A 56656-nucleotide genomic window follows, 5' to 3' on the forward strand; every position below is an offset into this window, starting at 1 on the left:
GCGTTCGACATCGTGGTCACCAACGCGGGCGGCCCGCCGCCGGGCGATTTCCGCGACTGGGACCGCGATGCCTGGATCAAGGCGGTGGATGCCAACATGCTCACGCCGATCGAGCTGATCAAGGCCACGGTGGACGGCATGGCGGCACGGGGCTTCGGGCGCATCGTCAACATCACGTCGAGCGCGGTGAAGGCGCCCATCGACATCCTGGGCCTGTCCAACGGCGCGCGCAGCGGCCTCACGGGCTTCGTGGCGGGCGCCTCGCGCAGTTCCATTGCGGCGAAGGGCGTGACGATCAACAACCTGCTGCCGGGCAAGTTCGACACCGATCGCCTGTCGGCCAACATCCAGGCGACCGTCCAGAAGACCGGCAAGAGCGAAGACGATGTCCGCCGCGCGCACCAGGCGGCCATTCCGGCGGGCCGCTACGGCACGCCGCAGGAATTCGGGGCGATCTGCGCGTTCCTGTGCAGCGTGCAGGCGGGCTACCTGACGGGGCAGAACGTCCTGGCCGACGGCGGGGCGTTTCCGGGCACGTTCTGACGCGAAGAGGGCCGCCTTGGGGGCGGCGGCCTCTTCAAGTCCGCGACTGGGCCCCGGCCGCCGCGCCGGATGCCCTTCGCCGCCGCTCGCCCAGGCGCAGGCCGAGCACCAGGCTGGCGAGGAACACCGCGAGCGCCAGGTACGCCTGCAGGTAGTAGCTCCAGCCCTGCTCGGCATACAGGTAGGGGCCGACGTCGGTGGAGTGGATCTCCAGCAGCAGCCCGGCGAACCACAGCGCGGGCACCACCGCCAGCGCCGCGCCCAGCCACCGCCGCCAGGCCATGCCCGCCATGCACACGGCCGAGGCGCCCAGGGCCACGGCCCAGATGTGCCAGAGAGCCGGCGTCTTGTCGCTGACTTCGGCCATGGCCAGCCCCGGTGCCAGGGCCAGAGCCAAGGCCAGGAGCGCGGTGGTGCTTCGGGCCTTCATTGGGGCGGGTAGCGGACGGTGAGCGGTATGTAGCATTCGGGAAGGCCTCCCAGTTCGCTCTTGAGCTTTTCGACGAACTTGTCGATGTGCACGGTCAGGTCGATGCAGCCGGCGCTGCCTGGCGTCGAGCCGCCGTGGATGAAGAAGCCGCCGCGCCCGTAGGTTTCTGTGCCGGGATAGGGGTGGATGGTCAGCCGGAAATTGCCCCAGGCCGCGCGCGGCGAGCGGTACAGGTTCTTGAGCCAGTTGTTGGCCCACATCTCGGACGGCTGGATCCAGTAGTCCCCTTCGGGGATGGGCCCGGCGTTTCGGGTCTTCTGCCATTCGGTGGAGTAGTCGAATTGGCCGTTCTTGGGTTTGCCGGAAACAGCGGGCAGCGCGAGGACGGATTGCGTGCCCGTGCCGCGCAGGACTTTTCCGTCGAATTGCAGTGCGATTTTCGATTGCAGGCATCCGGGGGCGTGGGGTCGGCTGCGCTCCAGGGCGTAGGGATCGGACATGGCAGGGTGAAAGGGTTGGCGCCGCGCAAAGGGGCATGCGCAACGGGCAGGGCGCCCGGGCGGTTCAGCGCGGCCGGCCGATTCTAGGAGGGGGCTCTGCCGTGGCCCGTGCGTTTTTGTAATGCCGGGTGTCGGGACGTATCGCACGCCGCACGCCGCACGCTGAACGCGCGCCCTCTGGCGCGCTACACCGACCAGGTGCGCGGCCGCTGCGCCGCCATGCCCCAGCACTGTGCGCGCCACGCCGCCCAAACGGCCTGCAGCAGGCCCATGGCGGGCTCCACCACGGGCGCGAGCACCCGCACCACCACCACGTTCGGATGGGGGCTGGTGGCGCCGGCCGTGGCGGCCAACGGGTGCCCGTCGATGGCGGCGCGGGCGGCGTCCAGCGCGCCTTCGCGCCGCTCGCGCGTCAGGGCTTCGCCGGCGATGAAGAAGACCGACGCCATGCAGCGGTGCCCCGCCAGGCCCAGCGGGCCGTCGAGCAGCAGCCGGTCCGCCGCGTCGATGCGGCCGCGCTCCAGCCACACGCCCGGCACCTCGATGTGCTGGGTGAAACGGCCCGATTCGAAGGGTTGACCTGCGTGGGGCAGCCCGAGCGCGGTGACGTCCCAGCCCAGGCATTCGGCGCCCGGGGACACCTCCAGCGTGAGCCGGTTCTCGGCCTGGCAGGCGTTGTAGCAAAGGGCTTCGAGCGGCAGCCATTCGAGCCGCGCGCCGGGCGCCAGCACGGCGTGCGCGCGCTGCAAGGCAGGGGCACCGGTGGATCGGTAAAAGCGCGTGGCGCCGGGGGTGGTGACCAGGCCGTGCGCGCCGGCCGCGACGGTGGTGCGGATGTCCAGCGTGTCGCCCCCCACCAACCCGCCGGGCGGGTGCACCAGCACGTTGTGGCACACCGCGTCGCCTTCGGGGTACAGGCTTTGCAGGATGCGCAGCGGGCCGCCGTGTTCGAAGCGCGCCACCGTGCGCTCGGCCTCGCGGCGGTAGTCCAGTTGCAGGTGGGCGTGCCAGGTCATGCGGTTGCTATCAAATCGTGAGCTAGACCGGCATGATATCCGCCGGCATCGGGCCGATTCGATGCCGACCGGGCACAGGGGATGGGCTTCAGGCTTTCCACGCGCCCCGGTGCGAGGCCGAGGACTCCTCGATCAGCGCCGGGCCGATGCATTCGATGGCATGGGACGAGGCCGCGAACACGTCGCGGCACGACAGCTCGGCGTCGCGCTGGTCCAGCCGCTCGCCGCGAAAGGCGCGCAGCCGCACGGCGTCGATGCCGTACACCACGCGCCCGATGTTGGCCCAGAAGATCGCGCCCGCGCACATCACGCAGGGCTCGCCGGACGAATACAGCGTGGCCTGCGCGAAGGCCTCGCGCGGATGGTGCGGGCTGGCCAGCCGCACGGCCGAGGTCTCGGCATGCGCCGTGCAGTCGCCGGTCTCGCCGTTGGCGTTCCAGGCCTCGGCCAGGATGCGGTCGTCCGCACCCACGATGACGGCGCCGAACGGGCGGTTGCCGCGCGCGCGGGCCTGGTCGGCGAGGGCGATGGCGCGGCGCAGGTACAGGCCGTCGCGCGGGGCGAGGGGGACTTCCTCGGGCAGTTCGCAAGTGGGGGAGGCAGGCATGTTCATCGGGCGGTCTCCGCTGTCAGGCCGGCACCTTGCGGTCGGCCGCAGGGGGCAGGAACGCCGGGTTGAACACGCGCTCGGCTGCCGGCTTGCGGGCCAGGCCGAAGGTGGTGGCGATCTCGTCGATCTGCCGCGCCAGCACGTCCGCCTGCACCCCGCCCAGACCGATGGCCTGCGTCTCGGGCGTGGCGAGGTACTGCCGGGTAATGGCCCAGCGGGCGCGTTCCATGTCCATGTTCAGGATGGGCTCGCGCGCCTTGATGGCGGCCATCGCCGCGTCGGGGTTGGAGAGCGTCTCGCGCAGCGCCCGGTTCGTGGCGCGCAGGAAGGCCCGCGCCACGTCGGGCCGCTCCTGCAGCAGCCGGCCGGCCAGGATGGCGTTGCCGTAGAGGTTGAGCCCGGTCTTGCCGTACTCGAGCACGGCCAGGTCCTGTGGCGGCATGCGGGCGAACAGGGATACCGCCGAGTCGTGGAAGTAGGTGGCCGCGTCCACGTCGCCGCGCACCATCACGTTGTCGCGCGCGCTGAAGTCGGTGGTCACCCACTGGAACAGGTCGGGGCTGGTGTTGAGCTGGCGCGCCACCATGGGCCAGCTGCGGCGCGTGGATTCCACGGCGGCGGCGGCCACGCGCTTGCCCTTGAGCGACTGGAAGTCGGTGGTCACGCCGCGGTCCTTGCGGCCGATGATGACGAAGGGCGCGCGGTTGTAGTACTGGTAGATGGCCTGTACCGGCGCATCGGCGTTCTGCGCGTGGAACTCCGCCAGCGCGCTGATGTCGCCCAGCCCCAGGTCGTAGGCCCCGCTGGCCACGCGCGTGATCGAGGCCACGGAGCCCGAGCCCACGTCGATGGCCACGTCCAGCCCCTCGTCCTTGTAGTAGCCGTTGGCGGCGGCCAGGAAGAACGGCGCGGTCTGGCTGGTCACGCGGAAGTCGAGCGTGAACTTGAGCGGTGTGGTGGCCTTGCCCTGGGCGTGCACGGCGGGCGCGGCCAGGGTGGCGGACAGGAGGGTGGTGGCGGAGGTGGCGAGGAATCGGCGGCGTTGCATGGCGGTGGCTCCAGGTTCGGGGTAACGACCGGCCACGGCGCATCTGCGCCGTGCATCGGTGCGAACTGAGCAATTTCCGGGCAACGGCGCTGTGGGGAACGGGCCGGGCTGAACGCTTCTACTCGGAGGCGGCGTTGCATGAAGCGTGCCTGCACAACGCAGTTCGAGCCCCATCGGGGTGGGTTGGGTGAGGCATGGCCGAGGCGTGTCGCCGCTGGTGCATTCCCGGCGGGGCAGGCACGCGGCTGGTGCATGGCCGTCCCCGTTGCGGTGAGGCGCGGCGGCGCGGCGCGTGCAGCCGCTGCGCCATGGCACCTGCCCACCCGCTGCACACGGATTGGCCTGCGATTTGCTTGCACGCCCCGCAAGAGTAGAAGCGTTCAGCCCGATGGCCCGCACCGCGCGGGCCATCGGCGGGTCATTGCTCTTGAAGCCGGTGGTGGCCGCCGGCGCGCCGTTGCCGTCCTGGCGAATGCGTGCCGACGGTCGCCGCCTTTGTCCCCTTCAAGAGCCCCGTGGCGCGTGCCTGCCTGGCCGTGTCCGCCATGGGCCTTGGTTCATCCAAAGAGGAAACCCGCCATGCAGCAGAGCACCGCCAACCTCCCCGCCATCTCCCCTGCCGACCCCGCAGACGCCACCGCCGATGTGCGCGGCGAACTGGAAAAGGAAGCCCGCATGGGCGGCATGGGCGCGGAAACCAGCGCCCGAGAAATCCGGCGCATCGACCTGTCCGACTTCGAGCACCGCAAGGCCGAGATCGCCGAGCAGTTGTGGAGCGCCTCGGTCGAGATCGGCTTCTTCCAGGTCACCGGCCACGGCATTGCCGTGGAGGACATCCGCAACGCCTTCGCGCGCGCCGAGGCGTTCTTCGACCTGCCGCGCGAGACCAAGGCGCAGTGGCCGCTGGCACGCAATGCCGGCTGGGAGCACAAGGCGCAGGTGCGCCCGTCCACGCGCACGCCCGACCAGAAGGAGTCCTACCAGGTCACCCGGCCGCGCATGGCGGGCCTGTGGCCCAGCGAGGCTGAGCTGCCGGGGTTCCAGGAAGCCACCTTGCGCTTCGAGGCGCAGTGCTGGCACATGGGCATGCAACTGCTGTCGTGCTTTGCGGACCGGCTGGGGTTCGATCCGGACTTCTTCACCCGCGCGCACGACCCGTCGAGCGCGGCTTACCAGAGCACCCTGCGCATGCTCCATTACTTCGCCGTGGACCCGGCGCTCAAGGACGAGCTGGGCCTGTGGCGCGCGGGCGCGCACACGGACTTCGACTGCCTCACGCTGCTGTTCCAGCGCCCGGGCCAAGGCGGGCTGCAGGTGCTGCCCGGCAAGGAGATGGAGAGCCGCCAGTGGACCAGCGTGGAGCCGGCCGAAGGCGTCATCACCTGCAACATCGGCGACATGCTGACGCGCTGGAGCGACGACCAGTTGCCCAGCAACTTCCACCGCGTGCGCAATCCGCTGCCGCACGAATACCAGGGCGCGCGCTACAGCCTGGCGTTCTTCTGCCAGGCGAACGAGGATGCCGTGGTGGAAGGCCCGGGCCGCAAGTACCCGCCGATCACCGCGGGCGACTACCTGCGCCAGCGCATCACGGCGAATTTCGCGAAGTACTGAGCGCGCCGGCGTGCGCTGAAGGACCGGGCGCGTGCGCTGCCCGCACGCCGCAGTGCCCAGGCGCTACACCGTGGAGGTCAGCGGCGCCGGCGTGGTTTCGGAAGCGCCGCGTGCCGGCAGGACGATGTGAAACACGCTGCCCTGGGCCGTGTTGCTCGCATGGATGCGCCCGCCGAAGGCCTCGACGATCTTGCGGCAGATGGCCAAGCCCAGGCCGGTGCCGCCGGAGCCGTCGCGCGTCTTGCTCGACTGCATGAAGGCCTCGAAGATGCGCTCGAGCTCTTCCTCGGGCACGCCCGGGCCGCTGTCTTCGATCTCGATGTGGATCTGCCCCAGGCCGTCCATGAAGCCGCGCAGTTCGATGGTCGAGCCCCCGGGCGAGAACTTGACCGCGTTTGCCAGCACGTTGCGCACGACCTGCTGGAACCGCAGCGGATCGGCCTTGGCGACCAGCGGCAGATCCGGCAGCTCCAGATGCAGGTACAGCCGGTGCCGGGCGAGCAGGGGGTCGAACTCCCGCGCGACCGAGCGGATGAGCCCGCGCAGGTCGGTGCGCTCCAAGTGGAAGGTACCCACCGTGCTTTCGATCTTGGCCACGTCCAGCAGGTCGTTGACCAGCGTGAGCATGCGCTGCCCTGAGGAGTGGATGTCGGTGAACATGCCGGCCAGCCGCGCATCGGCCGGGCTGCGCAGCGCGCCCAGCTCGGCGAACCCGATGATCGACTGCAGCGGCGTGCGCAGCTCGTGGCTCATGTTGGCCACGAACTCGGACTTGGTGCGCGAGGCCTCTTCGGCTGCAGTGCGCGCCTCCTGGATGGCGCGCTCGGCCATGCGGAAGTCGGTCACGTCCATCAGGATGCTCAGCACGCCGGTGGCATGGCCCATCTCGTCGGTCAGCGCTGCCTTGAAGACGCGGGCGTCGCGGTGGGTGCCGTCGCCGTGCAGCAGCCGGGTCTCCAGCGTCATCTTGCCGCCCTGCATCAGCAGGCGCTGGTTGGCCTCCACCACGACGTTGGCTTCGTCCGGCGGCAGGAAGGCATGCAGCCGCTCGCCGATCACCAGCGCGCGGCCCCGGCCCTTGTATTCCTCCCAGGCGCGGTTCACGAGCACCACGCAGTGGTCCTTGTCGGTCAGGGACATGGGCAGGGGCGTGGTTTCGAGCAGCAGGTTCTGGAAGGCCAGCTGGGCCTGCAGCTTGAGCTGCGCCTCCCAGCGCCCGGTCACGTCCACCGCGCTGCCGGCGAAGCCGGCGATGCGCCCTTCGCTGATGAGCGGGACCACCGCCAGTTCGAACAGCAGGTGGCGGCCATCGGCGCTGCGGATCAGCGCCTGACAGGTGCGCGCCTGCGCCGTGGATTCGGTGTCGAGCATGGCCACGACCTCGTTGCGGCTGACCGAGTCCACGATGTCCGGCAGCGTCTGCCCCACGGCATGCGAGGGGCTGCGCCCGCTGATCGTGTCCCACCGCGCGTTGGCATAGGTGATGACGCCGTGCGCATCGGTGCGGAAGATCAGCTCCTGCACGCTGCTGATGAGCACCGCCAGATCGTGCTGGCTCTGCGCGATCTTTCGCTGCGCGAGGTTCATCGAGCGCTGCGCGGCCTCTCGCGCGCGCAGGCCGCGCCAGGCGGTCGCGGTCAATCCGAGGGCGAGCAGCACGGCGGCCAGGCCGATGCCGAGCATGCTCTGGGCCTCCTGCAGCCACCGGTCCTGCGCCATCGCGTAGGGCTCCTCCACGATCGCCACCAGCGGCTTGTCGCGCGAGGCGCGAAAGGCCAGGATGCGGTCGCTGCCCAGCACGCCCTGGCCGATGTAGCTGGCGAAGTCGCGGTGGGGCAGGTAGCTGTGGAAGACGGGCAGGTTGTCGATCCGCCGGCCGACGAGGGCAGCGGCGGGCGCGGAGCTGGCCAGCACCTGGCCGTCGTCGCTGGCGATCACCGCGTCGTAGCTCAGGGATTCCAGGGTGAGGTACTGGAAGTTCGACAGCGCACCGGGATTGACCAGCCCCACGAGCATCAGGTCCCGGCCGCCGTTGGTGCGAAAACCGCGCAGCAGCGGAATGAACGACATGCCCGCCGGGGCCACGTCGGGGGGCGTGGTGCGGCGCAGGCTGCCCAGGCTGCGGCCCGGCACCAGCGGGCCGATGCGCTGGCGTTCTTCCTCCACCCAGGGCCCCAGGCCCGTGACGTCGATGAAGGTGCCGGCCTCGCCGGTGACGGTGCTGGCGACCACCAGGCCCTTGGTGTCCACCACCGCCACGCCGCGCATGAAGGGCAGCCCGGCCAGCACCTGCCGCATCGCGACCTCCATCGCCTGGGTGCTGGTGGGGGTATCGGTCAGTGCCTGCGAATGCGCGAGCACGCCCAGCGCCATGTCGCCGGCATCGAACGTGCGGGCGGCCTGGTCTTCGATGATGCGGGCCAGCAGCTGCGCCTGCACCTGGCTGGCGGTCATCGTCGCACGCATGTCGTTCACGGCGAGCAGGGCCATCGCGGCCGCCGCCAGCAGCGCGGCCGCCACGCCGGCGGCCAGCACGAGGCCGCTGGCAGGCAGCCCGCGAAAGCGCAGCGCCGGTTCCGCCGCGAGGGAGGGTGGGGAGGGAGCGCGGCGCTTCATCGTCATGTCAGGGCTCGATCACCTGGCCGAGGCCGTTCTTTTCCGCGGCGGCCTTGAGCCGGCCGTCGCGCTTGATGCGGACCACGAAATCCTCCATCTGCCGGAGCCAGGCACCATCGCCGGGCCGCACCGCGTAGGCGTAGGGCACGACCCGGATCGAATGCGCCGGCACGAGGAGCTTGGCCCAGTTGGCGTTGTCCAGCAACTGGCGGCTGTAGAAGTAGTTGGTCATGAACACATCCACGCGGCCGGAGATGAGCTCCTGCTCGCGCGTGGCGGGCGCATCGACCGGCACCACCCGCGCATGCTGCAACTGCGCCGCCATGATCGGCCCCGTCAGGGTGCCTTGCTGCACGCCGACCCGCACGCCGGGCTGGTCGATGTCGGACCATTGCGTGACCACGGCATTGTTCTTGGTGGTGATGGCGTACACGTCGCTGTGCAGGTAGGGCTGCGTGAAATCCAGCACCTGCTGGCGCTGCGGGGTCACGGCGATGGCGGACATGGCCACGTCGCACCGGCGGCTGGTGAGGTCGGCCACGAGGGATGGAAAGGACGAATCCACGTACTCCAGGCGCGCGCCCAGGTCTTTCGCGAGTTCGGTCGACAGGTCGATGTCGATGCCCTTCAGCTCGCGCGTGCGGGGATGGCGGTAGGTCACGCCGTAGTAGTCGGGCCAGATGCAGACCCGCAAGACCCCGGTCGAGCGCACCCGATCGGACACCGGCCCGGCCTGCACCGCCGGCCATGCGGCCAGGCAGGCCCCGGAAAGCAGCGAGAGGGAAAGGACGATCCGCTTCATGCCATCCATTTCTTCAGGGCTGCGCCCTGCAGGAAAGGGGGCGCGCGATGTCCTCGGGATGCAGGCCCGCCGGGAAGGCGGCCTGGGGTGTCAGCGCATCATAGGGGCCGGTGCCCGGTCGCCCGTGTCGGCCTGTGCCTTTACCTTGACCGATCTCAGGGTTCCGGGGAGGGCGCGTCAGGCCAGGCTCGCCCCATGGCAGCGCGGCGCCGGCTTTTTGCCAGACGCTTGAGCAGGGACGACGAGCGGTGAAGGCCATGGGATCGGATGGTGAGAAAATGATAGAAATAAAAAACAGCGTCGTTGTCTTATTTTAATCAGAAAAATCATTTTTATCATCTTTAAATTTGTTTGTTTTGAACCCAACAGCGGCACAATTCACGCATGGCAACATCTGCTCCTGAGATCTCCGACGTGACCGATCACTGCACCACCCTGGAGGTGGCCAAGCTGCTCGGTATGGCCGTTCGATCCGTTCAACTCATGGTGGATCGCGGGGAGCTTCAAGCCTGGAAGACGCCCGGCGGGCACCGGCGCATTTCCCGCGCATCCGTGCAGCAATGGCTGCAGGGCAACAAGGCCGCCCCAGCGCAGCCGCACAACCGCCGGGCGGACGACGCCCGGACCGGGGCCGGAACCGAGGCCGGCGCGCCGAAAAAGCCCCTGTTGCTGCTCATCGAGGATTCGACGCACTTCCAGAACCTCATCCAGCTCATCGTGCAGCAGCAGTTTCCGGAACTGGGGCTGCAGGTGGCCGACGACGGCATCGCCGGGCTGGCCCTGTACGGGCAGCTGCAGCCGGACATCCTCATCGTGGACATCCTGCTGCCCGGCCTGGATGGCGCGACCCTGATCACCACGCTGCGGTCCCATCCCCAGTTCGCGCGCATCGAGCTGATCGTGGTGACCTCGCTCGACGAATCGCAACGCGCGCCCTATGCCTTCGCCCTGCAGGGCGTGGCCGTCATCCACAAGCCCCGGCTGGTCGCCGAACTGCCCGGGGCGCTGCAGGCCTGCCTGGAAACGCTGCGCCATGGATGAACCCGTCGTCCTCCTGGTGGAAGACGATGCCCTGGTGTCCCGCTTCGTCGGCATGGTGCTCGACGACCTGCCGGTGCGGCTGCAGGTCTGCAGCAGCGTGGAGCAGGCGCTGCAGTTCCTGGCGGAGCACCGTGTCCAGCTGGTCATCACCGATCTGATGATGCCCGGGGAGTCCGGCATGGGGCTGATCCAGCGCATGGCCGCCGACCGCTCCCTCGCCGCGGACGCCAAGGTCGTGGTGTTCAGCGCGGGTTTGAACACCAAGGTGCGCGAGCAGCTGGCGTCGATGAACATCTGGCGCACGCTGGCCAAGCCGGCCTCGGTGGGCGATCTGCAAGGCTGCGTGCAGGATGCCCTGCAGTTGTCCGGCCAGAACCCGGAGGCCGCGCCGCCGGCCGTCTCCGCGCCGGCGGCTCCCGCCGCCGAGTCGGGTCTGGCGGACCACGAAGCCCTGGCGGTCGCCACGCACTTCGCCAACAACCGCCCCCTGTTCGAGGCCTACCGCGAGCGTTGCTTTGTTCAGTTCGCCAGGGATGGCGAAGAGGGCGACCGGGCCGCGGCGGCGGCCGACCTGGCCGCGCTGCGCCGGCTGGCGCACAACCTGCGCACCGTGCTGCTCACGCTGGGCCGCAGCGAAGGCCACCGGGTGGCCAGCCGCCTCGAAGAGGCCGCCATCGCCGAAGATGTGCCGGCCGCCGTGGCCGGCTGGAAGGCGCTGCGGGACCACCTGGCGCCCTGACGTTCAGGACCCGTCCGCACGCCTCAGGGCATCACCCAGCGGTCCGCCGCCGCCCGGATGTGCGAGCGCATGGCCGACTCCGCCAGCAAGGGGTCGCGCGCCGCGAGGCAGCGGTAGATCTGCTCATGCTCGGCCAGGGCCGCGTGCCAGGTCGGCTGGCCTTCCAGCCGCTCGCGCATGTGGCTGGCCAGCGGCCCGCGGCGCTCGTCGAACAGGCTGCCCACCAGCCGCACCAGCACCGAGTTGCCGGTCATCTCCGCGATGCGCACGTGGAACTCTCGGTCGTGCTCCAGCACATCGCGCCCGGCCGCGATGTCGGCGCGCATGGCGTCGATGCTCGCCTGCACACGGACCAGGCCGTCCGGCGTGGCGTGCACGCACGCCAGCACAATGACTGCTCCCTCCACCGCGCCCCGCGCCTGCATCAGTTCGGCCGGGCTCTCGCCCATGGACGGGGGCAGGGCGGAGCGCCGCAGCGCGCGGCTGCACACATACACGCCCGAGCCCATGCGGATTTCCACGCTGCCTTCGATCTCCAGCGCGATCAGCGCCTCGCGCAGCGAGGGGCGTGACACGCCCAGTTGCTGCGCCAGATCGCGCTCGGGCGGCAGGCGGCTGCCTTCCCGGTAATCGCCCTGCTGGATCAGCAGGCGCACCTTGTCCGCGATCTGCTGGTACAGGCGGCGGGATTCGAGGGCTTTGGTGGAGTCGTTCATCGAGCGTGTACATGAAATTGGCCAGACCATATGGCCTGACCAAACGAGGGGCTGCGCGCAGTGTAGAGGGTGAAATCACTAGATTCCAAGCATTGGATCGCTGAAAACCCTGCGGCTGGGGTTAACCCGGTAAGGCCAATTTGAATTTGGCGCTCAAATTGGCCTTACCAGAAACCCCTGCGATGGGCCGCCGAGCGGTCCGCACGCCGACACTGCCTTGAACTACGCTTTCGACTTCTCCGCGCCGCTGGCCTACTGGCCCGACCTCCTGGCAGGGGCGTGGACCACGCTGTCGCTGTCGCTGGCATCGACCTTCTTCGGCTTCCTGGTGGGCGTGTTCTGCGCCCTGGCCAACACGGGCCGCTCGCGCTGGCTGGCCCGGCTGGCGGGGGTATACATCGAGGTCATCCGCAACACGCCGCTGCTGGTGCAGGTGTTCATCGTGTACTTCGGGCTGGCCTCGCTGGGCCTGCAGGTGGGCGCGTTCACCGCGGCCATCGTGGCGCTGGTGGTGAACGTGGGGGCCTACACCAGCGAGATCGTGCGGGCCGGTATCGAGTCGATTCCCAAAAGCCAGCTGGAGGCGGCCGAGTGCATGGGCCTGTCGCGCTGGCAGACGCTGCGCCATGTGGTGCTGCCGCCGGCCATCGAGCGCGTGTACCCGGCGCTGTCCAGCCAGTACGTGCTGCTGATGCTGGCCTCGTCGATCTGCTCGCAGATTTCGGCCGAGGAGTTGACGGCGGTGGCCAACCGCATCCAGTCGGACACTTTCCGCTCGGTAGAGACCTATCTCATCGTGGCCGCGGCGTACCTGGCCATGTCGCTGGTGATGCGCGGCGCGCTGTGGCTGGTGGCCATGGTCGCCTTCCCGCGCCGCCGGCGCCTGGGCACCCCCCTTTGAAAGCCGCAGGCACGCACCATGGGCTTTCTCAACGCATCGCACCTTCATTTCCTGTTCGACGGCCTGCTGTGGACCATGGGGCTTTCGCTGCTGGCGTTCGCCGGCGGCGGGCTGCTCGGCTTTGCCGTGGCGCTGGGCAGCTCGTACGGGCCGCGCTGGTCGCGCGTGGCCGTGTCCCTCTACATCAAGCTGATCCAGGGCACGCCGCTGTTGGTGCTGCTGCCGCTGGCGTATTTCGGCCTGCCCTCGCTCGGGTTCAACGTGGCGCCGCTCACGGCAGCGGCGCTGGCGCTGTCGATCTACGTGTCGGCCTACCTGGGCGAGATCTGGCGTGGCTGCATCGAGTCGGTGCCGCGCACGCAGGCCGAGGCCGCGGAATGCCTGGCCCTGCGCTGGCACCAGCGCGTGTGGCACGTGATCCTGCCGCAGGCCGTGAAGATCGCCACGCCGCCCACCGTGGGCTTCATGGTGCAGATCGTCAAGAACACCTCGCTGGCCTCGGCCATCGGCTTCGTGGAGCTGGCGCGGGCGGGCCAGATCATCAACAACTCCACCTTCGAGCCTTTCGTAATCTTCGTGATCGTGGCGGCCCTGTATTTCGCCCTGTGTTACCCGCTGTCGGTGCTGAGCCGGCGCCTGGAGAGGAGCTTTCATGTCGCCCATCGTTGAGATCGAGAACATCTCCAAGTGCTTCGGCGCCACCCGCGTGCTGGAAGGCGTGTCGTTCACGGTGAACAAGGGCTCGGTGGTCGCCATCATCGGCCAGAGCGGATCGGGCAAGAGCACGGCGCTGCGCTGCATCGACCGGCTGGAAACGGTGGATGCCGGCCGCATCCGCGTGTGCGGCCACGAGGTGACCGCGCCGGGGCTCAACCTGCACCAGCTGCGCCGCGACGTGGGCATCGTGTTCCAGAGCTACAACCTGTTCCCGCACCTCACCGTGCTGGAGAACATCATGCTGGCCCCGCGCCTGGTGCAAAAGGCCGCCAAGGCCGAGGTGCGCGATCGCGCCCAGGCCGTGCTGGCGCAGGTGGGCCTGTCCGACAAGGCCGACTGCTACCCCTCGCAGCTGTCGGGCGGCCAGCAGCAGCGCGTGGCCATCGCCCGCTCGCTGGCCATGCAGCCGCAGCTGATGCTGTTCGACGAGGTGACCTCGGCGCTGGACCCGCAACTGACCGGCGAGGTGCTGCGCGTGATGGAAAAGCTGGCCGAAGGCGGCATGACCATGATCCTCGTCACGCATGAGATGGGCTTTGCGCGCAAGGTGGCCGACGAGGTCATCTTCATGCACCGGGGCCGCGTGTGGGAGCACGGTCCGGCCTCGATCCTCGATGCGCCAGCCACCACCGAGCTGCGCGATTTCGTCGGCAACGGCCTGTAGCGCTGCCCCGGTGATTCCCGAGCCCCGCGCCAGACGGGGCCGACCCCCAACCCTTCCTTTTCACACGGAGACAAAGCCCCATGACAACACCGCGTTCCTTCCTGCTGCGCACCCTGCTGGCCTCGGCCGCCCTGATGGCCTTCGGCGCCGGCAGCGCCCATGCCGATCTGCTCAAGGACATCCGCGAGGCCAAGAAGATCCGCATCGCCCTCGACACCGGATCGCCGCCCTACGGTTTCGTGGACGACGCGATGAAGCCCGTGGGCTCCGACGTGGAGACCGCGCAGCTGCTGGCGCAGGACCTGGGCGTGGCCCTGGAGATGGTGCAGACCACCAGCCCCAACCGCATCCCGTTCCTGCAGACGGGCAAGGCCGACATCGTGGTCGCCTCGCTGTCGGTCACACCCGAGCGCGAGAAGGTCATCGACTTTTCGGTGCCCTACGCGCAGATCCTCGCCGTGGTCGCCGCCCCCAAGGCCGCGGACATCAAGGGCTTCGAAGACCTGCAGGGCAAGCGCGTGGCCACCACGCGCGGCTCCAACAACGACAAGGTCGTCACGCAAGGCGCCAAGGGCGCGCAGATCGTGCGCTTCGACGACGACGCCACGCTGGTCACCGCCGCAGTGAGCGGGCAGGCGGACATCATCGCCACCTCGCCCGCCATCGTGAACACGGTCCTGGCGAAATCTCCGCAGAAGGACCTGGTGCAGAAGTTCGTCATGCAGAAGGTGCCGCTCGGCGTCGGCCTGCGCAAGAACGAGCCCGAGCTGAAGGCCTGGATCAACGACTGGATCGCCAAGAACACCGAGAACGGCAAGCTCGTGGCGATCTACAAGAAGTACCACGGCGGCAACTGAGCCAGCGGCTCAGGCCACCGACCCACCCACCCCTCTTTTTCCTGCATTGCGAGCCCCCCATGCTGACCGTCATCTGTGAAACCCCTGGCACCCTGCGCGCCGTGGAGCGCGAACGCCCCGTGCGCGGAGAGGGCGAAGTGCTGCTGCGCGTCAAGCGCGTGGGCGTGTGCGGCACCGACCTGCACATCTACACGGGCAACCAGCCGTTCCTGCAGTACCCGCGGGTGATGGGGCACGAACTGTCGGGTGTGGTGGAAGAGGCCGTGCCCGGCGGGCGGCTGGCGGTGGGCGACGTGGTCTATGTCATGCCCTACCTGTCGTGCGGCACCTGCGTGGCCTGTCGGCAGGGCAAGACCAATTGCTGCGTCAACATCCAGGTGCTGGGCGTGCACCGCGACGGCGCGTTCACCGAGGTGCTTTCGCTGCCCGAGGCCTTCGTGCACCGCGCCGAGGGCGCCACGCTGGACCAGGCCGCGATGATCGAGTTCCTCGCCATCGGCGCGCACGCCGTGCGCCGGGGCGACGTGCAGCCCGGCCAGCGCGTGCTGGTGGTGGGAGCCGGCCCGATCGGCATGGCCGCCATGATCTTCGCGAAGCTGCGCGGCGCCGAGGTGACGGCCATCGACGGCCGCCAGGACCGCGTGGCGTTTTGCCAGCGCGAACTGGGCGTAGCCCATGCCGTGGCGCTGGGCGAGGGCGACGAGGCGCAGCTGTCCGCCGCCACGGGCGGCGATTTCTACGACCAGGTGTTCGACGCCACGGGCAATGCCAAGGCCATCGAGCGCGGCTTTGGCTTCGTGGCGCACGGCGGTAAGTACGTGCTGATCTCGGTGGTGCGCGACACCATCACCTTCTCCGACCCCGAATTCCACAAGCGCGAGACCACGCTGCTGGGCAGCCGCAACGCCACCACCGAAGACTTCGAGACCGTGCTCGCCGCCATGCGCGCGGGCCAGGTGCCCACGGCGGCGCTCAACACGCACCGCATGGCCCTGGCCGACGTGCCGGCCGATTTCGCGCGGCTGCTGGACCCCGCCCAGGGCGTGGTCAAGGCCCTGGTGGAAGTCTGAGGAACGCGCGGCCATGGTCCAACCCATCCTCCAGTTCGGCACCAGCCGGTTCCTGCAGGCGCACGTCGATCTGTTCGTGTCCGAGGCGCTCGCGGGCGCTCCCGGCGCGGGCGATGCGCTGGGCGGCATCACCGTGGTGCAGACCACCGACCGCCCCGACGGCGCGGCCCGCATCGCGGCGCTGGCGCGCGGCGAGGGCTACCCCGTGCGCATCCGGGGTCTCGCCGGCGGCGAGCGCGTGGACCGCACCGTGCAATGCACGGCGGTGCGCGAGGCCTGGCAGGCCGCCACGCACTGGCCCGAGCTGCGCGCCGCCGTGGCCGGACCGGTGCGCGTGATCGTCTCCAACACCGCAGACCGCGGCTACCTGCTCGACGACCGCGACGGCCCCGCCGCGCTGCGCCCGGGCAGCGCGCCGCCGCACAGCTTTCCCGCCAAGCTGCTGGTGCTGCTGCACGGCCGCTGGCAGGCCGCGCCGCAGGCGCCCATCACGCTGCTGCCGTGCGAACTGGTCGAGCACAACGGCGACGTGCTACGCGATGTGGTCGCGGGCCTGGCCCGCCAATGGGCGCTGCCGGCCGAATGCATCGAGTGGCTCACGGCGCACTGCGTGTGGGCCAACTCGCTCGTGGACCGCATCGTGTCCGAGGCCATCGAGCCCGTGGGCGCGGTGGCCGAACCCTATGCCGTCTGGGTGGTCGAGCGCCACCCGCGCCTCACGCTGCCGTGCACGCACCCGGCCATCGTGCTCACCGACGACCTGGCGTTCTACGAGCGGCTCAAGCTGCTGCTGCTCAACGCCGGCCATACATACCTGGCCGAGCGCTGGCAGCAGGAAGGCCGCGCCGCCGGCGAGACCGTGCGTGAGGCCATGGCCGATGCCGCGCTGCGTGCCGGGCTGGAGGCGCTGTGGGCCGAGGAGATCCTGCCCGTGTTCGGCGCCCTGGGCGCGCGCGCGCAGGCCGAGGCCTACCTCGTCGATGTGCGCGAGCGCTTCGAAAACCCGTTCCTGGACCACCGCATCGCCGACATCGCGCAGAACCACGCGCAGAAGAAGCAGCGCCGCTTCGGCCCCCTGGTGGCGCTGGCGGCCGAGCATGCCCCGCACCTGGCCCAGCCGCGCCTGAAGGCGGCTCTCGCCGCCGCCTGACCCTTTCATTCCCTGTTTGCCACCGCCCTGCCGCGCAGCCCCGACGATGAACACCGACCTGCAGTCCACCCCGCCCCTGGCCCTTCAGCTGGGCGCTGCCGACAACGTGGCCGTGGCGCGCCAGGCGCTGGAGGCCGGCACGCGCCTGGCCATCGGCGGGCACGCCGTGCAGGTCCGCGAGCCCATTGCCTCGGGCCACAAGGTGGCGCTCGTGCCCATCCCGCGCGGCGCGGCCGTGCTCAAGTACGGCCAGGGCATCGGCGTCGCCACGGCCGACATCGCGGCCGGCGACCACGTGCACGTGCACAACGTGGGCATGGCGGCATCGAGCCACGGCCACAGCGCGGGCGTGGGCTACCGGCCCACGGGCGCGTTGCAAGAAACGCTGACCTTCGACGGCTTCGTGCGCGCCGACGGCCGCGTGGCCACGCGCAACTACCTGGGCGTGATCGCCAGCGTGAACTGCTCGGCCACCGTGTGCCGCCACATCGCCGACGCCTTCAAGGGCGAGGCGCTGACCGCTTACCCGCAGGTGGACGGCGTGGTCGCCATCACCCACGGCAGCGGCTGCGGCATGGGTGGCAATGGCGAGGGGCTGGAGCTGCTGCAGCGCACGCTGCGCGGCTACGCCAACCACCCCAACTTCGCGGGCGTGCTGGTCATTGGCCTGGGCTGCGAGGTCAACCAGATCGCGCCGCTGGTGGAAACGCTGATGGCGCGCGCGCCCGGCCTGTTCGCCACGCTCACCATCCAGGACGAGGGCGGCACGCGCGAGACCATCGCGCATGGCAAGGCCATCCTCGGTGACATGCTCGTGCAGGCCAACGCAGCGCGGCGCGAGCCGGTGCCGCTGCGGCACCTGGCGGTGGGCCTGCAGTGCGGTGGATCGGACGGCTACTCGGGCATCAGCGCCAACCCGGCGCTGGGCGCGGCGGTGGACCTGCTGGTGCGCCATGGCGGCACCGCCATCCTGTCGGAGACGCCCGAGATCTACGGCGCCGAGCACCTGCTCACGCACCGCGCCGCCACGCCCGAGGTCGCCGCCAAGCTGCTGGATCGCCTGGCCTGGTGGGAGCGCTACGCGGCGCTGCACGGCGGCGACCTGAACAATAACCCCTCGCCCGGCAACAAGGCCGGCGGCATCACCACCATCCTGGAGAAGTCGCTGGGCGCGGTCGCCAAGGCCGGCTCCACCGGGCTGATGGACGTGGTGGGCTATGCCGAGCCCGTGCGCACGCAGGGCCTGGTCTTCATGGACACGCCCGGCTACGACCCCGTGTCCGCCACCGGCCAGGTGGCCGGCGGCGCCAACCTGATCTGCTTCACCACCGGCCGGGGCTCGACCTACGGCTGCAAGCCCACGCCCTCGCTCAAGCTGGCCACCAACACGCCCATGTTCCAGCGCATGGCGCTCGACATGGACTTCGACTGCGGCGGCATCGTGGAGGGGCGCCAGAGCATCGCCGAGGCCGGCGAGGCGCTGTTTCGCCTCATGATCGCCACGGCCTCGGGGCAGCGCAGCAAGAGCGAGGACAACGGCCTGGGCGACAACGAATTCCTGCCCTGGCAGCTCGGCGCCGTGATGTGACGAAGGACCGATGACCCCCTGGATGGACGACGCCCCGATGCAACCCGACTCCCTTGCGCTCGATGTTCTGACCGTGGGCGAGCCCATGGCGCTTTTCATGGCCACCGCCTCGGGCGAGCTGCATGCCGTGGCCGACTACCGCCGCGCGGCGGCCGGTGCCGAGCTGAACGTGGCCACCGGCCTGGCCCGGCTGGGCCTGCGCACCGGCTACATCACGCGGCTTGGCGCGGACTCGTTCGGCCGCTTCCTGCAGGGCGAGATGGAGCGCGAAGGCATCGACCGCCGCCACGTCGCCACCGATGCCGCGCACCCCACGGGCTTCATGCTCAAGACGCGGGCCGAGGACGGCAGCGACCCGCAGATCGAATATTTCCGCAAGGGCTCGGCCGCGAGCCACCTGGGCCTGGCCGATGCGCCGCAAGGCGCGTTCCCGGCGCGCCATCTGCACCTGACCGGCATCACGCCGGCGCTGTCGCCCAGCACGCGCGAACTGGCCTTTCACCTCGCGCGGCAGGCGCGCGCGGCGGGCGCCACGATTTCGTTCGACCCCAACCTGCGGCCCCGGCTGTGGCCCTCGCCCGAGGCCATGGCCGAATGCATCAACGCCCTGGCGGCGCTGTGCGACACCGTGCTGCCGGGCCTGGGCGAAGGCCACACCCTCACAGGGCGCGATACCCCCGGGGCCGTGGCTGACTTCTACCTCGCCCAGGGCGCGCGGCAGGTGGTCGTCAAGCTCGGGCCGGAAGGCGCCTTCTACGCCCAGCAGGGCGGTGCGCGGGGCACCGCGCCCGGGTGCCCGGTGGCTCGCGTGGTGGACACGGTCGGCGCTGGTGACGGCTTCGCGGTGGGCGTGGTCAGCGGCCTGCTCGAAGGGCTGGACCTGGCCCGCGCCGCGGCGCGCGGCAACGCCATCGGCGCGCTGGTGGTGCAGTTCCCGGGCGACTCGGACGGGCTGCCCACGCGGCAGGAACTGAACGACGGGGCTTGACGGCAGCCCCTTGCGCCCGGCGAGGGTGCCGGCGCTCAGAAGGCTCAGAAGGCTCAGCAGGCTCGGAAAGCAGGCTCAGAAGCGTTTGCTATAAAAAGTATAGCTATACGCCCTAGTGGTTATTGCGGTGAAGGCCTTTTTGATGCTTGGCCTGTGCGGGCCTTGCGACGGACCGGCCTGGCGGCTTTTGCATCGAATGGGCGCCGCCCGCCCGGTCACTGCTCCGTGTAGTGGTAGGTCAGCCCGCCATCCACCGAGTGCGTGCCACCCGTGATGTAGCCCGCATCGTCGCTCGCTAGGAACGACACCAGCCCCGCCACGTCCTCCGGCACTCCCAGCCGGCCCATCGGAATCTGCGCTTGCAGGGCCTTGAGCTTGGCGGGGTCGTTCAGCAGCTTTTCGTTGATGGGCGTGGCGATCGCGCCGGGCGCCACGTTGTTGATGCGGATCGACAGCGGCGCCAGCTCGCTCGCCAGGTTGCGCGCCAGCATGCGCAGCGCGCCCTTGCTCGCGCAGTACGAGGCGAAGTGCGGGAATGCGATCTCCTCATGCACCGAGCTGATGTTCACCACGGCGCCGCCGCGCTGCAGCGCCTTGCGGTGGCGCACGAAAGCCTGGGTGGCGAAGAACAGGCCCTTCACGTTCGTGTCCATCACCAGGTCGTAGTCTTCTTCGGTCACGTCCCAGAAGTCGGCATGGCGCTCCACGCCCGCGTTGTTGACCAGAATGTCCAGGCCGCCCAGCGCCTCGACCGCACGCTCGACCAGCTGGGTGGCCGCGCTGGCGGTGCCGATGTCGGCCGCTACATAGACCGCGCGGCGGCCCAGCGCCTGGATCTGTTCGATGAGTTCGCGCGGCCCGCCGTCGGGCTTGCGGCCGTTGAGCACGACGTCGGCGCCCTCGCGAGCGAAGCGCAGCGCGATCGCGGCGCCGATGCCTTGGGTGCTGCCGGTGACGAGGGCGGTTTTCTGGGAAAGGCGTGGCATGGGGAAATGCTCGGTGGGGGATGAAGGAAAGGCCGGCCGGAGGGGCGCCGGGCGATGTGCCATTTCATCCCCGTTGGCCTGCCGGCCGTGTCAGCCAATGGCGCAAGGGGGCCATGGCCCGGCAGGTGTGCGGGCCGCCGTCCCTCACCAGAAGGGCCGCAACCCGCCGAGTCCCGCGCTGGTGCCCCCGGGTACCGCGCCGCGCGCGGGCCGGTATTCGCAGCCGATCCAGCCCGGGTAGCCCAGTTCGTCCAGCAACTGGAACAAGTAGGGGTAGTGGACCTCGCCCACATCCGGCTCGTGCCGCTCGGGCACGCCCGCGATCTGGATGTGGCCTACCCGGCCCGTGGGCACGTACTGGCGGATCTGGGTGGCCAGGTCGCCTTCGACGATCTGGCAGTGGTACAGGTCCATCTGCACCTGAACGTTCGGCGCGCCGATCTCGGCCAGCAGCGCATGGGCCTCGTCCTGGCGGTTCAAAAAGTAGCCGGGCATGTCCCGTCCGTTGATGGGTTCGATGAGGATCTGCAGCCCGTGCGGCGCGGCCATCGCGGCCGCCACGCGCAAGTTGGCCACATAGGTGGCGCGCACCTCGCCCCGCGTGCGGCCGGCCGGCAGCAGCCCCGCCATCACGTGGATGCGCGGCGACTGCAGCGCTTGCGCGTAATCGATCGCCTGCACCATGCCGGCGCGAAACTCCGCCTCCCGCCCCGGCAGGCAGGCCGTGCCGCGCTCGCCCGCGTCCCATTGGCCCGGTGGCGCATTGAACAGCACCTGTTCGAGGCCATGGGCCTGTAGGCGCGCCGCCAGTTCGGCGGGCGGGTGGGCGTAGGGAAAGAGAAATTCCACCCCACGAAAGCCGTCGCGTGAAGCAGCGGCGAAACGGTCGAGGAAATCGAACTCCGGGTAGAGCAGGGACAGGTTGGCGGCAAAGCGGGGCATGCGAGTCGGCTTTCGGGAGCAGGCGATGGCTGCGATTTTCTGGCGCTGAGGCGACCGCTGCGAGGGGGCTCGTCGAGAGATTTGAGAGCGCCGCTCACACGTCGTCGTCACGTGCTGACTGGATTGCCATTTCTTTGAAATGATTTAACGAAACGTTGATCGGGTGTCGGACACGGCAAGGGCATGGAATGAATACTCCGATGTGTTTTGTGGCCTGGATCCGCAATGCAATGCCCTCGACGTCATTCATTACACACGGGTACGTGCCCATCCACAGGGCGCCGACGACCCGGTACCAACCGAGCACATCAGCGGACACATCGGCGACTTCGCAAAAAGCGACAGATCTTCGCATGCCTGGACTGGGGCAGCGTCGTCCCTGTCGATTATGCGCATTCCTTTTTTAAATGAAATTGAGAATCATGAAGATTGACGCCCATCGCGGACTACTCAAATGCGTCTTGCCTCCGAAGGACAAGGACTCCCAGCCAGATCTGCAGCGCACGCAACCTGGGGGCTGTTCGAAAGCGGGGAAACTGCTATCGACGGCCGCACGTGCCATTGGCCTTCCAACCATCCGAAGCGGGGCCTCCAGCAAAAGTTCGAAGATCGCGGCGCCTCGAAATGCAGATATCCAGCAGTTGCCAACTGCGAGTCAGGCCAATAAAGAGCGTGTGGAGGAAACCGTCAGAAAAATCAGGTTGATTCACGCAAAGATGAAGCCTCGGCTCGATGCGCACAAAGAGCATGTGAAGAATGATCAAAATCGCACGCAAGCGTACATAGCCAACGGGCTCGAGCCTTGCGATGAGGTTAATGAATGTCTGAATTCACTGGTGACGACATGCAACGAGGATTATTCTGCCGAACAGTCCCGGGCCATACAAAAAAATCTGAACGACATCGCCTCAGATCTGCAAGAAATTTCCAATCTTTCAGAAGGGGAGATGGAAAGAATTGCTTTGGACTACATTTTCACTGTTTTTAAAAATACAAGCATTCCTGTGCTGGATGCCGGTTTGAATAATAAAGACGATAAAACCGCACATTTGAAAAAGATCGTGTTCGATGTTCCGAGCAGCAAAAAGATTGCCGGCGTGCAGGAAAGCCATCAGTTCTCTTTTCCATACCTCGATAATTACGACAAGATGGCGGAGAATGAGCTGCGCTTGTTGACGAAAGACAGTTCAATTCCTGATCTGAAGGGCAAGACCATTTCATTCGTCGGTGCCGGTTTTCCGCTTTCCGCCATGATGTACCATATTCATTCGGGCGCCAAAATCCAGTTGGTTGATATTGATCAAGGTGCTTGCGAAAGGGCCGAGGCTTTTTTGGATATCTGCGCCGAAGCCAATATCATTGATCGCAGTGATTTCTCTGTCGCGCAGGGTGACGCCAGTAAAATCAGATATGTTCGAAAATCGACGGACGATGTTGGAGTGCAAGCTGCCGAAGACAGGGCAGGTGCCTCGTCGGACAATGCAGAGGTATCGGAATTGCAGAGCGATATCCTTATATTCGCCGCCGCACTGCCCAGCGAAGTCAAGGCAGCCGCCTTGAACAATATTTCTTCCCGGGGTCTGGATGTGATCAATCGATGCACCTCCGAAACAAATAATCTACTTTATCCGTCCACCAAATTGTCTGCCTTGCAGAAAAGGTATGGACTGGAAGGTGGTTCTCGTGTTTTTTCGGTGGAAAAGGTCATGTATCCAGAATACGCCTATAGAAACAAGATTTCTATCAACGCGGCGGGTGTTCCAGTCAATAAAAATGGAGTGCCAGTGATTGAAACCAATAAAATCAACCAAAATACCGCCCAGAAAATTGGCGTTGCCGTCAATCCCGCATCGAAGGGGAGCCTCTCGAAAAGGCTTGGCAATTCCTTGTCCTGACAGCGCTTCCGTGTCCAGCCCGTCGGGAACCTCTCAAAACCCCTGTCTCAGCCACTTGGCGCGCTTACAAATCACGAGTTACGGCGTTCAAGCCTTGCAAATTCGGAAGTTTTGAGAGGTTCCCCGTCTGCTTGAAGAAAGGCTGTCGGACCGAATCCATGCCACTGGGCGAAGTCCAGCGCACCGAGACGGCGCTGGCGCTGTAGCGGGTGGTGGCTTGGAGCATCAATCGGCCGATGCGCCTAGGGCGGTCAATGCCGTATCGGGCCGCGGCCCCGCTGTTTGAGAAGGACGAGCAGCAAGCGACGGCGCAAGTGCGCCACCAGAAGAAGACTCGAAGGAGGCGCCGCAGTCGAACGTGCGGTGGTGCGGCTGGTCGGCTCCACAGGGCGGCTTCCTGGACCACCAGGGCAATATTGGGCTTGGCGCCAAGACGGTGGCTTGGCATGCCGGCCGCATTGCATGCAGGGGATGCGGTGTGTTCTGATGCCTCTTTGAGATGCGTGTCGTGCAATGCCCTTGAGCTGGCCTTGTTTAATCGATGGATTGTCATTATTGCTGGCTATGATCGCGGCCTTTAATCACAGCGATTACGCCGATAGGGGCTTGCTCACATGACACGCCGCGTCACGATCCAAACGCCATTGGGAGAACAGCTGCAGTTTCGCCGCCTGCAGGGCAAGGAATCCTTGAGCGAGCTGTTTGCGTTGGATGTGGACCTGCTGAGCGAGAGCAAATCCCTCGACCCCAAGGCGTTGCTGGGCAAGCACGCCACGGTGGAGGTGGAGACTGAAGGCGGCGGCCGGCGCTACCTGGACGGCATCGTCACCCGCTTCGGCCTGCAGGGCGAAGACCACCGGTATTACTCTTATCGCCTGCGTCTGCAGCCCTGGCTGTGGCTGGCCACGCGCAAGAGCGACTTCAAGATCTTCCAGAACAAGACCGTGCCCGACATCATCGAAGAGGTGCTCGGCAAATACGGCCACCCCCTGCAAAAGCGGCTCACCCGGGCGTATCGCAGCTGGGACTACTGCGTGCAGTACGGCGAGACCGACTGCGCCTTCGTCTCGCGCCTGATGGAGCATGAGGGCATCTACTACTACCACCAGCACAGCGCCGGCCAGCACATCCTGACCCTGGCCGACGACATCGTCGCCTCGCACAGCCCGCTGCCCGGGGCCGCCGTCATCCCGTTCTACCCGCCCGAGAAGGCCGCCGTCGCCGACAAGGAGAACATCCACGCCTGGGAGCTGCACCAGGCCATCCATTCGGGGCGGCACTACAACGACGACTACGACTTCAAGAAGCCGCGCGCGGACCTGTCCAACATGCGCCAGACCCCGCCGGGGCACGCGCACGACGCCCACGAAATCTACGAATGGCCGGGCGGCTACACCGAATTCGGCGACGGCGAAGCCTATGCCCGGGTGCGGCTGCAGGAAAGCCTCACCGGGCGCAGCACCGTGCGGGGCCAGTCGCGCCACCGGGCGCTGGCCCCGGGCTACACCTTCACGCTGGAGAACTACCCGCGTGAGGACCAGAACCAGGCCTACCTGCTCACCGGTCTCGAATACCACTTCAAGGAAAACCCCCAGGTCAGCGCTGCTGCGCCGGGCCCCAAGGGCACGGCGCAGGAAGAAGGCTCGTTCCAGCGGTTCACCCTGCTGGCCCAGCCCACCAGCGTGCCCTACACCCCCGCGCGCACCACCCCGAAGCCCAGGACCACCGGCCCGCAGACCGCCGTGGTCGTCGGCCCGCCGGGCGAGGAGATCTGGCCCGACCAGTACGGCCGGGTGAAGGTGCAGTTCCACTGGGACCGGGTGGGTGCCATGAACGAGAACTCCAGTTGCTGGGTGCGGGTCTCCAGCAGCTGGGCAGGCTCCGGCTTCGGGGCCCTGTTCATTCCCCGCATCAACATGGAAGTCGTGGTCGACTTCCTCAATGGCGACCCGGACTACCCCCTCATCACCGGCTGCGTGTACAACGCCGACAACATGCCGCCGTGGGCGCTGCCGGCCAACGCCACGCAGTCGGGCATCAAGACCAAGTCGAGCAAGGGCGGGGCCTTCGGCGACGGACTGAAGAACGGCGCGGGCGATGCCAATGCCATCCGCTTTGAGGACAAGGCCGGGGCCGAGCAGCTGTGGCTGCATGCGCAAAAGGACCAGCTCACCGAAGTGGAGAACGACGAGGACAAGTGGGTCGGGAACGACCGGCGCAAGACCGTCGACCGGGACGAGACCAACGTCATCCACCGCGACCGCACCGAGACCGTGGACCGCGATGAAACCATCACCGTGCACAACAACCGCACCGAGCGGGTGGACCACAACGAGAAGATCAGCATCGGCGACAACCGAAGCGAAGACGTCGGCATCGACGAGACGGTGAGCATCGGCAACAACCGCAGCAAGACCATCGGCCGCAACGAAAAGGACAAGATCGGCAACAACTGGTCGATCAAGGTCGGAAGCTTCAAGACCGAGACCGTCGGCCTGGCCTACCTGCAGAACGTGGGGCTGGCCAAGATGATGAACATCGGCGCGGCCTACAACGTGAACGTGGGCGCGGCCATGGTGGTCAACGTGGGGCTGACGCAGAGCACCAACGTGCTGATGAGCCGCTCGGTCACCGTGGGGCAGAGCCAGACCAGCAAGGTGGGCAAGGACCGCACCGACAGCACCTCCGACAACTACACCGAGAGCGTGGGCAAGAACGCGGCCACGACGATCGGCGAGGTGCGCACGCTGTCGGTCGGCAAGGAAATGTCCGTGACCGTGGGCGACGCCATCGAGATCAAATGCGGCAAGGCGGTGCTGCGCATGACCAGCGACGGCACCGTGCAGATCAACGGGCAGACCATCAACGTGGCCGGCAGCTCCAGCGTGACCGTGGCGTCGCCCAACACCAACGTCAATCCCACCTGACCGGAGTCCGCATGGCGCTCGCACAACCGTCCTCCGTCGATGCTTCGCTTTCTTCTTCGCCGTCTCACGGCGATGGTGCAGGCGCGACCCCATCCGTCACGATGTGCCAGGCCACGGTGCGCGCGCAAGCCGGGCAGGGCGCCTACAGCGTGGCGTGCGGCGCGGAGACGTTGGATGCCATCGTGGGCGTGCTGCTGCCTGGGCTCGTGCCTGGCGACGAGGTGCTGCTGGCACGCACCGGTGCAGGCCACGCCGTCATCACCGCCGTACTGGTGCCTTGTGCCGCCGTGCCATGGAGCGACCGGTCCATCCGTTTGCAGTCGCATGACTCCATCACGCTCTCGTCCGGCGCCGCGACGCTGCGGCTGACGGCCGAGGGGCTGGCCCGCATCGTGGCCCTCACCATCGAGCACGACGCGCGCGACCTGGTGGACATCGACGCCGCCGAAGTCCGGATCAACTGAACGGCGGCCGCCGTCCGTTTCAGAGATGGACCTGCACCGCCTCCACTTGGCCATGGATTTCCTGCGACAGCGTGTGGCGCCAGGTCAGTGCGAAGTGGCCATGCTCGGGCTCGATGGTCACGGTGTCGAAATGCGGAGACGCGGCATGTCGTTTGCCGCCGGCCGTCCAGGAAACGTGGGGCCGGATATCGGGCAGGGTGATCTGCGACGGGCCCTGGGCACTCAAGTGGAGCCACTGGATCGATGTGCCGGATGTCACCTGATCGAAAGAAAACTGCATCCGTGGATGCGCGCAGTTCCAGGCCGCCGGGTCGAACGATCGGGGCATCCGTCCCACGATGCCGGGCACCTGCCACTCCGCCGGCCCATAGCTGCCCAGCAGCTTGCGCCGTGGCAGCCAGGTGCGGCCGAAACACCCGAACCCCGCGGGCGAGGGCGTATCGCTCGCTGCGTGGATCAACTCGTCCGGCCATTCGATCCGGGGCAGCGGCAAACCATCGGGCGGCAGCCCGGCGCTGAAGCCCTGGCCCGTGGGGTTGGCGGGGGCGAAGGCCTGTGCATCGGCAGGGTCCTGCCCACCGTAGGCCAGGTGATAGGCCACGGGCACCTGCAGCGCGGGTGCCTGCTCCACCGCCACCGGAAACAAGCCCAGTCGCTTGCGCCACACGCGCTCGCCGAAGACTCGCACCACGCGCGCCTCGCGTCCCACCGTCACGCCCGCATCGAACGCGGCGACGGGTTTGCCGCCGGGCGCGTAGGCCACCGCGTTGACGATGACATCCACCCGCGGCTTGAAGGGCACCAGGTCGCTTTCGAAGCGCACCACGCCCTCCATGCCCGGTGCATCGAAGAACTGGTCGCCACGCAGGATCGGCAAGCCCGTGCCGTGCGGCGCCACCCGATTGCGAAAGTCCAGCGTGGCTTTGACGACCACGGTCTTTTGCAGCCCGCCATCTGGCCCGTAGCCCGGAAGGATTTCCGCGGCGAAGGGCGTCAAATTTTCCAGCATCGTATGCATCCTTTTTGCTTTCGGCCTTGCCATGCGCCAGCCCTGAGGGGGTCTGCGTGAGTGTCACCCGTCTTCCCCTGGCGCGCGCCATCGACATCCCGGTCATGCGCGCATTGCCCCTGCGCATGGCGCGTTCGCTGGTCACGCAGTACTGGCGCCGCACCCACATGCTCACGCTGCCCGCACACCGGCTGGAGGCCCTGGCGGTGTTCGACGACAGCATCGTCCAGTGCCTGGCCTCGCTCAAGCTGCATCTGTCCCATGCGCCCGCGATGGAATCGGATTTTCATGCGGAAATCGCCGCAGCAGGGCACGAATTGCAGCAGGAAGGCCCCGCCGTTTTTGCCCACGCCTGCATCGAGGTCCTCAAGCTGCAGCTGGGCCGGCCCGCCGATGTGGCCCCCGACCTTTGGAACGGCCATCTGCAAGCCCACCCCGCCGCGGTCTTCCATGCCTTGCGATTCGCTTTCGATGACGCCGTGGCCAGCTATCTCGCGCCGCGCGCAAGCCAGGCGGTTCAGCAGCAGCACCTGTCGCTGGTGCGCCTTCTGATGCGGCTCGCCATTGCGCGGCCCGCGGTGTCCGATGCGTATGCCGATGCCATGGCCGCCATGGCCGAGCCCCTGCCCGGCGGCTTGGCGAATCTCTGCCATTGGCGTTGCGTGGCCCGTGCCGACGAGGCCAAGGCGCTGCGGGCCGTGGAGCAAGGCGAGGACGCCGAAGCAGGGTTGATCTCCCTGGCGCTCATGGGCAGCCCGCAGGAGACCACGGCCGCCAAGGCGATGCTGGCGCGATGGCCCGACTCCCCAGTGGCGCTGGCCCTTTGCGCGGCGCGCGCAGGGCACGATCTGGCCGTTGCCTTGCGCGAGGGCCGCTTTCCCGCCATGGCCTGGACGCAGCAGCTGTATGCCGCCGCCCTGGTCGGCGACGGCCCCTTGCTGCGCCAGCTTGCGGCGCACACGCTGTGGGACGATGAACTCGCATGCCGGGCACTGGCCGACAGCGTGGCATTGCTGGCGGGCGTTCCCTGCGATGGGCTGTTCGACCGCGCCCGCCCGGCCGGCGACCGCGCCCAGTGGGCGGACGCGGCCCTGGCGGCGCTGCCCAGCGCCGGCCCGCCCCTGCGAATCGGCAAACCGCGGCCATCGGTCGTGCTGGAAGAGGCCGCCGCATGCGTGGGTGCACCGCTGCGCCGCCTGCTGTACATCGAACATGTCTCCCGCATGAGCGGCGCGCTGTGGATCGAGGCCGATGACCTGGCCGGCGTGCAGGCGCTGGCGCTTCAGACGGCCTCCGTGTTCGAGCGGGCCGTCTTTGCCGGGAGTGCGCCATGACGCCGCTCACCATTGCGGCCACCGGCGCCTGCACGCCCATCGGCACGCGGGCCTGGCAGACCCGCAGCGCCGTGGCCAGCCGCTTTGCGGCCTTCACCCGCCAGCCCATCACCGGCCACATCGATCACCAGGCCACGGTGTCGCGCGTGCAGGCCATCGAGGCCGACTGCACCGGCATCGATCGGCTGATCCGGCTGGCCGCGCCGGCCCTGCACGAGGCGCTGCAAGGCCCCACCACCGCACCCACCGCGGCATGGCCGATGGTCCGGCCCATTCCGGTCTTCATCGCCCTGCCCGAGCCGCTGCCTGAGCTGCGCGGTGCCATCGACGCCCAGCGATTCGCGCTGGAGCTGCCGCGCGCGCTCGACGTGGCACCCGAGTTCCTGCCGCTCATGCTCTACACGGGCGGGGCGGTCGCCGGAGCGGATGCCCTGGCCGCGGCGTACCGTTTCATGCAGGAACACCCCAGCGTCCAGGAGGTGGTTTTCGGCGGCGTGGACAGCGGGGTGGACCCCGCCACCATCGATGTCTTCCACCAACGGCGCTGGCTCCGGGTGAAAGGCCACACGGAGGGGTTCATCGCCTCCGAAGGGGCCGCATTCGTGCGGCTCGCCCGCAAGCCCTGTGCGGCGAACTACGTCACCGTGTTCCCGCCCGCGTTCGCGCAGGAGCCGGCCTCCCGGGTCGGCAGCGAAGCCATCCTGGACGGCACTGCGCTCATCGGTGCGGCGGCCCAGGCCTTGAAGGCCGCGGACATCCCCGCCCAGGCGCTGCAGTCCTACTGGAGCGACATGGACGGAAGCCCGTGGCGAGGCAGCGAACTCATGAACCTCAGCGCCCATCTGGCTGCGCAGAACGGCCATCCCGCCATGCACGATCCGGCTGCGTTCCTCGGCGAAATGGGCGCGGCCTGGGTGCCTTTGCTGCTGTGTCTGCTGCACGAGATGCGGCAGGACTTGCACCACCCGCACAGGCCCGTGGCGCTGAGCGGCCATGCAGGCCTGCAGAGCGTGACCGGCCTCTCCACCCGCGTGGCCGCCTGGGTCGCCACCTGGAATCACACCCGCGCACCGATGCCATCCCCATCCACCCGCAACCGCGAAGCTGCCTGACCCATGGCCACTTACGTCAACGACCGCCGGGCGATCCATGAGGGGCGCAGCCCGGCCATGATTCCCGGGCCCATCAACCCCGTCTTCCCCAAGCCCAACGGACCGCCGGTTCCGATCCTCAACATGGCCCACGGGCCGGGCCTCAAGAACGGCACGGCCACCCTCAAGATCGACGGCAAGCCCGTCTCCGTGGCCGGCAGCCGGTTCGAATCCATCCCCGCCACGCCCGATCGGCTGGGCGGCATCGCCGGCGTGCGCTCCACCGTCGTGGGCGGCGCGGCCGAGCCCACCAGCTACAGCAGCGACACCAAGTTCGAAGGCAAGGGCAGCGTCCGCTCGTTCGACACGACGAAATCCAACGCCCTCGTCATCAACCCCGGCTGGGCCATGCGCCTGGCCATGAAGGCGCTGCCCGGCCCCTACGACCAACTGGCCCAGAAAGTCATCGAAAAGCTCCCCGGCGCCTTCGGTGACCAGTTGAGCGCCCTGGGCGAGTCGCTCACCGACCCGAGCGTGCTGATCGGCCCCGCGCTCAAGCTGGTGGGCAAGCTCATTCCCGGCGTCAATCTGGTGGTGGGCGGTGCCGCCATGGCCGAATCCGCCATGCAGATCGCGGAGCTGGCCCAGGAGGTGCAGGACCTGCTCACGCCGCCCCTGACCGACGAGAAGATCGACCAGATCGCCGATGTGATCGCCAATGGCGTGGCGGCCATCACCATCGGCTTCGTGCTCGGCAAGATCGTGAAGCGCGCCAAGTCCAGGATCAATGCGGTTGCCAGCCGGCAGAACAACCAGGTCAACCCCAACACGCAGGCCAAGATCGTCGATGACGTGCACGTCGGCGCACCGGGCGGCGCCAATTGCGAACTCGGCACCTGCCACCCGGTCATCTTCGCCACCGGCGTCAAGATCCTGTCGGAAACCGACTTTGCCTTGCCCGGCCTGCTGCCGCTGGAATGGCGGCGCTTTTACCGCTCGGCCGACCGGCGCCCCGGCTGGCTGGGCTGGGGGTGGAGCACGCCCTTGAGTATCGAGCTGGCCCTGGTCCACAGCCATGTGCATTACTACGATGCCCGGGGCCGCAGGGTGCAGCTGCCGCCGCTCTCGCCCGGGCAGAGCCACTTCGACGAGCGAGAAAAGATCACGCTGCAGCGCCACGAAGACGGGCACTACAGCGTCGAGGCCACCGACGGCCTGCGGCACGAGTTCGCCAAGCCCGTGCCCGGCCAGTGGCGCCTGCCCTTGGCGCGGCTGCGCGATCGCCACGGCAATGCCATCACGCTGCACTACCCCGCCTATGACGAAACCGGCGTGGACGGCATCGCGCCGCGCCCCACCGGCCTGACCGACAGCGCCGGCCGTGAGCTTCGCTTCGGCTGGACCGACGCCGGCCTGCTGGCCGAGGTGCGCCTCGCGCCCCGCACCCTCGATGGCGTGGAACACCAGGGCGGGGTGCTGGTGCGTTATGCCTACGACAACGCGGGCAACCTGCAGGGCGATACGCACGCCAATCTCTGCAGTGCCACCGATGCGCAGGGCGGCACCAAGGCGTACCGCTATGAAAATCACCTCATGGTGGCCTACACCACCAAGAACGGCTTCACCCACCACCAACAGTGGAGCCGGCTGGACGCAGGGGGGCGCGTGGTGCGCACTTGGACCGATACTCCCGGCCTGCGGGACACCCGCTTCGAATACGACCTGGGGTCGCGCACCACCCATGTCACCGATGCCCTGGGCCGGCGCACCAGCTACCACTACAACGCACACAACGAAGTCGTCGCCGTCACGGAAGTTGGACCGGACGGCCAGCCCGTGCGCACCGAGACGCAGATGGACCGCGCAGGCAACCCCGAGGCCAGCACCGACGCCCTGGGCCGCAGCACCCGCTGGCAATGGGACGCCCGTGGCAACCTGACCGCCGTCACCGACGCGGCCGGCGCCACCACGCGGCTGCGCTACAACGCGCAGAATTTGCCGACCGAGATCACTGACGCCCTGGGCCATGTGTGGCGCAACGACTACGACGCGCGCGGCGACCTGCGCGAGCACACCGACGCCCTGGGCCACGCCACCCGCTACCAATACGACCCGCGCGGCCTGCCCGTTGCCATCGAGGATGCCCACGGCAAGACCCGGCATCTGCAATGGGATGCGGCCGGCCAACTGGTGGCCTACACCGACTGCTCGGGCCGCAACACCCGCTACCAGTACGACATCCTGGGCAACCTGGCCGCCAGCATCGATGCCCTGGGCCAGACCACGCGCTACCAGCACGACGCGCTGGGCCAGTTGCGCATCGTCACCGAAGCCGACGGGGCGGAGCACCGCTACGACCACGACGCGCAAGGCAATCTGACCGCCTACACCGACCCCAAAGGTGCCATCACCCGCTACGCGTACAACGGCCTGGACCAGCCCGTGGAGCGCCAGGACCCGCAGGGCCAAAGCCTGCGCTACCGCTACGACGCGGTGGGGCGGCTCGTGGCGCTGCAAAACGAGAACGGCGCCTGGTACCAGTTTCACTACGACGCGGCTGACAACCTGGTGCAGGAGATCGGCTTCGATGGCCGAATCCAGCGCTACCGGTACAACGCGGTGGGCGAGCTGACCGAGCTGCACGAACGCGATGCGGCCGAGCCGCCGGACACGCCGTACGACATGGCACCCGATGCGCCATTGCCCAAGCGCACGCACTTCCAGCGCGACCTGCTGGGCCGGCTGCTTGCCAAGGCCCACACGAACGGAGAGACGGCCAGCTACACCTACGACCTGCTCGGGCGCATGGTCGGCTGCGCCAACGCGCAGGCCCAGGTCCGGTTCGCCTACGACGCACTCTCGCAACTGGTCGAGGAAACGCAGGTGCATCTGGGCGATGCCCAGGCAGACAGCGCGCAGGCCCAGGCGGATCGGCACTTCACCTTCCGCCACGCCTACGACGCGCTGGGCAACCGAATCGCCAGCGTGTTGCCCAGCGGCAAGAACGTGCAATGGCTGTACTACGGCTCCGGGCACCTGCACCAGATCCGGGTGGATGGCCACACGGTCAGCGACATGGAGCGCGACGCGCTGCACCAAGAGATATCGCGCACCCAAGGGGCGTTGACCAGCCGCTACGGCCTCGATCCCATGGGCCGGCTGGTGGCGCACAAAGTGAGCCGGGAAGCCGCCCTGAAAACGCTGCCCGGCGCGGCTACGGAAGCGTCGCTGCGGGACCGGGACCCACCAACCGCCATGTCCGGCCCACCGGGCCTGTCCGACCTGCTGGCCCGCCTGCCGCACCTGCCATCAGGCCATCGCATCGCGCGGCACTACCAGTACGACCGGGGCGGCAACCTCACGGCCACGCAGGACAGCCTGCGGGGGGCCAGCGAATACCGCTACGACGCGCTGGGCCGCATCCTGTCGGCGCACAAGGGCACGCGAAGCACGGCGCAGGGCACGCAGCAGGGGGAAGAGCGCGAGCAATTCACGTTCGACCCGGCCGGCAACCTGCTCAACCCGAACCGGGGCGGCGAGCAAAGCGCAGGCGGCGTGAGCCACGAGCGGGAAAAAGTGCCCACCAACCGACTCACCGTGTACCAGGACCTGCGGTTCACCTACGACCTGCACGGCAACGTCGTGCAACGGCTGGTGGGCTGGCACACGGTGCAGAACTATCGCTACAGCGCGGAGCACCAGATCGTGGAGGCCACCGTCACGCGCTACCGGGAGCGGCCGATGCCGAAAGCCGTGCAGGCTGGGCAAGTCCAGACCGAGCCGCCCGCGACCGTGCAGACCACGCGTTACCGGTACGACGCGCTGGGGCGGCGCATCGACAAGACGGACGCCTTCGGCAAGACCCGGTTCGTGTATGACGGCGACCTGCTCGCGGGAGAAATACGGGGCAGCAAAGTCAGCGAATACCTGTACGAGCCGGACAGCTTCGTGCCGCTGGCCAAACTGGAGTCGGAGGCGAAACAGGCTCCAGCGCAAATACCACTAGGGCATGTTGCTACAAAAGATGTAGTAAATGAGAAAGCCGAAGACAAAGACTTCGCCATCTACTACTACCAGTGCGACCAGATCGGGGCGCCGCAGGAACTGACGGACGAGGCGGGGCGGATCGTGTGGGCGGCCAGCTACAAGGTGTGGGGGCAGACGCAGGCGCTGCAGATGCTGCGCACGGGGACGGGCACCGATGGGGAAGCGGCGGTGTTCACGGCCAATGAAAGACCGCTGGCATTGGCGGCCAGCGGAGAGGTCCAAAGCCTCAACCTGGTGGAGCAGCCGCTCCGGTTCCAGGGGCAGTACTTCGACGGGGAAACGGGGCTGCATTACAACCGCTTCCGGTATTACGATCCGGTGACGGGGCGGTTCATTCATCAGGATCCTATTGATCTGGAAGGCGGCCTCAATAGCTTTTTATATGCGAATAATCCTCTGGAATGGATTGATCCTGTAGGGCTGCAAAGAAAGAGAAAGAGAAGCACAACAAAAACCTGTGGTTGTTCTCTCCCTTGCATTACGATTGACAGTAGTAAATATCCAGAAACAGCCCAGCACGTTAAAGACGCGATAGCGGCAGGTCATCCAGATGAAGTGACAATTGATCGCCCAGGCGCAAAGGCGCGACGTAAAGCGTCTCTTAAAGGAATAAAAACAAAAGTTAATAAAGATCGTGACGAATATCCTCCGGCAATGTTTAAGGAGGGTGGGGCCGGGGCTGATGTCAAGCATATTGATCCCTGTGATAACAGGGGCGCGGGCTCATGCATGGGCCACCAGTGTAAGAAATATCCGGATGGAACAAAGGTGAAAATAAAGGTGAAATGATGCAATTTAAGAATGTCGAAAAACTCGTTAAAATTAGCACCTCCAGCTCTAGCGCTTCATGCGATTTGGAATTTATGAAGGATTTTGAAATTCCAGGGGAAATGGTTAAGGAGTTGAGTTATTTATTAAGCAAAATTAATGGGGGATATGCGTTTGAATCGGCTTTGCATATTATGGGTTCCGGATTGCAAAGAGCTGACTGGTCAATTACGGAGTGGAATGATCCTTTGCTCTGGAGAGATTTTTATAAATCCCTAAATCCCAAAGGTTTGGTTTTTGCAGAAGATTTGTTTGGAATCCAATTTGTAGCATCTGAGGAAGGAGTGTCTTCTTTTGATCCCGAAACCGGTGAATTGGAGTTGATTTCAAAGACGGTTGATGGGTGGGCTAAAGAAGTCTTGGATGACTATGATTTTTATACTGGACACTCTCTCGCAAATGAGTGGCAAAGAATAAATGGCCCGTTGCCTGATAAATTTCGCTTGGTACCTAAAATGCCATTTGTTTTTGGAGGTGAGTTTGAAGTTGAAAATTTGTATGCTGCTGAGGCGGTTGTGGCGATGCGGTCGCGAGCTTCCATTGCATTACAGATAAAAGATCTGCCGGATGATGAAAAAATCAAATTTCAATTTGAATAATGATTTTGGTATGTCTGCCATATTCTTTGCAATTTTGTGCGCAGACCAAGGGTTATGAGATTGGCTGGTGCTGAAAAATATTATAAGTGGCATTGCATCTCTTGTTGAAAATAAGGTGAAAGATGCAAAGACTGCAGAGCGATGTTCTGGAGTGGGAGGTTTGAAAACCAATGACGGAAATAATAAAAATCCTGGATCATTTGAATCAGTTGCTCCCCTTGTCCTCCAAGGAAAAAAGAAGCACCTTTGAATCCCGAATGCTAAAGCTCTCCAACTTCATGATGGGTGTTGCATGCATTTTCTTCATTCTTCTTTTATTATTGTCCACCATGGCTTGGTTACTTCCAGAGATCAAGTTTCGAGTCGCCGTTCAAACAACGGCAGGTATTCTGTACATAATCTGTATGGTGCCGGTTTTTTCGGGTCTGCTGCTCCAAATTCTATCTGGCTTGCCATTAATAATTTCGTTCAAAAAAGAATTCGAGGCAATGCTGCTGTTGGATGCCAAGAACGATTTGAAGCACGTCGAATCCTTGAAAGCCCATCCCCAGGAAATCCTGGTGCTGGCTCAGCAATGGAAAGGCATTCAAATCGAACGGATCAAAGCCAGACTGTCCCTGTTCTTCGGCTCCCCTGATAAAGCGGTGCTTTTTGCGGTCCTCGGGTTGGCATCCACAGTTTGGAAAGAGTTGACCCTTGCCAATCTTGAAAGCAAGCTCACCGATTTTGATCATTGGATCGCCTTCCCCATAGCCTGCGGCTTGGCCGCACTGGTGGGTATCGTCTTGGGCGGGATGGTGATGCGCAATTACCTGACCACCTTGACTTACCACCACGACCTGCTGGCCATGGCGATCGCTTCCCTAAAAACCCGAGGAAGCACCATCACGGACGCCAACAGATGCTTGCCGGTTATCGTCCCGTGACTCCGCGGCCTGCCCATGTGTGAATGTCAACGACCGCAGGGCGATCCACGCGGCTGCGCTACAACGCGCCTAACCTGCCCACCGACATCACCGACGCTCTGTGCCACGTCTGGAAGAACGCCTACGACGCGCTGGGCAACCGAACAGAGAGCGTGCTGCCCAGCGGCAAGAACGTGCAATGGCTGTACTACGGCTCCGGGCACCTGCACCAGATCCGGGTGGATGGCCACACGGTCAGCGACATGGAGCGCGACGCGCTGCACCAAGAGATATCGCGCACCCAAGGGGCGTTGACCAGCCGCTACGGCCTCGATCCCATGGGCCGGCTGGTGGCGCACAAAGTGAGCCGGGAAGCCGCCCTGAAAACGCTGCCCGGCGCGGCTACGGAAGCGTCGCTGCGGGACCGGGACCCACCAACCGCCATGTCCGGCCCACCGGGCCTGTCCGACCTGCTGGCCCGCCTGCCGCACCTGCCATCAGGCCATCGCATCGCGCGGCACTACCAGTACGACCGGGGCGGCAACCTCACGGCCACGCAGGACAGCCTGCGGGGGGCCAGCGAATACCGCTACGACGCGCTGGGCCGCATCCTGTCGGCGCACAAGGGCACGCGAAGCACGGCGCAGGGCACGCAGCAGGGGGAAGAGCGCGAGCAATTCACGTTCGACCCGGCCGGCAACCTGCTCAACCCGAACCGGGGCGGCGAGCAAAGCGCAGGCGGCGTGAGCCACGAGCGGGAAAAAGTGCCCACCAACCGACTCACCGTGTACCAGGACCTGCGGTTCACCTACGACCTGCACGGCAACGTCGTGCAACGGCTGGTGGGCTGGCACACGGTGCAGAACTATCGCTACAGCGCGGAGCACCAGATCGTGGAGGCCACCGTCACGCGCTACCGGGAGCGGCCGATGCCGAAAGCCGTGCAGGCTGGGCAAGTCCAGACCGAGCCGCCCGCGACCGTGCAGACCACGCGTTACCGGTACGACGCGCTGGGGCGGCGCATCGACAAGACGGACGCCTTCGGCAAGACCCGGTTCGTGTATGACGGCGACCTGCTCGCGGGAGAAATACGGGGCAGCAAAGTCAGCGAATACCTGTACGAGCCGGACAGCTTCGTGCCGCTGGCCAAACTGGAGTCGGAGGCGAAACAGGCTCCAGCGCAAATACCACTAGGGCATGTTGCTACAAAAGATGTAGTAAATGAGAAAGCCGAAGACAAAGACTTCGCCATCTACTACTACCAGTGCGACCAGATCGGGGCGCCGCAGGAACTGACGGACGAGGCGGGGCGGATCGTGTGGGCGGCCAGCTACAAGGTGTGGGGGCAGACGCAGGCGCTGCAGATGCTGCGCACGGGGACGGGCACCGATGGGGAAGCGGCGGTGTTCACGGCCAATGAAAGACCGCTGGCATTGGCGGCCAGCGGAGAGGTCCAAAGCCTCAACCTGGTGGAGCTGGCCGGGGTGATGCGGGGCAGTCAGGTCAGCGATTACCTGTACGAACCTGAGAAAAGTAATGTTTATCTATGGTCGCCGGCGGTGAATTGAATTATTGATTGAGTGAGTGCTGCAATGGAAAGTGCTGTTGATAATGAACAAGCTGCAATTTGTGAAAAGTACAATGGCAGCCCGTTGGCATTCAATCCGGCCTTGCATGTCGGGGTCCATCTTGCTTCGTTGAACCAGCAACCGATCTATGGCGTTCGAATTCAGCCGACGATTGATGCATCAGGATGGTATTTCTGGGGAGGCGAATATTCTGATGATGATGACTTTTTCCAGTCAGTGCATGGCTCTCATGTCTTGGAGCGGCTGCCAGAATTGGGTAAATATCTTGCCTTACCCCCTGGGTATAAATTCATTGTGGACGATGAGGGCTACGAGGATGTCTGGTACGACCCCTCTGCGTTTGTGCGCGCTGGCCAGGAGCCGTAAGGCCGGTATCTTGGAAGGGGTTTGAATGGCGGCTGGACACCAATTTCCAGAAATAGAGTCCTTGACGGCATGGGTGGCGCAAGATCTGAAGCGACAGGAATCTATTTGTGAAGAAATCCTGGAAAAACTCCCTGATCGTTTCCAGCGGGCCGGGTCTTTTCATGCCATTGATCATCGAACGCAATCGAAAGTGGACATTCCGTGCTTCTATGACGAGGAATACGAAACCCCCTTGAGCCTGATCTTTGGTGGGGTGTTTGATTACGGCATGAGCGATGCGCATAAAAAAAGCCATTCAGGCCTTGTGCTCTCCCGATGAATGGCACATGCTGAAACCCTTGGTGGAAGGCCGTACCTCACCAGAGGAGAAAGCCGTACGCCCATTTCTGATGAGCAGGTTTCCGCTTTTTGAATGGGTGGCGGAAGAAAATATCGATTTGTCTGGCGATTTGGAACGGCCTGATTTTTCGACGGAGGAGGGGCCTTACCCCATCTATTTGTCAACCCGCGAGGCTGAAAAATTCTTGAGCAAAAGCGGCTACCGCTTACCGTGGGACCATGAGTGGGAATATGTGGCAAAAGAGCTGCGGTCGAATATTTTCATTGGCGGAGATAAGTTGCCCCGGGGCGATCTTTCAAAAAATGTCTGCCTGACGTCTTTCGGGAGTGCTTCGAAGAATAAGAAAGCCTCCAATTTTTTTGGAATCGCAGGGCTCGGTTTGGCAGCGATGACCAAAGTGGAGGGCCGCAATGGCGTGATGGTGAGGGGTGGTGCTTCCGGTTTCTATCCATTCCAAGGTCCAGCGCAATGGGCGATGCTTTCTACGGAACTTCAAATCCCCCTGCAAAATATGGCCGATTCTTTGGCGGGCATCCGGTTGTGCATGGATATTCCGAATTAAGCTGGAAAGCTGCAGATTGTCGGGGCCAGCGGATACCTCGCCCCTCCCGGTTTCGGATGGCGTGCGAATGGTTCGCCTTTGCCCATGTCCAAGATGAGGGCTTGGATAAGGGGAACCTCTCAAAACCCCTGTCTCAGCCACTTGGCGCGCTTACAAATCACGAGTTACGGCGTTCAAGCCTTGCAAATTCGGAAGTTTTGAGAGGTTCCCTAAGGTATTCCCTTTGCTTTGAGGAATCGAAATGGGAAACGCATGCTGCACGCCTACGGTATCTGGCAGTGGCCGGATCAGCCGCCAGAACTCTTCCGCCGAATCGGTTCGGCCTTCTGCTGAGGAGCCGCGGCGCAGCAGCAGCCACGCCAATGCAACCCCATTGCCCATCAGTCCCAGGCGCAGCAGCAGTGGCGGTAGTGAGGAAAGCGGGCCTTTCAACCGTTTGCCTGGCGATCTGCAGCACCACATCGGCAGCTTGCTGCCCAGGACGGGGCGTTCGGCGCTTCGTCAGGCTTCGCAAACCCTCCATCAGGCGTTGCCCCGTGGCGAACGCGACGTCATGCATTCCATCGAGGGGGTCCATGCCCTGCTGGGTATCAATCCAGGCACGCCAAACGATGAAGTTTCATTGGCCATTGGCCGTGCTATCCAGGCCGCACAAAATCATCCGGGATGGACCGACCGGGGCAGGCTGCTGGTGGCTGCGCGGCACGCGGTTCAACCTCTTCAAAACCATCCTGACCGTGAGCAGTTGTTGCTGCAGATCGATTCCGCGATCCAGAACAGCGGATTGAGCGCAGAGCAATGGAGGCGTACCAATGCCGTCTTTGCCCAGATGGTCAACGCCAGGGCCAACGCGTAGGCAGACGGGTTTCATTGGCCTGCGCAGAGCGATGCACATCGCTCCCTGCGGCCGGCTCGGTGCTGCTCCGGGGCCTCACTCCCCTTGCGACCCCCGGTGCGCCCAGCCCGTGGTGTGCTTTTCCAGCACGCTGAACAGCTCGTACATCACCATCGCCATGGCGCCCACCACCATCAGGCCGGCGAATGCCAGCCCCATCTGCATGGACGAGCCGGCCGAGATCAGCAGGTAGCCGATGCCCTCGTTGGCAGCGGTCATCTCCGACACGGTGGTGCCCACGAAGGCGAGGGTGATCGCCACCTTGAGCGAGCCGTAGAAGTACGGCAGGGAGCGCGGCAGGCCGACCTTGGTGAGCACGTCCCAGCGCTTGGCGCCCAGCACGCGCAGCACGTCTTCCAGCTCGGGCTCCAGCGTGGCCAGGCCCGTGGCGATGTTGACCATGATCGGAAAGAAGCTGATGAGAAAAGCCGTGAGGATGGCCGGCCCCACGCCGATGCCGAACCACACGACGAGGATGGGCACGAAGGCCGCCTTGGGCAGGGCGTTGAAGGCGGTCATCAGCGGGTAGACGGCGGCATACGCCAGCCGCGACGAGCCGATGACGAAGCCCAGCAGCACCCCGACCACGATGGCAATGCCAAAGCCGGCCATGGTGACCCAGAAGGTGCGCCAGGCGTGGCCCGCGATGATCCACTTGAACTCCACGAACTGCGTCCAGATCGCCCAGGGGCTGGGGAAGATGAACTCCGACACGCCCAGGCCCGAGCAGATCACCTGCCACAGCACGAGTACCGTGAACAGCAAAACCCAGGGCGACCAGCGCTCCACCCGTTTCTTGTGCAGCGCGTTCATTGCGTGATCTCCCCGCCGGTCTTGCGCAGGGCGCCGATGTGGCCGCGCAGCTCCAGCACGATGTCGGTGAATTCCTTGGTGTAGGTCAGTTCCAGCTCGCGCGGGCGCGGCAACTCGATGTCGCGCTTGACCACGAAGCGGCCGGGGCTCTTGCTCATCACGTACACGGTGTCGGCGAGGAACACGCTCTCGCGCAGGTCGTGCGTGACGAGGATGACGTTGAACTGCTGCTCGGCCTGCAGGTCGCGCAGGATGCACCACAGCTCCTCGCGCGTGAAGGCGTCGAGCGCGCCGAAGGGCTCGTCCAGCAGCAGCATCTTGGGCTCGTGGATGAGGGCGCGGCAGATGCTGGCGCGCTGCTGCATGCCGCCCGACAGCTGCCAGGGGAACTTGTCTTCGTAGCCGGCCAGGCCCACCTTCTGCAGCAGGGCACGCGCGCGGGCCTCGTATTCCTTGCGGCGGGCCTTGAACTGGCTGCGGTGCGGCTCGACGATCTCCAGCGGCAGCAGCACGTTGGCGACGGTGGTGCGCCAAGGCAGCAGCGACGGGGCCTGGAAGGCCATGCCCGAGATCTTGAGGGGGCCGGTCACGGGCTGGCCGTCGATGCGGATCTTGCCCATCGAGGGCATGCGCAGCCCGGTGGCCAGCTTCATGAAGGTGGACTTGCCGCAGCCCGAGGGCCCCACGATGGCGATGAACTCGCCGCGGCGCACCTGCAGGTCGATGGCTTCGACCGCAAAGTGGTTGGCGCGCAGCAACTCTTCGTTGTAGGCGAGCCAGACATCGCGAAAATCCACGAAATAGGTGTCGTCGGCCTGCATGGGATGAAAGAAGGGTTTGGAGTGAAAAGGGCCGCCAGCACAATCAGTACTAGGGCATATTGCTATTAAATTTGTAGCAATTGCCGAGTGGCGCGTGGCGGGCTCGGGAGGGCCGGGGGGCTGACCCCCATGGGCCGGCCCCCGGTGCCGTCACTTCCTGGGCAGGATGTTCAGCTCGGCCGCTGGCGGCAGGAAGCTGCCGTTCCACACCGTCTCGGCGTTCACGCGGGACTTGGTGGCGAACGCGTCGGACACCTGCGAGGCCATCAGCGCCAGGCGCTGCGGCTTCGCCTGGCCGAAGCCTTCGGCCCGCGCGTCGGCGCTGTTGACCACGGTGTCGATGGCCAGTTGCAGGCGGCGGGTTTCCAGGGCCACGTTCACGATGCCGTCGCGCTCCTTCACGGAGGCGATGGCGGCGGCCGGGTTGGCCATGACCTCTTTCGCGCCTTGGGTGAAGGCCTTGAGGAAGGCGCGGATCGCCTCGGGGTTCTCCTTGACCAGCTTGGGGCTGGCGATGATCACGTTGCCGTACAGCTTCACGCCGAAGTCGGCATAGGGCAGCACCACCACGTCGCTGGCCTTGGCGCCGCGCGCTTCCAGGTTCAGCAGCGAGGTGAAGGTGAAGCCGGTGATGGCGTCCACATCGCCGCGCACCAGCATGGTCTCGCGCAGCGGCGGGTCCATGGCGGTCCATTGCACGTTGCCGATGCCGTTGGCCTTGGCAAAGATGGGGAAGGCGCGGCGGCCGGCGTCGAACACCGGGGCGCCCAGCTTCTTGCCGGCCAGGTCGGCGGGCTTGGCGATGCCGCTCTTCTTGAGCGCCATGACCGAGGCCGGCGTGTTGTTGTAGACCATCATCACGGCCACGGGCTTGTTCTGCGCGTCGGGGTTGTTGGCGTGGAATTCCATCACCGCGGCCAGGTCGGCGAAGCCCATGTCGTAGGTGCCCGAGGCCACGCGCTGCACGGCGCCGCCGGAGCCGTTGCCCGCGTCCACCGTCACGTTCAGCCCGGCCTCCTTGAAGTAGCCCTTGGCCGTGGGCAGCAGGAAGAACGCGGCCGGCCCTTCGAAGCGCCAGTCGAGCTGGAACTTGATGGGCGTCAAGGTCTGGGCCTGGGCCAGGGTGAACGCGCTGGCGGCGGCCAGGGCCACCACGGCTTTCAGGAGGGAACGTTTGTGCATGGGGTCTCCGGTCGTGTCGGTCGATGGCATCCCGATCAGCAAGATCGATGCCCGGTTCCAGGCTCTGCCCCCGGCGGGGCGGTGCGGGCATGAACCAATGCGGTGCATGCTGCGGGAGGGTCTCCACAGTGGTGCCTGGCGGTCGGAGCCCCTGCCGGCACGGTCGCAGGGCGGGAGGAAGGCGGGCAGAGCCGGGTTCGGCATTCCGGCGGCGCGTTCGCATCGGCGGTGACCGGGATCACCCCGTGGCGTTTTAATTTTCCTTTTTCGAGCGAGAGGAGCCATGCCCATCCAGCCGAGTGCCTTTCCTGGCATATTCATCCGCACCTCGACGAGGGCGACCCAAGATGGAAGCGGCCCCGCGCTGCAGGGCGCCGAGTTCGTGCGGCGCAACGAATCCGCGCTGCAGCAACTGGCCTCGCGGGATTCGGGCCGTGCGCTGCTGCGGCAGATCGAGGCCATCACCGCAATGGCTCCGCGCAAGCGGGTGGTCCTGACCCCTGCCCAGAATGGTGAGGTCCATGTGCGCTCGTTCCGGCGCGACGACGCCACGCAGGAACGTATCGGCTTGAACAAATTGGAGGACATCGACGCCTACCTGAGCGAGCGGCGCGCGCCCAGTGCCTTCATGCCGGTTGTGGCGGCGGCCCCTTTGCCCGGTCTTGAAACACCCGGTGCCGATGAAGCGTGGGTCTATACAGACCCCGAAGTTGCATACCGGTATCCCACGCCCGAGTCCGGCGAAGGCGAACCCAGTCCTGCGGATTACGTCGCCACGCTGGCGCATGAGTTGATTCATGCCCGCGACAGCCTGCACGGCATCCATCCCGCGCGCACGGCCGACGAAACCCGTTACCAGCATCCTGTCACGAAATCGCCGATCCCCCGTTCACTGCTGCCCGCAGAACTGCGCACGGTCGGCGTTGGCGCCCATGCCGGCGCCGAGCCCACGGAAAACACGATTCGAGCCGAACAAGGGCTCACGCAGCGCCCCAGCTACCACGGCTTCACCACGGATGGCCACGGCGACGTGGCGGTATCGGTATCGGCTGCGACGCCTGGGAAAACGCAGGACAAGTCCGTCTGAAAGGCGGCCGGGCGTGGATTGCCAACGTTTTCCGTATATCGAAATGCGGTTCTTCACCAGGGAGGGATTCGTTTCCCGGGCGGGGGCTTCGGGACTTCCGAAAAAAGCCGGCAGGCGGGGCAAGACGATGACTCGCATGTCATTGCCCTCCAAACTCTCGAACCGCTTCGGTCTGGCCCGCTTCAGCGTTGATACGCCCATGGGCCAGACACAGCGGACCCCATCGATCCCCAGTGCCGCGGTGCGGCCGCCCCTGGACGGCCCGGCGCCTCGCCGCTCCAGCGCCGCAGCATCGACCCTGCCGCCGCGTGGCGCTTTGCCGGACAGGAATGAGGCCGCTGACCACGCCAACGTCCCGGCGGCCGCGCAGGCCGCTGCCGCCCAGCCCCAAGCCACCCATGTGCTGCTCGATGCCATGGCACAGGCCGAGCCCGACGGCTCCGCGTTGACGAAGGCGCTGTTCGGGCCGGGTGGGCAGCGTTTCGGCGTGGCGGCAGATCTCGCACTCGCGCTGACCGAGATGGATTTTTCGCGCATGGTACCGATTCCGGGGCTTCCTGGCGCGCCCACCGTGATCCTGGCCGAAGCCCTGGCCGCCGCGACGGGCGGCGACGCACAACTGGCACTGGGCGCGCTGGAACTCCTGCAGGAGTTTGATCCGCAGCAGGAAATCGCCGCGGCCTGGCAGCAGCGGGCCGGTGCGCCGGACGACGACGCGGCCTCGGTCTTCTACACGCCCGCAGGCTCCTTGCATGGGGTCGACGACGAGCCGGCTCCCTTGTCGCCCCCGGTCTCGCCCGCAGTCTCGCGCTCGCCATCGGCCTCGTCGATGGAAGGGGGTTCGGTCTATCACACGCCCTCGGCTTCGCTGGATGGCGGCCCTGACCGGTCGCTGCCGGGCTCGCCGCGGCGCTCCGATGCGGGCCTGCCGAGCGATGCCACCCTGGCGGCGCGGCGTGCGGTGTGGCAGGTGGCAGCCGCCCTGGCCGACACGCCCATGGGCCTGGACGTACTCCAGGCCGTCGTGGCACGCCCTGTGGATGCGGCGCACAGCCGGGACTTCGCGCTGCTGCTCAAGGCCGCATCGGGAATGCCGCCCGGGCGCGCGGAGCGGGGCGACCCTGCCGCCATCCTGGCCAGCGCGCCGGCCCTGGACACGCTGACGGGCAAGGCCGTCGCTTGCGCCGCGGCGCGGATGGTGGGTGATGTGGCCGCGGCCTTGCCCCACCAGTGGGCGCTGACCGCCGTGCGCAACGACCTGTTCGAGACTGGGCCGGGGACGGACTTTGCCGCGATCAACGCCCGCCTGATGAAGACCGGGCGCTGGATCGAGCGCGCCACGCCGGAGCGCGGGCGCCTGCTGCGCAACCCGATCTTCGGCAAGTCGCCTTTCCGGGCCCTGCGCCACGGAACGCAGAAGGTGGAGCGGGGCCCGGCCGTCACGCGCCACCGGCTGGCGCGCGAGACGGCGCTGCGCGAGGCCGCCGCTGCTTTGCAGGACCAACTGATCGACGCCGCACCGTACCTGCGCTCGCCGGGCCCCGGCCGGGTGCCCGAAGCGTTGCTGCGCGCGGCGGTGCTGCGGCATTGCCTGGAGACGCCGGTACCGCAGTCGTTCGAACGGGCGGGCTTCGACGAGGCGGCCTGTGCCGACATCGCGGACCGCCTGGCGCTCCTGCTGTCGCGGGACCCCAGGCCGGGCCTGGCGCGCCAGTTGGCGCAATCGCCGCAGTTGCTGGCGCTGGCCGACCTGCGCCTGGATGCCGAGGCGATGGGCCAATGGTTTTCCGAGGCCCGCGAGGCGACCGGCAATGTCCAGGCGCTGGAGCGAGAAAACGTGCACTGGGTGCAGGCCATCTCCAAGGCCCTGGCGCGGGCCGAGAAAGAGGTGCAAGGCCGCGACACCCGGGTGCCGGTGATCACCCGCGAGACCGTGCGTTCGGCATTGAAGGACATCGTCGCCAACATCGAGGGCTCGTCGCGGCTGCGGCTGAGCAGCGGCGGGCTGGTCGGCGTGGGGCTGCGGCAGATCACGTCGTCGATCAGCGCGGTGGCGAGCGCCTTTTTCCTGCGGGGACGGATCGATGGCCGGGCGCAGCGCGGCCGCCAGGCGGTGTTCGAAATCGCCATGCCGCCCTACGATATGGAGCTGTTGCTGGGATCGCAGCGCCAGGTGGCCAAACAGGTGGGGGTCGGCGCGTTCGTCGGTCCGGACATCGGCGTGGCGAAGGCGGGGGTGAACGTCGATACGGTGCTGTACGGAAGGGAGGACGCCGAGATGCAGGGCATCTCCCTGCGCCTGCCGCGGGTCGGCCGGCCGGTGCCGGAGCTGCGGGCCGAGTTCTCGGCGCTGGTGGACGCGCTGCTCGACGGCAGCGAAGGCGGGGCGCGGGCGGATGACCCCACTGATCTCCTGCAGCGGCTGCTGCAGGAGTTTCCTGACCTCACGGTCAACCGTGTCGGCTTGGCCGTCGATGGCCGCCGCCGGCATGGGCTGGGCGCGGACCTGATGGGATCGATCGGGAAGTGGTATGCCAAGGTCAGTGCCGGTGTCGGCGGCTTCGTCGAGGCCCAGCGCGATGTCACCAAGCACTACGCCGACGCCACCGGGCGCATGCGCGTGGAACGATCGATCCAGGGAAACAACCTGCGCGCCGGGGTTGGTGCCAAGGTGTCGGCTGGCCCGTCCGCCACCGTCGCGTCGGACACCTCGTTTTCTGGCAAGGTCGATGGGTCGCTCGCCGCGGTGCAATTCGGCGTGGGCGCGGAACACATTCTCTCGGGCGTGTCCCACCGGCGGGAGGCCGTGTACGAGGACGGCCGCCTGCATCCGCTGTCGTTCGAAGAGACGGAATACCAGAAAGTCGATGCCTTCATGGAGTCGATGAAGCCGCAGAGGGACGCGTGGGTGGACGCTGGTGCCGACCCTGCGCGCCTCGATGGCCTGCTGAACGACATGAGCAGCGATGCGGCGCCCACCCACAGCTTCGCGGCACGCCACATCGTGACGCCCGAGGCCCGCGCGCGGGACGATGCCTACCGTTCGTCCATGCAGCTGTGCGCGAAGCACCCGAGCGGCTTGCCGCAGGCGGTCTCCGCGCTGGCCGAAACGGTTGAAGCGCAGTGGAAGGACCCGGCGGCCAAGCAGCCCTATTCGCTGCGCTCGTACGAGCGCAACATGGTGCAGAAGACGCAGGGCGTGGAAGTGGTGGTTCAGTTGGCGAGCGTGGAGACGGCCGAGGCCTCGCACATCGACAACCGCCTGGACGTGCCGGCCCAAAGGCCACGCCGGGCCTGAAAGCGTGGGGCACACGGTTCGGCCGGGGCGGCAAACGGCCCGGGCGGGCCGTGGTTTGCGCCATGCCTTGTGCAGGCATCGGCTGCCACCTCGCCAGGCCGGCCCCGGGGTGGGGGCCGGTCTGGCGAGGTGGACTTTTTTTAGCGGCTCTTGGCCGCTGCCGCGTTCGCTGCGGCCAGCGCGGTCATGTTGACCACGCGGCGCACGGTGGACGAAGGCGTCAGCACATGGGCCGATGCCGCGGCGCCCAGCAGGATCGGACCGATGGTCGTGCCGTGGCTGCCGGTGGTCTTGAGCACGTTGAACAGAATGTTCGCCGCGTCCAGGTTGGGGCAGATCAGCACGTTGGCCGAGCCCGACAGCGTGCCTTCCAGCAGCGCGTTGTGGCGGATTTTTTCCGACAGGGCCGAGTCGCCGTGCAGCTCGCCGTCGCACTCGATGTGGGGCGCCGCCTTCACGAACAGGTCGCGTGCCGCGCGCATCTTGCGGGCCGAGGGGCGCGTGGACGAGCCGTAGTTGGAGTGCGACAGGAACGCCACCTTCGGCGGCAGGCCGAAGCGCTGCACTTCCTCGGCCGCCATCAGCGCGATCGCGGCCAGTTGCTCGGCATCGGGCGCCTCGTTGATGTACGTGTCGGCGATGAACAGCGTGTGCTGGTCCAGCGTGAGCGCGTTCACCGTGGCGAAGTCCGGCGTGCCTTCCTTCAGGCCGATCACCTGGCGCACATGCTCCAGATGGTGGTCGAAGCGGCCCACCAGCCCGCACAGCAGCGCGTCGGCGTCGCCCAGGCGCACCATGAGCGCGCCGATCAGCGTGTTGGAGCGGCGCACTGCGGCCTTGGCGGCCTCGGGCGTGATGCCGTCGCGGCCCATGAGTTGGTGGTAGGCCTCCCAGTACTGGCGAAAGCGCGGATCGTCCTCGGGATTGCAGATCTCCACGTCCTTGCCCGGCTGCAGGCGCAAGCCGGCCTTGGCGATGCGCGTGGCGATGACGGCGGGGCGGCCGATCAGGATCGGGCGCGCCAGGCCTTCGTCGACGGCCACCTGCGCCGCGCGCAGCACGCGGTCGTCCTCGCCCTCGGCATAGGCCACGCGCTGGGGTGCGGCCTTGGCGGCGGTGAAGACCGGGCGCATGAACATGCTGGTCTGGTAGACGAAGCGGGTGAGGCTTTCGCGGTAGGCCGCGTAGTCCTGGATGGGCCGCGTGGCCACGCCCGAGGCCTCGGCCGCCTTGGCCACGGCCGGGGCGATGCGCAGGATCAGGCGCACGTCGAAGGGCGTGGGGATGAGGTAGTTGGGGCCGAACGACAGCTCCTGGCCCGCATAGGCCGCGGCCACCTCGTCGCTCATCTCGGCCTTGGCGAGGTCGGCGATCTCGCGCACGCAGGCCAGCTTCATCTCCTGCGTGATCTTGGTCGCGCCGCAGTCGAGCGCGCCGCGGAAGATGTACGGAAAGCACAGCACGTTGTTGACCTGGTTCGGATAGTCCGAACGGCCCGTGGCGATGATGCAGTCGGGGCGCACGGCCTTGGCCAGTTCGGGGCGGATCTCCGGCTCGGGGTTGGCCAGGGCCAGGATGATCGGCTTGTCGGCCATGGTCTTGACCATCTCGGCCGTCAGCACGCCGGGGGCCGAGCAGCCCAGGAACACGTCGGCGCCGTTGACCACGTCGGCCAGCGTGCGGGCCTCGGTCTTTTGCGCGTAGCGGGCCTTGGATTCGTCGAGGTGGGTCCGGCCGTCGTGGATCACGCCCTTGGAGTCCACCACGAAGATGTGCTCGCGCTTCACGCCCAGGCCCACCATCACGTCCAGGCAGGCGATGGCGGCGGCGCCTGCGCCCGACACGGCCACCTTCACCGCGCCGATCTCCTTGCCCACCAGTTCCAGGCCGTTCAGCAGCGCGGCGCTGGAGATGATGGCCGTGCCGTGCTGGTCATCGTGGAACACCGGGATGTTCAGGCGCTTGGAGAGTTCGCGCTCGATGTAGAAGCACTCGGGCGCCTTGATGTCTTCCAGGTTGATGCCGCCCAGCGTGGGCTCCAGCGACGCGATGATCTCCACCAGCTTGTCGGGATCGCGCTCGGCCAGCTCGATGTCGAACACGTCCACGCCCGCGAACTTCTTGAACAGGCAGCCCTTGCCCTCCATCACCGGCTTGCCGGCCAGCGGACCGATGTCGCCCAGGCCCAGCACGGCCGTGCCGTTGGTGATCACACCCACCAGGTTGCCGCGCGCCGTGTAGTCGAACGCCAGCGACGGGTCGGCCTGGATGTCCAGGCAGGGGTAGGCCACGCCCGGCGAATAGGCCAGGGACAGGTCGCGCTGGTTGGACAGCGGCTTGGTCGGCGTGACCGAAATCTTGCCGCGGCTGGGGTTGCGGTGGTATTCGAGCGCGGCTTCGCGCAGGGCCTGCTCGGCTGCGGACAGTGTGTGTTGTGTCATGGATGGAGATCCTAGGGAGAAATGCGCAGGGAGCTTACTCCAAGCGGGGCGCGGAAATCCTCCCTGCCAATGCGGATTGCGCATGGCGTGCAACGCGTTCGCAAGGCCCGCGCGATGGCGCCGCCATGGTGTCGACATCGCGCCGCCATCGCACGGCTTCAGAAGCTTTCCCACTCTTCCTGGCTGCCTTTCGGGGGAAGTGCGCGCGGCACGGCCCGTGCCGGCGCGGGCCGTGGTGCCGCCGCCCTGGCGTGGGGGAGGGCGCGGGCCGGCTGGCTGCGATGCACAGGCGCCTCGCGCGGGCGCAGGAGCGGGGCATGGGCCTTGGCCGCAGCCGGGGGGGACGAAGGCAGGGGCGCGGCTTCGTCGAGCTTGAAGACGCCCACGGCGGCCACCAGCTGCTTGACCTGCTGGTCGAGGCTGTCGGCCGCTGCCGCTGATTCCTCCACCAGGGCCGCGTTCTGCTGCGTCACCTGGTCGAGCTGCATCACGGCTTCGTTGATCTGGCTGATGCCCGAGGTCTGCTCCTGGGTCGCCGACGTGATCTCCTGGATCAGGTGGCTCACGCGCTGGACCTGCCCGACGATGTCCTCCATGGAGGTGCCCGCGGCATTGACGAGCTGGCTTCCGTTGGCCACCTTGTCCACGCTGTCGTTGATGAGCGTCTTGATCTCCTTGGCGGCTTCGGCGCTCTTTTGGGCGAGGCTGCGGACCTCGCTGGCCACCACCGCGAAACCGCGGCCCTGCTCGCCGGCCCGGGCCGCCTCGACGGCGGCATTGAGGGCCAGGATGTTGGTCTGGAACGCGATGCCGTCGATGACGCCGATGATGTCGGCAATCCGCTGGGACGAGTGGTTGATCTCCCCCATCATCGATACGACCTGCCCGACCACTTCGCCACCCTTTTGCGCGGCCTGGCTGGCGGACTGGGCCAGTTGCGCGGCCTGCTTGGCGGTGTCCGCGCTGCTCATCACCGTGCTGGTCAGCTCCTCCATGGAGGCGGCGGTCTCCTCCAGGTTGCTCGCCTGCTCTTCGGTGCGTTGCGACAGGTCGGCGTTGCCGGTGGCGATCTGGGTCGCGCCCACGGCGATGTTGCCGCTGCTGGCGCGCACCGTGCCGACCACCTCGCGCAGCGAGGTTTGCATGGTCTGCATGGCCGCCACCACGCTGCCCGGGGCGGCGCGGGAGGTGTCGATGGGGAAGGTCAGATTTCCCTGCGCGATGGCACCGGCCACCCGTGCCACATCGGCGGGCTCGCCGCCCAGCTGGCGCGTGAGCCCCCGCGTGAGCAGGACGCCGATCAGGATGCCCAGGACCACGCCGCCGATCGTGAGGCAGATGAGGATGAGGCGCACCTGGAGGTAGATCTCGGTCGTCTTGTCGTTCAGGCTCTTGGCATTGCTGCGCTTGCGTTCGACGATCTGTCCCAGCAGGTCGTCGGCCTTGTCGGCGAGCTGTCTGACTTCATGGATTCTGGTCACCGAGGCGCGCGTGTTCGCCAATTCTTCCGTCTGCAGCAGCGCGAGGACGGATTGAATGCCATCGTCGTAGGCCTTGGCGGCTTTCTGGCTCTCGGTCACCAGGGCCTTGCCCTGTTCCGTCACGGAGAAGTTGCCTGTCTTGTTCAGCGATTCGTGCATCGCCTTCAAGCGGGCCTGCACCGATTCCGTGTGGGTACGCCGCTCCTCCTGCGTCGATGCGAGCAGGGCATTGCGAATCGCCCGGCCTGCAGCGATGAGCTGGATATTGGCGTCCGCCGCATGGGACAGGCCGACCACCTCACGCTCGTACATCAGGTCGGCCAGGTCATTGATCTCACTGGATCGCAGGATGCCGGTCGTGCCGATCAACGCGCCGATCGCCGCGACTGCCAGAAAGCCAGCGGTCAGCTTGGTGCCGACCTTCATTCGTGTAAACCATTCCATTTTCGGAGTCCGTTGGGATTGTCAAAGACCAGCGGTGGCGCTGGCGACGCATTGGATTGCCGCAGGAATGGCCCAGGCCTCGTGAGCACTGGGTGGAGGGGCGTTGATTCACGAGGCGCCGTGACGCGCCTCGTGCAAGCAAGGTCGAGAGCCGCTTTTGTCTTTTGTCGTTGTTGGAGCCGATGGCAAAGCCTTGCAGGGACACATCGCGGGACCGTGCCAATGCCTGCGTAACCAATAGTTTCAAATCCTATCAGAAATGAAACCGATTAGTGTCATTAATGGCGATGCCTGTCAGCACGGAGCAACAAACGGAAGCGGTTGAAGTCCTGGTGCGCCCTGCACAGGTGCACGTGGAAAGGCCGCAGCGGTTGCCGCGGCAGGTCGCAGGCGATCAGGTGGCGCGGCAGCCGGCCAGGAAGACCGCCACGGACCGGTGCATGAGATGCGCCTGCTCTTCGGGCGATCCGGGAGGCATCGCGAAGGCCGCCAGGTTCTGCGCCGGCGATGAGATCAGGCTGGCGAACACCTTCGCCAGGGTGGGCAGGTCATCCACCACCATGGCTTCACTGGCGAACAGGGCCGCCAGATGCTGTGCCAGAAGCGCCAGGTATTGCTCGATCAATCCATGGACCAGCGGGGCCAGCTCCGGGTGCAGCGCGATGCCGTGGATGGCGAACCGAAGCCAGTTCTGCATGCCTGGGTGCAGCAGCGTGGCATTCATTTCCAGGCCGATCCGCACCAGCTTGTCCTGCAGGGCCAGGCCGGGCGCGAACTGAAAATCGAGTTGCAATGCGGGCAGCGCGGCGGTCGCCAGCACCTCGCGCAACAGGTTTTCCTTCGACTCGAACCGGGTGTAGATGGTCCGCTTCGTCACGCCTGCCGCAGTGGCGATGGCTTCCATGCTGGTGCCAGCGTAGCCGTGCTCCAGCATGAGTGCAGACGCCACACCGACAATGATCTGGCGCAGTTCCTGCGCGCGCTGGACGCTGGGGCGTCCGAGGGGGGATCGGCCGACTGACGGGGCACGACCTTCGGTGGGGGGCATGGTGGCGGGTCGTGTCTGTCGCTGTGGGGCACGAATGCTACGCCCGCGCCGCCCATGCCGCCTGGGGAACTGCCTCTAAACGGAGATGGGATGGCGAACCGGTGGCCCGCCCGGTGGGCTCGCGTGCGCGAATCAGCCCCGCGTGCCGTCCCGCGCCGGCAGCGGCGCCAGCGAGTCGCGCAGGCGGTCGTGCGAGCGGGGCGCCTGCGAATCGAGCGCTTGCTCCACATGCCCGATGTGCGTCAGCATGCGCTCGCGCGCCAGGGCCGTGTCGCCGCGCTCGAGGGCCTCGACGATGGCGGCGTGCTCGGCGCACGACTGGCTGGCCTCGTGGCGCGACTGGTAGAGCGAGGCGGCCAGCGTGGTGCGCGCGGTGAGGTCACGCAGGATGCCGCTCAGGCTGCGGTGGCCCAGCGCTTCGGCCAGGCACACATGGAAGTCGGCCAGCAGAAAAGCCCGGGTGGCGGCATCCGCATCGTCGATGGCCTGCTGCTCCTGCGCGATGTGCTGGCGCAGCCGGCGCACCACCGCCTGCAGCGGCCGCCCGGCTTCGGCCAGGATGCCGGACTCCACGATGCGCCGCGCCGAGAAGGCATCACGGGCGTCTTCCACCGAAGGCTCCACCACGTACCAGCCCCGGCGTGGCCGCACCTCGACGAAGCCGCGCGCCTGCAGTTGCATGAGCGCCTCGCGCACCAGGGTGCGGCTCACGCCGAACAGGGTGGCCAGCGCCTGCTCGCCCAGCCGCTCGCCGGGGGCGAGCTTTTGCGCCAGGATGGATTCCACCACCTGCTGGGCGATCTGGGTCTGGCTGCTGGCACCGTTCATGGTGAGCAAAGGGCGGTGCCGGCCGTCGCTTTTCAGCGCGGCAGGGCGAGGGGCGTCGCGCCGCCGTGGCCTGCTGCGGCGTGCTTGTCCAGCGTGAAGCCGGCCACGGTGCGCGAGAGGTTGTGCGCCTGCTCGTTGAGCACGCCCGAGGCGGCGGTGGACTCTTCGACCAGCGCGGCGTTCTGCTGCGTGGCGCGGTCCATCTCGGCGACAGCCTGGTTGATCTGGCCGATGCCGGCGCTCTGCTCGGTCATCGAGCTGTTGATCTCGCCGATGATCTGCGTGACGCGCTGGATGCTGTCCACGATCTCGCCCATGGTCTCGCCCGCCGCGCGCACGCGCTGGGTGCCGGTCGTCACGCTCACGCCCGAGGCATCGATGAGCGTCTTGATCTCCTTGGCCGCCGTGGCGCTGCGGTGCGCCAGGCTGCGCACCTCGCTCGCCACCACGGCGAAGCCCCGGCCGTTCTCGCCGGCACGGGCGGCTTCCACGGCCGCGTTCAGGGCCAGGATATTGGTCTGGAAGGCGATGGAGTCGATCACGCCGATGATCTCGCCGATCTTGGAAGAGGCCTTGGAGATCTCGTCCATGGTGCTGACCGCGCTGGCCACCACTTCACCGCCCTTGCTGGCCGACGCGCTGGCCGAGGTGGCCAGGCGCGTGGCCTGCGCCGCCGCATCGGCGGACTGCTTGACGGTGACGGTGAGCTGCGACAGCGAGGCCGAGGTTTCCTGCAGGTTGCTGGCCGAAGTCTCGGTGCGGTTGGACAGGTCGTGGTTGCCGGCCTTGATTTCGTCGGTGGCCGTCTTCATCGATTCGACGCCGTGGCGCACGTCCTGCAGCACGGTGCTGATCTTGTCCACGAAGGCATTGAACGACGAGGCGATCTGCGCCACCTCGTCGCTGCCGGAGACGGGCAGGCGGTGCGTCAGGTCGCCGCCGCCCGAGCCGATCTCGTCCATGGCGTCGCGCACCTCCGACAGGCGGCGGAACGACTTGGCGGTGAGCATCGCGCCCACCGCAGCCGCCAGCACGGCCAGCAGCACGATGGCCACGGCCAGCGTCTGCAGCACGCTGCGCAGGCCGGTGGTGGCCTCGGCCTTGTCCAGGGCCACGATCAGCGACCAGTCGGTGCCCTGCACCGGGCGGGCCTTGAGCAGCTTGGCGCTGCCGTTGAGCTCCACCTCCATCGGCCGCGTCGCGCTTGCGAGCGAGGCCATGGCGGCGGGGGTGAGCAGGGGCGAGAGTTCGGTCACCGGCTTGAGGCTGAGCTTGGCGTCCGCGTGGGCCAGGATCTGGCCGTCGCTGTTCACCACGAAGCCCAGGCTGCTCGGCGTGGGGCGGATGGCGGCGACCACCTCGCGCACGCCCTCCAGCGGCACGGCGCCGTTGACCACGCCCTGCAGCGCGCCGCTGCGCAGCAGCGGGGCGACGAAAGCCACGTAAGGCACGCCAGTGGTCGAGTCGCCATACGGCTTGGTCACGGCCAGCTTGCCGGCCTGCACCGCGGCCTTGTACCAGGGGCGGGCCGTCGGGTCATAGCCCGCAGGGGTCTGCGTGGTGGACTTGAAGGTCTTGTCCTCCCAGCCCACGGTGGTGATGGGAAAGCCGTTGGCCTTGCCCATCAGGGCCACGTAGCCCTGCGGATCGCCCTGTTCCACGACCGCCGCGGTGGCGTTCACGGCGGCCGCCTTGGCGGACACCCACTGGTCGATGGCCATCGTGTTGCCCGCCGTAATGGCGTTCAGGTCCTGCTCGATGGTCTCGAACGTGTTGGTGCGGGTGATGGAGTAGGTGGCGGCACCGGTCACCGCCAGGGCACAGACGACGGTGGCGGTGCTGATGACGAGGATTTTGGAGCGCAGAGACTGGATCATGGCGGCCTCGGAAAAGGAAGTCCTGCATTACACCGTAATTGCGTTACCAGTGCTTACAGCATCCTGGAATGTGTGTGGAAGCCGCACTACACGTCCGTGGGCGCATCCAGCGCCTTGCCATCCAGCACGGCATGTGCTCGGTTCCGGTCGATGTCGCCTTCCCACGAGGCGATGGCCACGGTGGCCACGCAGTTGCCGATCAGGTTGCCCACCGCGCGGGCGATGCCCATGAACCAATCCACCGACAGCACCAGCACCAGGCCGATCGCGGGAATGGCCGGAATCGCATGCAGCGTGGCCGCCAGCACCACGATGGCCGAGCCCGGCACGCCGTGCGCGCCCTTGGAGGTCACCAGCGAGATCGCCAGGATCGTCAGTAGGTCCGCCATGGAAATCGGCGTGTTCGTGGCCTGCGCGATGAACACCGCCGCCAGGGTGATGTAGATCGAGAACGCGTCCAGGTTGAACGAATAGCCTGTGGGAATCACCAGGCCCACGGTCGAGTCGCGGATGCCCATGTGCTTGAGCTTGGCCATGACCTGCGGCAGCACGCTGTCGGACGACGTGGTGGCGAACACCACGGCCAGCTCCTCGCGCAGGTAGCGCAGCAGCTTGAACAGGCTGAAGCCCGAAAACCGCATGATCAGCCCCAGCACCACGGCCACGAAGATAAACACCGCCGCATAGAACAGCGCGACCAGCAGGCCCAGCTGCTTGAGCGAGCCGATGCCGTACTTGCCCACCGTGAACGCGATGGCCCCCAGCACGCCCAGGGGCGCGAGCTGGATGATCAGACCCATCGCCTTGAACAGCACGGCGGAAAAATCATCGATGAGCGAGACCACCCGCGCGCCGCGCTCGCCCACCAGCGACAGCGCACAGCCGAACACGATGGAAAACAGCAGCACCTGCAGCACGTCGCCCGTGGAGAACGCGCTGATCGCCGT

49 protein-coding genes (2 of these 49 running past the window's edge) are annotated in these 56656 nt (G+C 66.7%); 28 read left to right on the forward strand and 21 right to left on the reverse strand.

The window, feature by feature from the left end:
- Positions 1-543, forward strand: the 3' portion of a protein-coding gene (locus AVMA1855_RS13940; RefSeq protein WP_284426154.1) for an SDR family oxidoreductase. It extends 288 nt beyond the left edge of the window; 543 of the gene's 831 nt are visible here — the last part of the coding sequence; its start codon lies beyond the left edge, outside the window; it ends in the stop codon at positions 541-543.
- 34 nt (positions 544-577) lie between these two features.
- On the opposite strand, the gene AVMA1855_RS13945 is transcribed toward AVMA1855_RS13940, so the two are convergent.
- From AVMA1855_RS13945 to AVMA1855_RS13965, 5 genes are all read right to left on the reverse strand, one after another.
- Entirely contained in the window at positions 578-973 is a 396-nt protein-coding gene (locus AVMA1855_RS13945) for a hypothetical protein (RefSeq protein WP_284426155.1), read from the reverse strand.
- Positions 970-1473 (reverse strand): tlde1 domain-containing protein, encoded by a 504-nt coding sequence (locus AVMA1855_RS13950; protein ID WP_284426156.1) that lies wholly within the window; start codon positions 1471-1473, stop codon positions 970-972. The genes AVMA1855_RS13945 and AVMA1855_RS13950 overlap by 4 nt, the downstream gene beginning before the upstream one ends.
- Positions 1474-1658: 185 nt before the next feature.
- On the reverse strand, positions 1659-2489 hold the full coding sequence (locus AVMA1855_RS13955; protein ID WP_284426157.1) for an urease accessory protein UreD: 831 nt from the start codon (positions 2487-2489) through the stop codon (positions 1659-1661).
- An 88-nt stretch (positions 2490-2577) separates the two neighbouring features.
- The gene (locus AVMA1855_RS13960) at positions 2578-3102 is read right to left on the reverse strand and encodes a nucleoside deaminase (RefSeq protein WP_284411065.1); all 525 of its coding nucleotides are present in this window, start codon (positions 3100-3102) and stop codon (positions 2578-2580) included.
- Positions 3103-3118: 16 nt separating this feature from the next.
- Positions 3119-4147 carry an ABC transporter substrate-binding protein gene (locus AVMA1855_RS13965; protein ID WP_284426158.1) on the reverse strand — a complete coding sequence of 343 codons (1029 nt, stop codon included), beginning with the start codon at positions 4145-4147 and terminating at the stop codon, positions 3119-3121.
- 675 nt (positions 4148-4822) lie between these two features.
- On the opposite strand from AVMA1855_RS13965, the gene AVMA1855_RS13970 reads away from it, so the two are divergent.
- Positions 4823-5761 (forward strand): isopenicillin N synthase family dioxygenase, encoded by a 939-nt coding sequence (locus AVMA1855_RS13970; RefSeq protein ID WP_284426214.1) that lies wholly within the window; start codon positions 4823-4825, stop codon positions 5759-5761.
- Positions 5762-5824: 63 nt separating this feature from the next.
- Here the strand turns inward: AVMA1855_RS13970 and AVMA1855_RS13975 are convergent, their stop codons facing one another.
- A complete protein-coding gene (locus AVMA1855_RS13975; RefSeq protein ID WP_284426159.1) occupies positions 5825-8383 on the reverse strand; it encodes a sensor histidine kinase in 2559 nt (852 codons plus the stop codon).
- Position 8384: 1 nt separating this feature from the next.
- Positions 8385-9179, reverse strand: a complete 795-nt coding sequence (locus AVMA1855_RS13980; protein WP_349817112.1) for an ABC transporter substrate-binding protein — start codon at positions 9177-9179, stop codon at positions 8385-8387.
- Positions 9180-9563: 384 nt separating this feature from the next.
- Here AVMA1855_RS13980 and AVMA1855_RS13985 point away from each other — a divergent pair, with 384 nt between their 5' ends.
- A complete protein-coding gene (locus AVMA1855_RS13985) occupies positions 9564-10220 on the forward strand; it encodes a response regulator (RefSeq protein ID WP_284426161.1) in 657 nt (218 codons plus the stop codon).
- The gene (locus tag AVMA1855_RS13990) at positions 10213-10959 is read left to right on the forward strand and encodes a response regulator (protein WP_284426162.1); all 747 of its coding nucleotides are present in this window, start codon (positions 10213-10215) and stop codon (positions 10957-10959) included. Before AVMA1855_RS13985 ends, AVMA1855_RS13990 begins: the two co-directional genes overlap by 8 nt.
- Positions 10960-10982: 23 nt before the next feature.
- Here the strand turns inward: AVMA1855_RS13990 and AVMA1855_RS13995 are convergent, their stop codons facing one another.
- The gene (locus AVMA1855_RS13995; protein WP_284426163.1) at positions 10983-11675 is read right to left on the reverse strand and encodes a FadR/GntR family transcriptional regulator; all 693 of its coding nucleotides are present in this window, start codon (positions 11673-11675) and stop codon (positions 10983-10985) included.
- A 217-nt stretch (positions 11676-11892) separates the two neighbouring features.
- Between AVMA1855_RS13995 and AVMA1855_RS14000 the strand changes: the two genes are divergently transcribed.
- The 8 genes from AVMA1855_RS14000 to AVMA1855_RS14035 all read left to right on the forward strand — a co-directional run bounded on the left by AVMA1855_RS14000 (position 11893) and on the right by AVMA1855_RS14035 (position 19610).
- Complete coding sequence (locus AVMA1855_RS14000; RefSeq protein ID WP_272551408.1) at positions 11893-12576, forward strand: amino acid ABC transporter permease; 684 nt, start codon at positions 11893-11895, stop codon at positions 12574-12576.
- 18 nt (positions 12577-12594) lie between these two features.
- A complete protein-coding gene (locus AVMA1855_RS14005) occupies positions 12595-13245 on the forward strand; it encodes an amino acid ABC transporter permease (RefSeq protein WP_284426164.1) in 651 nt (216 codons plus the stop codon).
- Complete coding sequence (locus AVMA1855_RS14010) at positions 13229-13957, forward strand: amino acid ABC transporter ATP-binding protein (protein ID WP_284426165.1); 729 nt, start codon at positions 13229-13231, stop codon at positions 13955-13957. Before AVMA1855_RS14005 ends, AVMA1855_RS14010 begins: the two co-directional genes overlap by 17 nt.
- 80 nt (positions 13958-14037) lie before the next feature.
- Positions 14038-14814, forward strand: a complete 777-nt coding sequence (locus AVMA1855_RS14015; RefSeq protein ID WP_284426166.1) for a transporter substrate-binding domain-containing protein — start codon at positions 14038-14040, stop codon at positions 14812-14814.
- A 59-nt stretch (positions 14815-14873) separates the two neighbouring features.
- The gene (locus tag AVMA1855_RS14020) at positions 14874-15884 is read left to right on the forward strand and encodes a zinc-binding alcohol dehydrogenase family protein (RefSeq protein WP_284426167.1); all 1011 of its coding nucleotides are present in this window, start codon (positions 14874-14876) and stop codon (positions 15882-15884) included.
- A 13-nt stretch (positions 15885-15897) separates the two neighbouring features.
- Positions 15898-17034, forward strand: coding sequence for a mannitol dehydrogenase family protein (locus AVMA1855_RS14025; protein WP_284426168.1), 1137 nt, complete (start codon positions 15898-15900; stop codon positions 17032-17034).
- A 46-nt stretch (positions 17035-17080) separates the two neighbouring features.
- Entirely contained in the window at positions 17081-18622 is a 1542-nt protein-coding gene (locus AVMA1855_RS14030) for a UxaA family hydrolase (protein WP_284426169.1), read from the forward strand.
- Between the two features lie 10 nt (positions 18623-18632).
- A complete protein-coding gene (locus AVMA1855_RS14035) occupies positions 18633-19610 on the forward strand; it encodes a sugar kinase (protein WP_284426170.1) in 978 nt (325 codons plus the stop codon).
- Between the two features lie 215 nt (positions 19611-19825).
- On the opposite strand, the gene AVMA1855_RS14040 is transcribed toward AVMA1855_RS14035, so the two are convergent.
- Both AVMA1855_RS14040 and otnI read right to left on the reverse strand, forming a co-directional pair.
- Positions 19826-20596: an SDR family NAD(P)-dependent oxidoreductase gene (locus AVMA1855_RS14040; RefSeq protein ID WP_284426171.1), complete on the reverse strand. Its 771-nt coding sequence runs from the start codon at positions 20594-20596 to the stop codon at positions 19826-19828.
- 144 nt (positions 20597-20740) lie between these two features.
- Entirely contained in the window at positions 20741-21538 is a 798-nt protein-coding gene (gene otnI, locus AVMA1855_RS14045) for a 2-oxo-tetronate isomerase (protein WP_284426172.1), read from the reverse strand.
- Between the two features lie 422 nt (positions 21539-21960).
- Between otnI and AVMA1855_RS14050 the strand changes: the two genes are divergently transcribed.
- The 3 genes from AVMA1855_RS14050 (at position 21961) to AVMA1855_RS14060 (ending at position 26824) form a co-directional block, all read left to right on the forward strand.
- Complete coding sequence (locus AVMA1855_RS14050) at positions 21961-23433, forward strand: class I SAM-dependent methyltransferase (protein WP_284426173.1); 1473 nt, start codon at positions 21961-21963, stop codon at positions 23431-23433.
- Between the two features lie 614 nt (positions 23434-24047).
- Entirely contained in the window at positions 24048-26360 is a 2313-nt protein-coding gene (locus AVMA1855_RS14055; protein WP_284426174.1) for a type VI secretion system Vgr family protein, read from the forward strand.
- A gap of 11 nt (positions 26361-26371) precedes the next feature.
- Positions 26372-26824, forward strand: coding sequence for a hypothetical protein (locus AVMA1855_RS14060; protein ID WP_284426175.1), 453 nt, complete (start codon positions 26372-26374; stop codon positions 26822-26824).
- Positions 26825-26843: 19 nt separating this feature from the next.
- On the opposite strand, the gene AVMA1855_RS14065 is transcribed toward AVMA1855_RS14060, so the two are convergent.
- Positions 26844-27833, reverse strand: coding sequence for a DUF2169 family type VI secretion system accessory protein (locus tag AVMA1855_RS14065; RefSeq protein WP_284426176.1), 990 nt, complete (start codon positions 27831-27833; stop codon positions 26844-26846).
- 56 nt (positions 27834-27889) lie between these two features.
- On the opposite strand from AVMA1855_RS14065, the gene AVMA1855_RS14070 reads away from it, so the two are divergent.
- The 10 genes from AVMA1855_RS14070 (at position 27890) to AVMA1855_RS14115 (ending at position 39494) form a co-directional block, all read left to right on the forward strand.
- The gene (locus AVMA1855_RS14070; protein WP_284426177.1) at positions 27890-29167 is read left to right on the forward strand and encodes a hypothetical protein; all 1278 of its coding nucleotides are present in this window, start codon (positions 27890-27892) and stop codon (positions 29165-29167) included.
- A complete protein-coding gene (locus AVMA1855_RS14075) occupies positions 29164-30279 on the forward strand; it encodes a 3-oxoacyl-ACP synthase (protein ID WP_284426178.1) in 1116 nt (371 codons plus the stop codon). Before AVMA1855_RS14070 ends, AVMA1855_RS14075 begins: the two co-directional genes overlap by 4 nt.
- Before the next feature lie 3 nt (positions 30280-30282).
- A complete protein-coding gene (locus AVMA1855_RS14080) occupies positions 30283-35094 on the forward strand; it encodes an RHS repeat-associated core domain-containing protein (protein ID WP_284426179.1) in 4812 nt (1603 codons plus the stop codon).
- The gene (locus AVMA1855_RS14085) at positions 35094-35732 is read left to right on the forward strand and encodes an SMI1/KNR4 family protein (protein WP_284426180.1); all 639 of its coding nucleotides are present in this window, start codon (positions 35094-35096) and stop codon (positions 35730-35732) included. The genes AVMA1855_RS14080 and AVMA1855_RS14085 overlap by 1 nt, the downstream gene beginning before the upstream one ends.
- A 67-nt stretch (positions 35733-35799) precedes the next feature.
- Complete coding sequence (locus AVMA1855_RS14090; RefSeq protein ID WP_284426181.1) at positions 35800-35982, forward strand: hypothetical protein; 183 nt, start codon at positions 35800-35802, stop codon at positions 35980-35982.
- Positions 35951-36658: a YuaM family protein gene (locus AVMA1855_RS14095; RefSeq protein WP_284426182.1), complete on the forward strand. Its 708-nt coding sequence runs from the start codon at positions 35951-35953 to the stop codon at positions 36656-36658. Before AVMA1855_RS14090 ends, AVMA1855_RS14095 begins: the two co-directional genes overlap by 32 nt.
- A gap of 23 nt (positions 36659-36681) precedes the next feature.
- Positions 36682-38205 (forward strand): RHS domain-containing protein, encoded by a 1524-nt coding sequence (locus AVMA1855_RS14100; protein WP_284426183.1) that lies wholly within the window; start codon positions 36682-36684, stop codon positions 38203-38205.
- A gap of 24 nt (positions 38206-38229) precedes the next feature.
- Positions 38230-38592: an immunity protein Imm33 domain-containing protein gene (locus AVMA1855_RS14105; protein WP_284426184.1), complete on the forward strand. Its 363-nt coding sequence runs from the start codon at positions 38230-38232 to the stop codon at positions 38590-38592.
- Positions 38593-38617: 25 nt separating this feature from the next.
- Positions 38618-38911 (forward strand): hypothetical protein, encoded by a 294-nt coding sequence (locus tag AVMA1855_RS14110; RefSeq protein ID WP_284426185.1) that lies wholly within the window; start codon positions 38618-38620, stop codon positions 38909-38911.
- Positions 38912-38918: 7 nt separating this feature from the next.
- Positions 38919-39494 carry a hypothetical protein gene (locus AVMA1855_RS14115; protein WP_284426186.1) on the forward strand — a complete coding sequence of 192 codons (576 nt, stop codon included), beginning with the start codon at positions 38919-38921 and terminating at the stop codon, positions 39492-39494.
- A 150-nt stretch (positions 39495-39644) separates the two neighbouring features.
- Here AVMA1855_RS14115 and AVMA1855_RS14120 read toward each other — a convergent pair whose 3' ends face one another.
- A complete protein-coding gene (locus tag AVMA1855_RS14120; RefSeq protein ID WP_284426187.1) occupies positions 39645-39926 on the reverse strand; it encodes a hypothetical protein in 282 nt (93 codons plus the stop codon).
- A gap of 121 nt (positions 39927-40047) precedes the next feature.
- On the opposite strand from AVMA1855_RS14120, the gene AVMA1855_RS14125 reads away from it, so the two are divergent.
- On the forward strand, positions 40048-40350 hold the full coding sequence (locus tag AVMA1855_RS14125) for a hypothetical protein (protein ID WP_284426188.1): 303 nt from the start codon (positions 40048-40050) through the stop codon (positions 40348-40350).
- A 75-nt stretch (positions 40351-40425) separates the two neighbouring features.
- Here the strand turns inward: AVMA1855_RS14125 and AVMA1855_RS14130 are convergent, their stop codons facing one another.
- From AVMA1855_RS14130 to AVMA1855_RS14140, 3 genes are all read right to left on the reverse strand, one after another.
- The gene (locus AVMA1855_RS14130) at positions 40426-41202 is read right to left on the reverse strand and encodes an ABC transporter permease (RefSeq protein ID WP_272567750.1); all 777 of its coding nucleotides are present in this window, start codon (positions 41200-41202) and stop codon (positions 40426-40428) included.
- Positions 41199-42023 carry an ABC transporter ATP-binding protein gene (locus AVMA1855_RS14135; protein ID WP_284407760.1) on the reverse strand — a complete coding sequence of 275 codons (825 nt, stop codon included), beginning with the start codon at positions 42021-42023 and terminating at the stop codon, positions 41199-41201. Before AVMA1855_RS14135 ends, AVMA1855_RS14130 begins: the two co-directional genes overlap by 4 nt.
- A gap of 150 nt (positions 42024-42173) precedes the next feature.
- On the reverse strand, positions 42174-43205 hold the full coding sequence (locus AVMA1855_RS14140; RefSeq protein WP_284426189.1) for an ABC transporter substrate-binding protein: 1032 nt from the start codon (positions 43203-43205) through the stop codon (positions 42174-42176).
- Positions 43206-43488: 283 nt separating this feature from the next.
- On the opposite strand from AVMA1855_RS14140, the gene AVMA1855_RS14145 reads away from it, so the two are divergent.
- Positions 43489-44292, forward strand: coding sequence for a M91 family zinc metallopeptidase (locus AVMA1855_RS14145; protein WP_284426190.1), 804 nt, complete (start codon positions 43489-43491; stop codon positions 44290-44292).
- Between the two features lie 136 nt (positions 44293-44428).
- Positions 44429-47590, forward strand: coding sequence for a hypothetical protein (locus AVMA1855_RS14150; protein WP_284426191.1), 3162 nt, complete (start codon positions 44429-44431; stop codon positions 47588-47590).
- A gap of 140 nt (positions 47591-47730) precedes the next feature.
- Here AVMA1855_RS14150 and AVMA1855_RS14155 read toward each other — a convergent pair whose 3' ends face one another.
- The 6 genes from AVMA1855_RS14155 to AVMA1855_RS14180 form a co-directional block, all read right to left on the reverse strand.
- Entirely contained in the window at positions 47731-50031 is a 2301-nt protein-coding gene (locus tag AVMA1855_RS14155) for an NADP-dependent malic enzyme (RefSeq protein WP_284426192.1), read from the reverse strand.
- 158 nt (positions 50032-50189) lie between these two features.
- On the reverse strand, positions 50190-51956 hold the full coding sequence (locus AVMA1855_RS14160) for a methyl-accepting chemotaxis protein (protein ID WP_284426193.1): 1767 nt from the start codon (positions 51954-51956) through the stop codon (positions 50190-50192).
- A gap of 394 nt (positions 51957-52350) precedes the next feature.
- Entirely contained in the window at positions 52351-53004 is a 654-nt protein-coding gene (locus tag AVMA1855_RS14165) for a TetR/AcrR family transcriptional regulator (protein WP_284426194.1), read from the reverse strand.
- Positions 53005-53136: 132 nt separating this feature from the next.
- Positions 53137-53832: a GntR family transcriptional regulator gene (locus AVMA1855_RS14170; protein ID WP_284426195.1), complete on the reverse strand. Its 696-nt coding sequence runs from the start codon at positions 53830-53832 to the stop codon at positions 53137-53139.
- A gap of 32 nt (positions 53833-53864) precedes the next feature.
- The gene (locus AVMA1855_RS14175; protein ID WP_284426196.1) at positions 53865-55709 is read right to left on the reverse strand and encodes a methyl-accepting chemotaxis protein; all 1845 of its coding nucleotides are present in this window, start codon (positions 55707-55709) and stop codon (positions 53865-53867) included.
- An 86-nt stretch (positions 55710-55795) separates the two neighbouring features.
- Positions 55796-56656: the 3' portion of a C4-dicarboxylate transporter DctA gene (locus tag AVMA1855_RS14180; protein WP_284426197.1), read on the reverse strand. It continues 423 nt past the right edge of the window; 861 of the gene's 1284 nt are visible here — the last part of the coding sequence; its start codon lies beyond the right edge, outside the window — the gene reads right to left on this strand; its stop codon occupies positions 55796-55798.

Origin of the sequence: Acidovorax sp. SUPP1855 (genome assembly GCF_030158955.1) — a bacterium.
GTDB lineage: Bacteria > Pseudomonadota > Gammaproteobacteria > Burkholderiales > Burkholderiaceae_C > Paracidovorax.

What these genes read in the sequence shown, in the direction of transcription:
- AVMA1855_RS14050 (WP_284426173.1), top strand. Translation starts at nt 21,961, where the DNA reads ATGAAGATTGACGCCCATCGCGGACTACTCAAATGCGTCTTGCCTCCG.
- AVMA1855_RS14155 (WP_284426192.1), bottom strand. Translation starts at nt 50,031, where the DNA reads ATGACACAACACACACTGTCCGCAGCCGAGCAGGCCCTGCGCGAAGCC.
- AVMA1855_RS14005 (WP_284426164.1), top strand. Translation starts at nt 12,595, where the DNA reads ATGGGCTTTCTCAACGCATCGCACCTTCATTTCCTGTTCGACGGCCTG.
- AVMA1855_RS14075 (WP_284426178.1), top strand. Translation starts at nt 29,164, where the DNA reads ATGACGCCGCTCACCATTGCGGCCACCGGCGCCTGCACGCCCATCGGC.
- AVMA1855_RS13985 (WP_284426161.1), top strand. Translation starts at nt 9,564, where the DNA reads ATGGCAACATCTGCTCCTGAGATCTCCGACGTGACCGATCACTGCACC.
- AVMA1855_RS13980 (WP_349817112.1), bottom strand. Translation starts at nt 9,179, where the DNA reads ATGAAGCGGATCGTCCTTTCCCTCTCGCTGCTTTCCGGGGCCTGCCTG.
- AVMA1855_RS14145 (WP_284426190.1), top strand. Translation starts at nt 43,489, where the DNA reads ATGCCCATCCAGCCGAGTGCCTTTCCTGGCATATTCATCCGCACCTCG.
- AVMA1855_RS13950 (WP_284426156.1), bottom strand. Translation starts at nt 1,473, where the DNA reads ATGTCCGATCCCTACGCCCTGGAGCGCAGCCGACCCCACGCCCCCGGA.
- AVMA1855_RS14080 (WP_284426179.1), top strand. Translation starts at nt 30,283, where the DNA reads ATGGCCACTTACGTCAACGACCGCCGGGCGATCCATGAGGGGCGCAGC.
- AVMA1855_RS14125 (WP_284426188.1), top strand. Translation starts at nt 40,048, where the DNA reads ATGCATTCCATCGAGGGGGTCCATGCCCTGCTGGGTATCAATCCAGGC.
- AVMA1855_RS14030 (WP_284426169.1), top strand. Translation starts at nt 17,081, where the DNA reads ATGAACACCGACCTGCAGTCCACCCCGCCCCTGGCCCTTCAGCTGGGC.
- AVMA1855_RS14165 (WP_284426194.1), bottom strand. Translation starts at nt 53,004, where the DNA reads ATGCCCCCCACCGAAGGTCGTGCCCCGTCAGTCGGCCGATCCCCCCTC.
- otnI (WP_284426172.1), bottom strand. Translation starts at nt 21,538, where the DNA reads ATGCCCCGCTTTGCCGCCAACCTGTCCCTGCTCTACCCGGAGTTCGAT.
- AVMA1855_RS13955 (WP_284426157.1), bottom strand. Translation starts at nt 2,489, where the DNA reads ATGACCTGGCACGCCCACCTGCAACTGGACTACCGCCGCGAGGCCGAG.
- AVMA1855_RS14110 (WP_284426185.1), top strand. Translation starts at nt 38,618, where the DNA reads ATGGCGGCTGGACACCAATTTCCAGAAATAGAGTCCTTGACGGCATGG.
- AVMA1855_RS13960 (WP_284411065.1), bottom strand. Translation starts at nt 3,102, where the DNA reads ATGAACATGCCTGCCTCCCCCACTTGCGAACTGCCCGAGGAAGTCCCC.
- AVMA1855_RS14140 (WP_284426189.1), bottom strand. Translation starts at nt 43,205, where the DNA reads ATGCACAAACGTTCCCTCCTGAAAGCCGTGGTGGCCCTGGCCGCCGCC.
- AVMA1855_RS13995 (WP_284426163.1), bottom strand. Translation starts at nt 11,675, where the DNA reads ATGAACGACTCCACCAAAGCCCTCGAATCCCGCCGCCTGTACCAGCAG.
- AVMA1855_RS14105 (WP_284426184.1), top strand. Translation starts at nt 38,230, where the DNA reads ATGGAAAGTGCTGTTGATAATGAACAAGCTGCAATTTGTGAAAAGTAC.
- AVMA1855_RS14130 (WP_272567750.1), bottom strand. Translation starts at nt 41,202, where the DNA reads ATGAACGCGCTGCACAAGAAACGGGTGGAGCGCTGGTCGCCCTGGGTT.
- AVMA1855_RS14025 (WP_284426168.1), top strand. Translation starts at nt 15,898, where the DNA reads ATGGTCCAACCCATCCTCCAGTTCGGCACCAGCCGGTTCCTGCAGGCG.
- AVMA1855_RS14015 (WP_284426166.1), top strand. Translation starts at nt 14,038, where the DNA reads ATGACAACACCGCGTTCCTTCCTGCTGCGCACCCTGCTGGCCTCGGCC.
- AVMA1855_RS14175 (WP_284426196.1), bottom strand. Translation starts at nt 55,709, where the DNA reads ATGATCCAGTCTCTGCGCTCCAAAATCCTCGTCATCAGCACCGCCACC.
- AVMA1855_RS14020 (WP_284426167.1), top strand. Translation starts at nt 14,874, where the DNA reads ATGCTGACCGTCATCTGTGAAACCCCTGGCACCCTGCGCGCCGTGGAG.
- AVMA1855_RS14135 (WP_284407760.1), bottom strand. Translation starts at nt 42,023, where the DNA reads ATGCAGGCCGACGACACCTATTTCGTGGATTTTCGCGATGTCTGGCTC.
- AVMA1855_RS14035 (WP_284426170.1), top strand. Translation starts at nt 18,633, where the DNA reads ATGACCCCCTGGATGGACGACGCCCCGATGCAACCCGACTCCCTTGCG.
- AVMA1855_RS14060 (WP_284426175.1), top strand. Translation starts at nt 26,372, where the DNA reads ATGGCGCTCGCACAACCGTCCTCCGTCGATGCTTCGCTTTCTTCTTCG.
- AVMA1855_RS13975 (WP_284426159.1), bottom strand. Translation starts at nt 8,383, where the DNA reads ATGACGATGAAGCGCCGCGCTCCCTCCCCACCCTCCCTCGCGGCGGAA.
- AVMA1855_RS13945 (WP_284426155.1), bottom strand. Translation starts at nt 973, where the DNA reads ATGAAGGCCCGAAGCACCACCGCGCTCCTGGCCTTGGCTCTGGCCCTG.
- AVMA1855_RS14040 (WP_284426171.1), bottom strand. Translation starts at nt 20,596, where the DNA reads ATGCCACGCCTTTCCCAGAAAACCGCCCTCGTCACCGGCAGCACCCAA.
- AVMA1855_RS14150 (WP_284426191.1), top strand. Translation starts at nt 44,429, where the DNA reads ATGTCATTGCCCTCCAAACTCTCGAACCGCTTCGGTCTGGCCCGCTTC.
- AVMA1855_RS14010 (WP_284426165.1), top strand. Translation starts at nt 13,229, where the DNA reads ATGTCGCCCATCGTTGAGATCGAGAACATCTCCAAGTGCTTCGGCGCC.
- AVMA1855_RS14085 (WP_284426180.1), top strand. Translation starts at nt 35,094, where the DNA reads ATGCAATTTAAGAATGTCGAAAAACTCGTTAAAATTAGCACCTCCAGC.
- AVMA1855_RS14065 (WP_284426176.1), bottom strand. Translation starts at nt 27,833, where the DNA reads ATGCTGGAAAATTTGACGCCCTTCGCCGCGGAAATCCTTCCGGGCTAC.
- AVMA1855_RS14160 (WP_284426193.1), bottom strand. Translation starts at nt 51,956, where the DNA reads ATGGAATGGTTTACACGAATGAAGGTCGGCACCAAGCTGACCGCTGGC.
- AVMA1855_RS13990 (WP_284426162.1), top strand. Translation starts at nt 10,213, where the DNA reads ATGGATGAACCCGTCGTCCTCCTGGTGGAAGACGATGCCCTGGTGTCC.
- AVMA1855_RS14055 (WP_284426174.1), top strand. Translation starts at nt 24,048, where the DNA reads ATGACACGCCGCGTCACGATCCAAACGCCATTGGGAGAACAGCTGCAG.
- AVMA1855_RS14100 (WP_284426183.1), top strand. Translation starts at nt 36,682, where the DNA reads ATGTCAACGACCGCAGGGCGATCCACGCGGCTGCGCTACAACGCGCCT.
- AVMA1855_RS14170 (WP_284426195.1), bottom strand. Translation starts at nt 53,832, where the DNA reads ATGAACGGTGCCAGCAGCCAGACCCAGATCGCCCAGCAGGTGGTGGAA.
- AVMA1855_RS14115 (WP_284426186.1), top strand. Translation starts at nt 38,919, where the DNA reads ATGCTGAAACCCTTGGTGGAAGGCCGTACCTCACCAGAGGAGAAAGCC.
- AVMA1855_RS13970 (WP_284426214.1), top strand. Translation starts at nt 4,823, where the DNA reads ATGGGCGGCATGGGCGCGGAAACCAGCGCCCGAGAAATCCGGCGCATC.
- AVMA1855_RS13965 (WP_284426158.1), bottom strand. Translation starts at nt 4,147, where the DNA reads ATGCAACGCCGCCGATTCCTCGCCACCTCCGCCACCACCCTCCTGTCC.